The 57,671-nt window shown below is 39.8% G+C and carries 52 protein-coding genes and 2 tRNA genes; 23 read left to right on the top strand and 31 right to left on the bottom strand.

All coding sequences use genetic code 11. The annotated features are described in order from the left end of the window. The first annotated feature begins 13 nt into the window (after positions 1–13). Positions 14–1,129 (top strand): glycosyltransferase family 4 protein, encoded by a 1,116-nt coding sequence (locus METPAY_RS03035; RefSeq protein ID WP_048149013.1) that lies wholly within the window; start codon positions 14–16, stop codon positions 1,127–1,129. On the opposite strand, the gene METPAY_RS03030 is transcribed toward METPAY_RS03035, so the two are convergent. Further along, positions 1,113–2,057, bottom strand: coding sequence for a glycosyltransferase family 2 protein (locus tag METPAY_RS03030; RefSeq protein ID WP_048149011.1), 945 nt, complete (start codon positions 2,055–2,057; stop codon positions 1,113–1,115). The two genes, METPAY_RS03035 and METPAY_RS03030, sit on opposite strands and share 17 nt — an antisense overlap. A 174-nt stretch (positions 2,058–2,231) precedes the next feature. Between METPAY_RS03030 and METPAY_RS03025 the strand changes: the two genes are divergently transcribed. The 9 genes from METPAY_RS03025 to METPAY_RS02985 all read left to right on the top strand — a co-directional run bounded on the left by METPAY_RS03025 (position 2,232) and on the right by METPAY_RS02985 (position 14,570). Beyond that, positions 2,232–2,708 (top strand): dTDP-4-dehydrorhamnose 3,5-epimerase family protein, encoded by a 477-nt coding sequence (locus tag METPAY_RS03025; protein WP_048149009.1) that lies wholly within the window; start codon positions 2,232–2,234, stop codon positions 2,706–2,708. An 11-nt stretch (positions 2,709–2,719) separates the two neighbouring features. Continuing rightward, positions 2,720–3,691, top strand: a complete 972-nt coding sequence (gene rfbB / locus METPAY_RS03020; protein ID WP_048149008.1) for a dTDP-glucose 4,6-dehydratase — start codon at positions 2,720–2,722, stop codon at positions 3,689–3,691. Then, positions 3,691–4,488, top strand: a complete 798-nt coding sequence (gene rfbD, locus METPAY_RS03015) for a dTDP-4-dehydrorhamnose reductase (protein WP_048149006.1) — start codon at positions 3,691–3,693, stop codon at positions 4,486–4,488. Before rfbB ends, rfbD begins: the two co-directional genes overlap by 1 nt. Then, complete coding sequence (locus METPAY_RS03010) at positions 4,485–5,201, top strand: sugar phosphate nucleotidyltransferase (RefSeq protein WP_048149004.1); 717 nt, start codon at positions 4,485–4,487, stop codon at positions 5,199–5,201. The genes rfbD and METPAY_RS03010 overlap by 4 nt, the downstream gene beginning before the upstream one ends. 89 nt (positions 5,202–5,290) lie before the next feature. Beyond that, entirely contained in the window at positions 5,291–6,073 is a 783-nt protein-coding gene (locus METPAY_RS03005; RefSeq protein WP_048149002.1) for an ABC transporter permease, read from the top strand. Then, positions 6,070–7,821, top strand: coding sequence for an ABC transporter ATP-binding protein (locus tag METPAY_RS14040; protein ID WP_052418630.1), 1,752 nt, complete (start codon positions 6,070–6,072; stop codon positions 7,819–7,821). The genes METPAY_RS03005 and METPAY_RS14040 overlap by 4 nt, the downstream gene beginning before the upstream one ends. 68 nt (positions 7,822–7,889) lie before the next feature. Further along, entirely contained in the window at positions 7,890–9,980 is a 2,091-nt protein-coding gene (locus METPAY_RS02995) for a class I SAM-dependent methyltransferase (RefSeq protein ID WP_048149000.1), read from the top strand. Continuing rightward, the gene (locus tag METPAY_RS14035) at positions 9,977–11,542 is read left to right on the top strand and encodes a glycosyltransferase family 2 protein (protein ID WP_052418629.1); all 1,566 of its coding nucleotides are present in this window, start codon (positions 9,977–9,979) and stop codon (positions 11,540–11,542) included. The genes METPAY_RS02995 and METPAY_RS14035 overlap by 4 nt, the downstream gene beginning before the upstream one ends. Before the next feature lie 34 nt (positions 11,543–11,576). Continuing rightward, entirely contained in the window at positions 11,577–14,570 is a 2,994-nt protein-coding gene (locus tag METPAY_RS02985; protein WP_169743630.1) for a glycosyltransferase, read from the top strand. A 310-nt stretch (positions 14,571–14,880) separates the two neighbouring features. On the opposite strand, the gene METPAY_RS02980 is transcribed toward METPAY_RS02985, so the two are convergent. The 13 genes from METPAY_RS02980 to METPAY_RS02920 all read right to left on the bottom strand — a co-directional run bounded on the left by METPAY_RS02980 (position 14,881) and on the right by METPAY_RS02920 (position 29,688). After that, the gene (locus tag METPAY_RS02980) at positions 14,881–15,831 is read right to left on the bottom strand and encodes a methyltransferase domain-containing protein (RefSeq protein ID WP_084600664.1); all 951 of its coding nucleotides are present in this window, start codon (positions 15,829–15,831) and stop codon (positions 14,881–14,883) included. Positions 15,832–16,169: 338 nt separating this feature from the next. Beyond that, a complete protein-coding gene (locus METPAY_RS02975) occupies positions 16,170–19,439 on the bottom strand; it encodes a hypothetical protein (RefSeq protein WP_157198977.1) in 3,270 nt (1,089 codons plus the stop codon). A 410-nt stretch (positions 19,440–19,849) separates the two neighbouring features. Further along, positions 19,850–20,833 carry a lysylphosphatidylglycerol synthase transmembrane domain-containing protein gene (locus METPAY_RS02970; RefSeq protein WP_048148997.1) on the bottom strand — a complete coding sequence of 328 codons (984 nt, stop codon included), beginning with the start codon at positions 20,831–20,833 and terminating at the stop codon, positions 19,850–19,852. Between the two features lie 13 nt (positions 20,834–20,846). Next, positions 20,847–21,512, bottom strand: a complete 666-nt coding sequence (locus tag METPAY_RS02965) for a glycosyltransferase family 2 protein (RefSeq protein WP_048148996.1) — start codon at positions 21,510–21,512, stop codon at positions 20,847–20,849. After that, positions 21,509–22,417 carry a class I SAM-dependent methyltransferase gene (locus METPAY_RS02960; protein WP_048148995.1) on the bottom strand — a complete coding sequence of 303 codons (909 nt, stop codon included), beginning with the start codon at positions 22,415–22,417 and terminating at the stop codon, positions 21,509–21,511. Before METPAY_RS02960 ends, METPAY_RS02965 begins: the two co-directional genes overlap by 4 nt. Next, entirely contained in the window at positions 22,417–23,478 is a 1,062-nt protein-coding gene (locus METPAY_RS02955; protein WP_048148994.1) for a DUF362 domain-containing protein, read from the bottom strand. The genes METPAY_RS02960 and METPAY_RS02955 overlap by 1 nt, the downstream gene beginning before the upstream one ends. Before the next feature lie 167 nt (positions 23,479–23,645). Continuing rightward, complete coding sequence (locus tag METPAY_RS02950) at positions 23,646–24,659, bottom strand: GHMP family kinase ATP-binding protein (protein WP_211251508.1); 1,014 nt, start codon at positions 24,657–24,659, stop codon at positions 23,646–23,648. Next, positions 24,652–25,353 carry a sugar phosphate nucleotidyltransferase gene (locus METPAY_RS02945; protein ID WP_048148992.1) on the bottom strand — a complete coding sequence of 234 codons (702 nt, stop codon included), beginning with the start codon at positions 25,351–25,353 and terminating at the stop codon, positions 24,652–24,654. The genes METPAY_RS02950 and METPAY_RS02945 overlap by 8 nt, the downstream gene beginning before the upstream one ends. A 3-nt stretch (positions 25,354–25,356) precedes the next feature. Further along, entirely contained in the window at positions 25,357–26,298 is a 942-nt protein-coding gene (locus METPAY_RS02940) for an NAD-dependent epimerase/dehydratase family protein (RefSeq protein ID WP_048148990.1), read from the bottom strand. After that, positions 26,295–27,596, bottom strand: a complete 1,302-nt coding sequence (locus METPAY_RS02935) for a protoporphyrinogen/coproporphyrinogen oxidase (RefSeq protein ID WP_048148988.1) — start codon at positions 27,594–27,596, stop codon at positions 26,295–26,297. The genes METPAY_RS02940 and METPAY_RS02935 overlap by 4 nt, the downstream gene beginning before the upstream one ends. A 68-nt stretch (positions 27,597–27,664) precedes the next feature. Next, positions 27,665–28,381, bottom strand: a complete 717-nt coding sequence (locus METPAY_RS02930; RefSeq protein WP_048148985.1) for a transaldolase — start codon at positions 28,379–28,381, stop codon at positions 27,665–27,667. A 97-nt stretch (positions 28,382–28,478) separates the two neighbouring features. Then, complete coding sequence (locus METPAY_RS02925) at positions 28,479–29,075, bottom strand: D-glycero-alpha-D-manno-heptose-1,7-bisphosphate 7-phosphatase (protein WP_048148983.1); 597 nt, start codon at positions 29,073–29,075, stop codon at positions 28,479–28,481. Between the two features lie 7 nt (positions 29,076–29,082). Then, positions 29,083–29,688 carry an SIS domain-containing protein gene (locus METPAY_RS02920; protein WP_048148981.1) on the bottom strand — a complete coding sequence of 202 codons (606 nt, stop codon included), beginning with the start codon at positions 29,686–29,688 and terminating at the stop codon, positions 29,083–29,085. Positions 29,689–29,910: 222 nt separating this feature from the next. Here METPAY_RS02920 and METPAY_RS02915 point away from each other — a divergent pair, with 222 nt between their 5' ends. Then, positions 29,911–31,068, top strand: coding sequence for a glycosyltransferase family 2 protein (locus METPAY_RS02915; RefSeq protein ID WP_048148979.1), 1,158 nt, complete (start codon positions 29,911–29,913; stop codon positions 31,066–31,068). Positions 31,069–31,095: 27 nt separating this feature from the next. Here the strand turns inward: METPAY_RS02915 and METPAY_RS02910 are convergent, their stop codons facing one another. Both METPAY_RS02910 and METPAY_RS02905 read right to left on the bottom strand, forming a co-directional pair. Continuing rightward, on the bottom strand, positions 31,096–31,287 hold the full coding sequence (locus tag METPAY_RS02910; protein ID WP_048148977.1) for a hypothetical protein: 192 nt from the start codon (positions 31,285–31,287) through the stop codon (positions 31,096–31,098). A gap of 138 nt (positions 31,288–31,425) precedes the next feature. Beyond that, positions 31,426–32,112: a YczE/YyaS/YitT family protein gene (locus METPAY_RS02905; protein ID WP_245611505.1), complete on the bottom strand. Its 687-nt coding sequence runs from the start codon at positions 32,110–32,112 to the stop codon at positions 31,426–31,428. A 202-nt stretch (positions 32,113–32,314) separates the two neighbouring features. Here METPAY_RS02905 and METPAY_RS02900 point away from each other — a divergent pair, with 202 nt between their 5' ends. Beyond that, positions 32,315–33,346 (top strand): hypothetical protein, encoded by a 1,032-nt coding sequence (locus METPAY_RS02900; protein WP_157198976.1) that lies wholly within the window; start codon positions 32,315–32,317, stop codon positions 33,344–33,346. A 62-nt stretch (positions 33,347–33,408) separates the two neighbouring features. Here METPAY_RS02900 and METPAY_RS02895 read toward each other — a convergent pair whose 3' ends face one another. From METPAY_RS02895 to METPAY_RS02875, 4 genes are all read right to left on the bottom strand, one after another. Further along, on the bottom strand, positions 33,409–34,884 hold the full coding sequence (locus METPAY_RS02895) for a metallophosphoesterase (protein WP_048148973.1): 1,476 nt from the start codon (positions 34,882–34,884) through the stop codon (positions 33,409–33,411). Between the two features lie 188 nt (positions 34,885–35,072). Further along, a complete protein-coding gene (locus METPAY_RS02890; RefSeq protein ID WP_084600662.1) occupies positions 35,073–35,975 on the bottom strand; it encodes a mechanosensitive ion channel family protein in 903 nt (300 codons plus the stop codon). A 62-nt stretch (positions 35,976–36,037) separates the two neighbouring features. Further along, on the bottom strand, positions 36,038–37,690 hold the full coding sequence (locus METPAY_RS02880) for an NAD+ synthase (RefSeq protein ID WP_048148967.1): 1,653 nt from the start codon (positions 37,688–37,690) through the stop codon (positions 36,038–36,040). Positions 37,691–37,870: 180 nt separating this feature from the next. Further along, a complete protein-coding gene (locus METPAY_RS02875) occupies positions 37,871–38,050 on the bottom strand; it encodes a CxxC-x17-CxxC domain-containing protein (RefSeq protein ID WP_013329297.1) in 180 nt (59 codons plus the stop codon). A gap of 175 nt (positions 38,051–38,225) precedes the next feature. Here METPAY_RS02875 and cls point away from each other — a divergent pair, with 175 nt between their 5' ends. Further along, the gene (gene cls / locus METPAY_RS02870; protein ID WP_048148962.1) at positions 38,226–39,704 is read left to right on the top strand and encodes a cardiolipin synthase; all 1,479 of its coding nucleotides are present in this window, start codon (positions 38,226–38,228) and stop codon (positions 39,702–39,704) included. Between the two features lie 8 nt (positions 39,705–39,712). Here the strand turns inward: cls and METPAY_RS02865 are convergent, their stop codons facing one another. Together METPAY_RS02865 and METPAY_RS02860 are read right to left on the bottom strand one after the other, a co-directional pair. Continuing rightward, positions 39,713–40,597, bottom strand: coding sequence for a PHP-associated domain-containing protein (locus METPAY_RS02865; protein ID WP_048149069.1), 885 nt, complete (start codon positions 40,595–40,597; stop codon positions 39,713–39,715). 436 nt (positions 40,598–41,033) lie between these two features. Further along, complete coding sequence (locus METPAY_RS02860; RefSeq protein ID WP_048148959.1) at positions 41,034–41,543, bottom strand: DUF6009 family protein; 510 nt, start codon at positions 41,541–41,543, stop codon at positions 41,034–41,036. A gap of 211 nt (positions 41,544–41,754) precedes the next feature. On the opposite strand from METPAY_RS02860, the gene METPAY_RS15235 reads away from it, so the two are divergent. From METPAY_RS15235 to METPAY_RS02845, 3 genes are read left to right on the top strand one after another with little or no spacing between them, the layout of a single operon-like run. After that, entirely contained in the window at positions 41,755–41,964 is a 210-nt protein-coding gene (locus tag METPAY_RS15235; RefSeq protein WP_048148958.1) for a hypothetical protein, read from the top strand. Between the two features lie 10 nt (positions 41,965–41,974). Then, complete coding sequence (locus tag METPAY_RS14030) at positions 41,975–43,033, top strand: hypothetical protein (protein WP_052418627.1); 1,059 nt, start codon at positions 41,975–41,977, stop codon at positions 43,031–43,033. Next, positions 43,033–43,413 carry a tail fiber assembly protein gene (locus tag METPAY_RS02845; protein ID WP_048148956.1) on the top strand — a complete coding sequence of 127 codons (381 nt, stop codon included), beginning with the start codon at positions 43,033–43,035 and terminating at the stop codon, positions 43,411–43,413. Before METPAY_RS14030 ends, METPAY_RS02845 begins: the two co-directional genes overlap by 1 nt. A gap of 97 nt (positions 43,414–43,510) precedes the next feature. Here the strand turns inward: METPAY_RS02845 and METPAY_RS02840 are convergent. Then, a tRNA-Thr gene (locus tag METPAY_RS02840) sits at positions 43,511–43,583 on the bottom strand. Between the two features lie 101 nt (positions 43,584–43,684). Further along, positions 43,685–44,413 (bottom strand): sugar phosphate isomerase/epimerase family protein, encoded by a 729-nt coding sequence (locus METPAY_RS02835; RefSeq protein WP_048148954.1) that lies wholly within the window; start codon positions 44,411–44,413, stop codon positions 43,685–43,687. A gap of 174 nt (positions 44,414–44,587) precedes the next feature. On the opposite strand from METPAY_RS02835, the gene METPAY_RS02830 reads away from it, so the two are divergent. After that, positions 44,588–45,217: a DUF7504 family protein gene (locus METPAY_RS02830; protein ID WP_157198974.1), complete on the top strand. Its 630-nt coding sequence runs from the start codon at positions 44,588–44,590 to the stop codon at positions 45,215–45,217. Here the strand turns inward: METPAY_RS02830 and METPAY_RS02825 are convergent. Further along, positions 45,210–46,244: a mechanosensitive ion channel family protein gene (locus METPAY_RS02825; RefSeq protein WP_048148950.1), complete on the bottom strand. Its 1,035-nt coding sequence runs from the start codon at positions 46,242–46,244 to the stop codon at positions 45,210–45,212. The two genes, METPAY_RS02830 and METPAY_RS02825, sit on opposite strands and share 8 nt — an antisense overlap. A gap of 89 nt (positions 46,245–46,333) precedes the next feature. Between METPAY_RS02825 and hypD the strand changes: the two genes are divergently transcribed. From hypD to METPAY_RS02810, 3 genes are all read left to right on the top strand, one after another. Then, positions 46,334–47,362 carry a hydrogenase formation protein HypD gene (hypD, locus tag METPAY_RS02820; RefSeq protein WP_048148948.1) on the top strand — a complete coding sequence of 343 codons (1,029 nt, stop codon included), beginning with the start codon at positions 46,334–46,336 and terminating at the stop codon, positions 47,360–47,362. A 94-nt stretch (positions 47,363–47,456) separates the two neighbouring features. Beyond that, positions 47,457–47,528: transfer RNA gene (locus METPAY_RS02815), tRNA-Arg, on the top strand. 415 nt (positions 47,529–47,943) lie between these two features. Beyond that, complete coding sequence (locus METPAY_RS02810) at positions 47,944–49,248, top strand: hypothetical protein (protein ID WP_048148946.1); 1,305 nt, start codon at positions 47,944–47,946, stop codon at positions 49,246–49,248. Here the strand turns inward: METPAY_RS02810 and METPAY_RS02805 are convergent. Then, on the bottom strand, positions 49,237–49,758 hold the full coding sequence (locus METPAY_RS02805) for a hypothetical protein (protein ID WP_048148944.1): 522 nt from the start codon (positions 49,756–49,758) through the stop codon (positions 49,237–49,239). The genes METPAY_RS02810 and METPAY_RS02805 overlap by 12 nt on opposite strands. A gap of 283 nt (positions 49,759–50,041) precedes the next feature. Here METPAY_RS02805 and METPAY_RS02800 point away from each other — a divergent pair, with 283 nt between their 5' ends. Continuing rightward, entirely contained in the window at positions 50,042–50,911 is an 870-nt protein-coding gene (locus METPAY_RS02800; RefSeq protein ID WP_048148942.1) for a hypothetical protein, read from the top strand. 275 nt (positions 50,912–51,186) lie between these two features. Here the strand turns inward: METPAY_RS02800 and METPAY_RS02795 are convergent, their stop codons facing one another. From METPAY_RS02795 to METPAY_RS02780, 4 genes are all read right to left on the bottom strand, one after another. Continuing rightward, on the bottom strand, positions 51,187–52,506 hold the full coding sequence (locus METPAY_RS02795; RefSeq protein ID WP_048148940.1) for an NCS2 family permease: 1,320 nt from the start codon (positions 52,504–52,506) through the stop codon (positions 51,187–51,189). Positions 52,507–52,815: 309 nt separating this feature from the next. Beyond that, a complete protein-coding gene (locus METPAY_RS02790; RefSeq protein ID WP_048148937.1) occupies positions 52,816–53,436 on the bottom strand; it encodes a 2'-5' RNA ligase family protein in 621 nt (206 codons plus the stop codon). A gap of 15 nt (positions 53,437–53,451) precedes the next feature. Further along, a complete protein-coding gene (locus METPAY_RS02785; protein WP_048148935.1) occupies positions 53,452–53,964 on the bottom strand; it encodes a ferredoxin-thioredoxin reductase catalytic domain-containing protein in 513 nt (170 codons plus the stop codon). Continuing rightward, the gene (locus tag METPAY_RS02780; RefSeq protein ID WP_048148933.1) at positions 53,954–54,241 is read right to left on the bottom strand and encodes a glutaredoxin family protein; all 288 of its coding nucleotides are present in this window, start codon (positions 54,239–54,241) and stop codon (positions 53,954–53,956) included. Before METPAY_RS02780 ends, METPAY_RS02785 begins: the two co-directional genes overlap by 11 nt. A 93-nt stretch (positions 54,242–54,334) precedes the next feature. Between METPAY_RS02780 and ftsA the strand changes: the two genes are divergently transcribed. Both ftsA and METPAY_RS02770 read left to right on the top strand, forming a co-directional pair. Then, on the top strand, positions 54,335–55,681 hold the full coding sequence (gene ftsA / locus METPAY_RS02775) for a coenzyme F390 synthetase (protein WP_048148931.1): 1,347 nt from the start codon (positions 54,335–54,337) through the stop codon (positions 55,679–55,681). Positions 55,682–55,740: 59 nt separating this feature from the next. Beyond that, positions 55,741–56,658 (top strand): beta/alpha barrel domain-containing protein, encoded by a 918-nt coding sequence (locus METPAY_RS02770; RefSeq protein WP_048148929.1) that lies wholly within the window; start codon positions 55,741–55,743, stop codon positions 56,656–56,658. A gap of 50 nt (positions 56,659–56,708) precedes the next feature. On the opposite strand, the gene METPAY_RS02765 is transcribed toward METPAY_RS02770, so the two are convergent. Then, entirely contained in the window at positions 56,709–57,473 is a 765-nt protein-coding gene (locus METPAY_RS02765; protein ID WP_048149064.1) for an exodeoxyribonuclease III, read from the bottom strand. Between the last annotated feature and the right edge of the window lie 198 nt (positions 57,474–57,671).

Raw genomic sequence — 57,671 nt, 5'->3', positions numbered from 1 at the left:
AAAAGGATGACAAATGAAAATTCTTCATGCTACGAAAAAGTATCCCGACGCGATCGGGGGTGATGCTGTCGTTGTATCCAGCCTGGAAGATGAGCAGCATATGGGTCATGAAGTCTTCATATTAACATCGCGATGCCCTGAAATTATTACCAAAGACAATGTTTTCATGTTCGGGATCTTTGATAAATCGTCCGGTCTGGATAGGATCGGTTTTAAAAGGATTTTGTCATTGTTGATATTGTCTGTTACAGGTTTCTTTCTTTTAAAGCGTATAAAACCTGATATAATTCATTCACATTCTCCGGACATCGGATTTATCTTGTCTTTTCAGGCTCTTTTTTTTAAAATACCAGTCATCAATACCTGTCATGGAGTAACATTTTCAAACAGGCAGTTTTCATCATTTAAAGGTTACTTGGAAATTTTATTATTAAAATTAGGACGTTTTGAGAAAATAGTTACCGTTGACGGGAATAGTCTCCCTGATCTTTCCGAAAAAATTGCGAAAGATGCAATATATATTCCCAATGGAGTGGATATTGAATATTTTAAGAAGGAAAGCAATGAAATGAATAATCATTTGGAGGCGAGGTTTTTGTTTACAGGCCGTCTGGAGGAACAGAAAGGATTGCCATACCTGATCCAGGCCTCCAAAAAATTATCAGGAGAAATTAGTGATTTCAAAGTGGTAATTGTCGGAGATGGTTCGATGTATAATGAACTCAATGGGATGGTTAAAAATTCAGGACTGGGTGATAAAATTGAATTTACCGGCAGGGTAGATAATGAGCGTTTAAGATTCTTATATCATTCATCAGATATTTTTGTCCTGCCTTCTGTTTGGGAAGGCATGCCTCTTACTCTTCTTGAGGCATGGGCCTGCGGACTTCCTGTAATTGTCACGGATGTCGGGGATATTTCCCGGATTTGTGTTGATAAAGAGAATGCAATTATTGTCAGTCCAAAAGATCCCGATGCTCTTTATGATGCCATGCTTATGCTTGCTAGGGATAAGCAATTAAGAGAAAAACTCGGAAAAAGTGGGGAGAACACTGTTGCAGGATATTCATGGCATGATGTCATGATGAAATATATGGATGTATATCGGTCGGTTATTGATCAGAGTTGATGTGGGCGAAGACAAAAATATTTTTTGATACTTTTTTCATTGGAATTTTTATGGATATTTCTTTTCTTTTCCTGATAAAGTATGGAATTTTCTTAAAAGCGTCCCATTTTGATTTAAGTATGATTTTAGTCTTTTTTCTCAGGATGTAATGCGGAATTACACCAATGCTCCTTCCTATTATCCAGGGGGAATACAGGATAAGATGTCTTGCCGGAAAATTTTTGACTGCGAACCAGATGATATTCCTGTTGCCGTGGTATACGCTGAATTCGGATTCAAATCCCGATGTTGCGCTGTTTATATGTGTTACAATGGCTTTCGGGCAGTACAGGCATTTCCAGCCGGCAAGATATGCACGGAATGAAAGGTCAACATCATCGTGGTACATGAAGAAGTCCTCATCGAAGAGACCGATTTCATCAAGCATTGAACGCCGGTATAATGCTGCACCAGCACATGCACCGATCATGTATTCAGGGTCTTCGTACTGCCCCTGGTCTTTTTCAAACATTCCCCTGTTCCAGGCGGCACCGCTCCTGGATATACACATTCCTGCCGAATTGATCCTTCCGTCCGGAAAGATCATTTTTGAAGCGACAATTCCGATATTTTCATCAGAAATGATTGCTTTATGCAGGTTTTCCAAAAGAGAAGGGTCCGAGATCGTATCATTATTCAGTGTGAGTATGTATTCTCCGTTTGACTGCCTGATCCCCTGGTTTGTCGCACCGGTAAATCCGAGATTCTCATTATTTTCTATAAGTATTATTCCCTGGAAATTTTCTTTTATGTATTCAGCGCTTCCGTCCGAAGAACCGTTGTCTATTACGATTATTTCCGAATCACTGTAAGATTGACCGGATATTGAATTAAGGCAGTTTTCAAGAAATTTTTTGCCGTTATAATTGGGGATTACTATACTAATCATCGGTTTTCGATTTCCTTTCAGGTTCTGGCAGACTTTTTTTGAGGTTATTTTTCGTGTTTATTTATATTATTTTGCTGGTATAATTATTATTTGCCGAATTGTTCCGAATTCTTACTTATGAAGCAATAATTTATCATTAAAGGAGACCAAAATTTATCCAAAAGGGCTGATTAAATGAATATTACTATAGACGGGGTAGAACTTAAACAACTGAAACTGATCCCCGATGAACGCGGGTGGCTGATGGAAATTCTGAGGTGCGACGATCCTGTTTTTCAGTCTTTTGGGCAGGTTTACTGTACAACTGCATATCCCGGAGTGGTAAAGGCCTGGCATTATCATAAGATCCAGACCGATAATTTTACCTGCGTGCACGGTATGATGAAGGTCGCATTATATGATGCAAGAGAAGATTCTTCCACATACGGAAACCTTATGGAATTATTCGTCGGGGAGAAAAATCCGGTGCTTGTAACTGTTCCTCCAGGCGTTTATCACGGCTTCAAAGGAATAGGGACTGAGACCGCGTTCTTTGTCAGTGTTCCCACGCATCCATATAATTACAAGGAGCCCGATGAATACCGCCTTCCTCCCGATACTAATGAAATCCCATATGACTGGGGACTTTTACCCGGCTTAAAACACGGTTGACTGGAGTGATTATGAATCTTTTAGTGACTGGCGGATGCGGATTTATCGGCAGTAATTTCATAAGGTATATGCTGGAGACCTATAATGATCTCTCCATAGTAAATTACGATAAACTTACATATGCAGGGAATCCCGAAAACCTGAAGGATATTGAGGATTGCGGAAGGTATACATTTGTACAGGGAGATATCTGCGATTTCGATCTGGTGTCGTCCGTAATTTCGAAGTACAATATCGATACGATTGTTCATTTTGCAGCTGAGAGTCATGTGGATCGTTCTATCGACGGAGGTTATGAGTTCGTTAAGACCAATGTCCTTGGAACGTTCACAATGCTTGATGCAGCGCTTAAAAACGGCATAAAACGATTTATTCATATCTCTACGGATGAAGTCTACGGGAGTACGCCGGACAAACCGTTCGAGGAAATCGATATTCTGAATCCTTCAAGTCCGTATTCTTCAAGCAAGGCTGGATCGGATCTTTTGGCTCTTTCATTTTTTACTACGCATAAACTGCCTGTAATTGTTACGAGATGCACTAATAATTACGGACCTTACCAGTACCCGGAAAAACTGATCCCGTTCTTTGTTTCCAACCTGATGGAAGGAAAGAAGGTTCCTGTTTACGGGACCGGAAAGAACATCCGTGACTGGCTGTATGTGATCGATCATTGCAGGGCAATTGATTTTGTTCTTCATAATGGCATTCCGGGTGAGATCTATAATATCGGTGGCGGAGAAGAGAAGACGAATCTTGAGATCACCTATAAAATCCTGGAGCTTTTAGGCAAAGATGAGTCCATGATAGAGTACGTCGAAGATCGTAAAGGTCACGATTTCAGGTATTCGCTTGATTTCGGAAAATTGAGATCCATGGGCTGGGAGCCCGAGTATTCTTTCGATGATGCTATCGAAGAGACTGTCAACTGGTATGTCGAAAACGAATCCTGGTGGCGCCCGCTTAAGGAAAGGAAAGCCTGATGAAGATCAGTATTCTTATTCTCGGGGCCAATGGAATGCTCGGGCATTCTCTTCAAAAAGTATTTCCCGGCGCCGTATGCAAGGGTCATGAACTGGATATCACCGATGAGAAGGAGATTCTTTCTTATATTTCGGAGTTAAATCCTGATATTGTCATCAACTCGGCAGCATATACAGATGTGGATGGCTGTGAAGATAACCGGGAAGTTGCATTTGCCGTGAACGGTGACGGTCCGGGAAACATTGCTGCTGCCTGTGAAGAAAACGGTGCAATGCTGGTGCATTTTTCAACTGACTATGTGTTTGACGGCTCCAAAAAAGAATATAATGAATCGGATGAGCCGAACCCTGTGAGCATATACGGTAAGTCCAAACTTCTCGGCGAAGAGAATATCATTAAGAATATGAATGATTTCAGGATAATCCGTACATCCTGGCTCTATGGGACTCATGGTAAGAATTTTGTCGAAACGATGATTCGGCTTTCGTCTGAGATGCCGGAGGTGCGTGTGGTAAATGACCAGTTCGGAAAGCCGACCTATACAAGAGATCTTGCTGAAAAAACAGCTGAAATAATCGATCTTCAGCCGGGGATATATCATGCCGCAAACGAGGGAGTCTGCTCATGGTTTGATTTTGCCAGAGCAATTATTCCCAATGTTGTTCCATGTACTACGGACGAATTTCCGCGGAAAGCAAAACGTCCTGAATATTCCGTACTTGTGAATAATAAAACAAAACCTATGCGTAACTGGAATGAAGCACTTCTGGATTATTTGGAGGAGAGATTGAAATGAAAGGAATTATTCTTGCGGGAGGAACGGGATCAAGGTTATATCCTCTTACAAAGGTTACGAACAAGCATCTTCTGCCAGTCTACGACAAGCCGATGATCTGCTATCCGCTTGATACACTGGTGAGTGCCGGCATCGACGATATTCTTATAGTGTCCGGTCGCGGGCATGTCGGGCATTTTCTTGAGCTGCTGGGTTCAGGCTCGGAGATGGGTATAAGACTATCTTATGAAATACAGGAAGGTGCCGGTGGAATTGCAGAAGCCTTGGGTCTTGCAAATCGCTGGTCTGACGGGGACGATATTGCCGTTATTCTTGGAGACAACATTTTTGAAGATAAAATAAAAGAATCTGTGAATTCCTTTGACTCCGGAGCAAAGATTTTCCTGAAAAGCGTAGCCGATCCGCAGCGTTTCGGTGTTGCGGAAGTTGACGGGGACAGGATTATCGGTATCGAGGAAAAACCGAAAGCCCCTAAGTCGGATCTTGCAGTTACGGGTCTGTACCTGTACGAGAATTCGGTCTTCGATATCATTAAGACCTTAAAGCCGTCGGGAAGAGGCGAACTCGAGATTACGGATGTGAATAATGCTTATGTTGGTAAAGAGCAGATGAAGTTTTCCGTTCTTGACGGTTTCTGGAGCGATGCTGGTACTTTCGAGAGTCTTCTTCGTGCGGGGATGATGGTTAAGGAATCGAGGGAGAAAAGGAATTAAACTTAAATAACATTCTAAAAATCTGAGATTCGAAAGGCATAGTTAATCAAAAATTAATTCATATATTATTATGAACTGGAACAATAGAAATGGCTTCACTCTTTGATTACCGGGGACTTATCTGGAACTTTGTAAAGAGAGATATCTCCCAGAAATATGTCGGTTCTCTATTAGGGTTATACTGGTCTGTCATAAATCCTATTATCACTTTAGTAGTCTATATTATGGTATTCGGTGTGTTTTTGGGAGTCCGTCTTCCGGGAAGCACTGACATCTGGGATTTCGCTTTATATTTCGCAGCAGGATTTTTACCCTGGACAGCTTTTCAGGACTCAATAATGAAGGGAACGAGTTCAATTATTAATAATAAGAATTATATCAAGAAGGTTCCCTTTCCCAGTGAGATTTTTCCAATTTATGTCACTTTATCTGAATTTGTTAATTTGTTCATAGGTCTTGCAATTTTCTTTGTATTATATTTTATCCTCAAGGGTGTTCCTACAATATTCGTATTTCTTCTTCCGGTTGCCATTCTCTTGCAACTTGTGTTTACACTTTCTCTTGCCTTTTTTTTATCGAGCGGATCGGTTTTCCTGAGGGATATACCCACTATGCTCGGGCCGATCTTTTTGATTTGGTTCTGGGCAACACCTATTGCATACACGGTAAATCTAATTCCTGAAAATTTTCAGTGGATTGTAACTATAAATCCTGCTTATTATATGCTTGAGATATACAGGGATGCGTTGTTCTATGGAAAATTACCTGAGGTGGATATACTTGTTCCCTTTGTTGTATTTTCAATAATATTTTTTATTATCGGAATTACGTTCTTCAGGAAGACAAAACGCGGGTTTGGTGAACTATTATGAATGCAATATCTGTCCAAAACCTCGGGAAGAAATATAAGTTGTTCCGTTCTGAGGGAAGGCGTTTCCTGGAGTACCTAAGTAAAAGAAAAATAAAAGGCCATTATGATTTCTGGGCGCTTCAGGATATTTCATTTGATGTTCCCGCCGGGACTACACTCGGTATTTTGGGGCAAAACGGATCGGGTAAAAGCACTCTTTTAAGCATTCTTGCCGGGGTTTTGGAACCTAGTGCAGGATCATACGAGCTTAATGGAAAAGTATCGGCTATTCTCGAACTTGGTTCCGGATTTCACCCGGATTTCTCTGGCAGGGACAATGTTTACATGTACGGTTCGATCATGGGTCTTTCCAGGCAGGAGATCGATGATAAGTATGACGAGATCATAAGGTTTTCTGAGCTTGGAGACTATATAGATCAACCACTTCGAACATATTCCTCCGGAATGGCTGTAAGACTTGCATTCTCCGTAGCTGTAAATGTAAATGCCGATATTCTGATTGTCGATGAAGCACTTGCAGTGGGAGACGCAATATTTCAGCACAGGTGCTTCAGGAAGATACGCGAGATGCAGGAGTCGGGAAAGACAATTCTCTATGTCGGCCATGACACCGAAGCTGTCAGAAATCTTTGTACCGAGGCTCTTTTACTGGACGGCGGAAGGATCATAGAACGCGGCGATCCAAATTATGTTGTAAATAAATATCATGCCCTCATTGCCGATCGTGAAAGATCTTACAGCGAGGGCCATCTTACAGAACATGGTGAAATTCCGGGAGATGAATATGAGACTGTTTATGATCTTGTTTCAAATCTTTCAAAGGCAAAAATAGAGAGAGGTAACGGTGGAATTGTTGAAAAACAGACTGTTGAAATAAAGTCCTTTCCTCGTCCGATAATTTATGCACATCCTCCGTCAAAAATACGTTATAAGAACCTGTCTATAGAACAGGGAATGTCTCTTTCATTTGCTATTGGCATTATACCTGATGCCTGGGATAAGATTCCACAGGGCGTTAAATTTGATATTGAAGTTCTGGCTGACGGGGAATGCGAGAATATTTTTTCAAGAGTTCTGCAGCCAAAGAGGAACCTCGGGGACCGTGGCTGGCATAACTTTATTTTGTCTCTGGAAAAATATTCCGGGAAAGATATCTCTTTGTTTTTCAGCACTTCCGGTTCAGGAGATGATTTAAGTTATTGCTGGAGTGCCTGGGGTTGGGGGAAGTTTGTCATAAAGAATGAAGGTAATAATCAAATAATCCGCCCAGATAATTCATTATCGGATTTTTTCAGATTAGAAGAAGAGAGATTTGGTAATAAAAGGGGCGAGATAACAAAAGTTGAACTTTTAGATAATAACCTTATTTCTAGAAATATTCTTAATTCTGGTGATGTTGCTATTATTAGAATTCATTTTATTCTTCATGAGGATATCAGTGATAATTTAACCGTTGGTTGTACTTTCAAAAATAAATATTGCGATATTTATGGAACGAATACAAAATGGCAAAAATTGGATCTTAGTAATAAAAAGAAAAATCAAACATATATTGTGGAATTCACGCAATCATTGAAGTTAAATGCAGGACTTTATTCAGTTAATGCTGGGTTAGTAATTGTTCATTCGAATGATGAAATTGAGATTTTAGATAGACGCTATGACAGTCTGATATTTAGAATTAATAAGAAAGATCCTATAGTTGGAATAGTAGATTTTAAATCATCAGTAAGAGAAATTCAAATATAACTAGCTAGATAATGATAAAATTAAATGTCTTGCATTAATTAAATGGATGATTATTGAAGGAATTAGTGATGACAAAAATACAAAAAAAACTTGATAATTTCATATTTAATCAGGAATATGATATATATATACATCCAGATAATAATGTTATTGAATATCAGGATGGAGGGGAAGATTATATTTTTGAATCAATAAAAATGATTAATGATCTTTCATCGCATTCGAGGGAATATAATAAATATATCAAAGATTGGCCATCCCGTTATCATTTTTCAAATAAGAGAATTAATTTTTTAGAATCGATAAAAGAAATCATTAGTAAAAATGCAAATATCCTTGAAATCGGATCGGGATGTGGCATAATTACTCGCTGGTTTGGAGAGGAATTCAGTAGTGTTGATGCTTTGGAAGGAAATATTCAGAGAGCTCGTGTAACCAGATATAGGACAAAAGATTTGGATAATGTTAATGTTTATTGTGGAGATGTTTTATCTACAGACTTTGAAAAGAAATATGATTTAATCACTTTTATCGGATCGTTAGAATACTTGCCATTGTATGATAAATCTGGGGATCCTTCAAATGTATGTGAAAGTCTTTTAAAACGTTTGCATCGGGCCCTTAATGATGACGGGATTTTATTAATTGCAATTGAAAATAAATTTGGAGCAAAGTATTTTTCCGGCTGTAAGGAAGATCATACTGGAAAAGAATTTGAGAGTATTATCGGTTATCCTGATAAAACACCTGTCACATTTAGTCGAAATGAGATAGAATCAATTATCAGAGAATCGGGGTATAAAAAAATTCAATTCTACCATGTCTATCCAGATTATAAGTTAACTGAGACCATAATTCCTGAGAAATCAGAAACAGTTCCATTAAAACCTTATAATTGGATTAGAACACCTTTTGAAGATTATTTTGGAAATCGTAATTATTATTTTGAAGAATTCCTGTTTTTAAGAAATTTAACAAATTCTGGATTATTCTGGCATTTTTCAAATTCTTTTGTCATTTTAGCTACGGATTCAAACTCTAAAAAAATAGAGGTACCTTGGTTAATAAAAAAATATCACTGTAACGAAAAATTAGATGAAAATTTTAAACATGAAATAACACTTCTAAAAAAAGAAGAAGAAAATAATAATATCCATTATGAAGTTGAACGTGATCCGATATTTAAAGGGGTTTCACGTTTTGAAAATAATAATTTTGAATATGAATTAAAAGGGAATAGACTAATTATAGGAGAATTATTGATTTTTGATATTTATAAGAGTGTAATGAGCAGGAATCCATTTCTTCACATAGAAGAGATAATAAAATTATTATACGAAAGTTTGATTCTTCAGTTCTCATCAAAAATTGTAGATGAAGAAGGTTATATATACGTTAAAGGAGAGGCTATTGATTTTACGGTTTGGAATTTAATTATTACTTCTGATAAACAATTACATTTTATTGATAAAAAATGGAGATCGAAGAAACCAATTGGTGCAGAATATATATTATTTAGGAATTTGTTTACATTATTTGATTTAATTGCACCTTTTATGAAAAGAACAAAGAAAGTTGATTTTATTATCGAATTGATTAAAAAAGTCTATCCACAATATTCTTATCAGCGTTTGATAAAAAATTTGGATTTTGAAAAGACTTTTCAATCATTTGTTTCGGGAGTTGATGTTGAGATAAACATTAATAGAACAAATAATTCATTTTTAAATTTAGATAGGATTAAGTTAAACCAACTGAATTTGGAATTGGATGAACTACGTCTTCATTACGATGCATTGACTGCCCAGCGTGATGACTGTGACAAGCGGATAGAGCGTTTGAATTTGGAATTGGATGAACTACGTCTTCATTATGATGCATTGACTGCCCAGCGTGATGACCGTGACAAGCGGATAGAGCGTTTGAATTTGGAATTGGATGAACTACGTCTTCATTATGATGCATTGACTGCCCAGCGTGATGACCGTGACAAGCGGATAGAGCGTTTGAATTTAGAATTAGATGAAATCGACAGGCAATTACAAGAATATAGATCGGATTTGGAAGATCTTTTAAATTCTAAATTGGTGAAAATTGCGATAAAAATAAATAAGTTTATAAAAAAGAAAAATTACAAAATATTGGCGAATTTGGAATGAAAATTATTTTATCTGCATATTTTCCCCAGTCAATCAAATTATTAAAAAAAATAAAATTACTCTTTTTCCATAATTTATCAAAATACGATCTTTGGATAAAAGAGAATGAAAAAAACAATAAAAAAAATGCTGAAATGGATATTTTTGAATTTAAACCGCTAATTAGTATAATAATGCCAGTTTGGAATACAGATGAGCATTTGCTTGATTTAGCAATTAAATCAGTTATTAATCAGTCATATGAAAATTGGCAGTTATGTATTGCTGATGGTAATTCATCTAATAAAAATCTTAAAAAAATAATCCAGTTATATTCTAGTAGAGATAACAGGATCAAAAGCCTGTTTTTAGATGATAATAAAGGTATTTCTGGTAATACTAATAAAGCTTTAAATTTAGCCGATGGAATATTTGTTTGTTTTTTGGATCATGATGATGAACTTTCATCAAATTGTCTTTATGAGGTTGTAAAAAAAATAAATGAAAATAATGAGTATGATATTATATATTCTGATAATGATAAGATAGATAAATATGGGGAGCGAAGCGATCCATTTTTTAAATTTGATTTTTCACTACCTGCACTTCTTTCGACGAATTATCCATTCCATTTATTTGTCTGCCGTAAATCCTTGATCGATTCTGTAGGTGGTCTTAGATCCGAATTTGATGGTGCTCAGGATTATGATTTGATTTTAAGAGTTGTTGAAAGAACCACTCCTGAGAAAATCGCTCATATTGATAAAGTATTATATCATTGGAGAATTATTCCTGAATCATCTGCACATAGCACTTCAGCTAAACCATACGCTTATAATGCTGGAAAATTGGCACTTCAGGGCTACCTTAATAGAAATAATATACCTGGTTCGGTTTTTGAATTGGAACCCGGGAGTTATTTGGTTAAAAAAGAAATGCTTTCTAATCCCCTCGTTATAATCCTGGTTGTGGCAAATAAGCATAGAAATAGCAAATTCATTCAAAAATTTAATTTAATTCTTAAAGAATCAACATTTCATAATACTAAATTATTTATCCCCGAAATATATCAAAAAGAAATTGTTTTTTCTGATTTTCAAACTTTTGACAAAAATCCAATAGAACAACTAAGAGAAATATCCAAATTTGAAAAATATGATTATTTAATTATTGTAAATGACAATTGTAATTTTGATGATAATTTTAAATTGAATCCTGATTGGATTCAATCATTAATTGAACATTACTATTATTTTAATGTGGGAATTGTTGGTACAGGATCTTTAGTATTTTCAAATATAATCTGTAATGTAGAAAGGCCTTGTGGGCCGATATTTTGTGTCAATAAAGAAATTATGGATATTTTTTTAGATCAAAAAAATATAATTCATGATTATGATGAATTGCAAATTAACCTGTCTGATCTTTCAGAAGAGATGTGCTATACTAATTTATATACCCCATTTAGTATAGGGAATATTCCACAGTATAATAGTATATCGCAGTATTATTTAGGTCTAAGATGTAGGAAATTTTTCACAAATAACATGGAATATTATCTTCCATTGAATTTAAGGCCTTAAAATTATAAATTATATAATCAACTTGGAGATGTTCATGGATATAAATAATCTACGTGAAGAATTATCTTTTAAATATATCAGAGGGGAGGGAATAGAAGTAGGTCCTCTGCATCAACCTTTGCCGGTACCCCCGAACGTTGTGATGCATTATGTTGATCGACTTGATTATGATGCTTTATTAGAACAGTATCCTGAAATTTCTAAAGAAGAGATTATTCGACCGGATATTATTGATGATGCGTATTCTTTAAAAACCATAAAAGATGAATCATATGATTTTTGTATTTGTAATCATGTTTTTGAACACATGAGAGATCCAATTGGTGCATTTATTAATTGGATGAGGATATTAAAGTCGGGAGGGATTTTATATTTATCAATCCGTGATGCCAGCAACCCTCTGGATTTAGGGCGCGATCCCACCACTTTGGAGCATATGATTGAAGATTCAATGAATGTAGATATTTCAAAAGACCGATCTCACTTTTATGAGTGTGCAAAATTTTGGCATAGGGTATCCGATGATAAAGTAAGGGATATTGCTGAGGCTAACTGGCGGCGTGGATATTCTATCCATTATCATGTATTTAATAATAATACAATTGATCAAATATTAGATTACATTCATTCATCAGGGATTAATTTCACCATTTTAGATCATAAAGAAAATGAAATTAATGGAGTAAAAGAATATATTTTTATATTGAGAAAAACCGGCTATGAGGAGGAAATTTTTAAAGAATTAGAGAAATCTGAAGATTTAAGTTTTAATTCAGTAGATGCTGTCGATGTAGTTATCCCAATTTATAATGCATATGATGATTTGTGTGAATGCCTGCAAAGTTTACTAAAATATCGAGATATTTATAGAATTTTTTTAATCAATGATTGTTCCACCGATAAAAGAATCGATCTATTGCTGGATAAAATTGAAAGCTTTAATAAGTCTTTTATAAGTGTCATTCGTAATCGTGATAATCAAGGATTTGTAAAAACTGTTAATATCGGAATGAAAATTTCAAATAACGATGTAATCTTACTAAATAGTGATACAATTGTAACAGAAAACTGGGCTAAAAAAATAAGAGATTGTGCATATGAAAAAGAAACTATTGCTACAGTAACACCATTCACGAATAATGGAACTATTTGTTCGATTCCTGAGTTCTGTAAAAACAATGACATTCCTCCTGGATTTACAATTGATTCTTTTGGAAAATTTGTTGAGAGTTTATCATTTCATCAATATCCTGAAATTCCAACTGCTGTTGGATTTTGTATGTATATAAAAAGAGAGATTCTTGAAAGGATTGGATTATTTGATGAGTTCTCCTTTGATAAAGGGTACTGTGAAGAAAATGATTTTTGTATGCGGGTAATTAAAGCCGGGTATTCAAATCAGCTATGCGATAATACTTTTATTTATCATAAGGGGGAAAGTTCATTCAATCAAACAAAAAATGAGAGAATTGAGCGAAACATGAAAATTCTCTCTGCCAGATATCCTGATTATCTTCCTATGGTGGGGAAATTTTGTGAGATAAATCCGTTATATGATCAACATTTATATTTCAAATCAAAATTGGACCTCTGGAATAACAACAAAAATAAAAAAAGGATATTGTATGTATTGCATCCTCTTGGTGGAGGCACAGAGAAACATGTGCTTGACATGATAAACTCCCTGAATCAATATTATATCTTTTTTATTGTTCAGGTTGTTGGAAATGATCTTATTTTCACTGAGACTAATAATGGAAATGAAACAAAATATTATTTCCCAATGAAATCTTTTCAGGCTCATACGGCAATTAATAATGAATATTCTGAAATAATGAAAAAATTTATTGATACATTTGAGATTGACTTGATTCATGTTCATCATCTAATTGGCCACTCTCTTGGCATTTTTCAAATAAGTGCAGAGTTGGAAATACCTATAATATATACAGTTCATGATTTTTTTTGTATTTGTCCCAGAATTAATATGATCAATGAAAAAGGGCAATATTGTAATTTACCAGAAGTAAGGAGGTGCAATTCTTGTGGATATTCCATAGAAGATATTGAATCCTGGCGGTCTTCATTCTTAGAAGGGTTTAGAATATGTAATAGTATTATCACTCCCAGCAATTCTGCAATGGACATAATTAGCCATTATTTTCCTGAAATAAAAAGTAAATGCATCGTTATAGAACATGGTCAAAATATTGAGAAGACTGAACGAAATAATAATGCCTCTTTTGATAATAGACCATTTCATATTGCATATATTGGAGTTCTTGCAAAACATAAAGGCCAGGATCTTTTCTATGATCTGGCAAGATGTAAAGAATTGTCCGGTATTACAAAATGGAGCGTTATCGGAATATCAGAAAAAAATAAAAAACCTGGATATTATCAGAATTTGAATATTAATATAACAGGAGCATACAAAGATTTCAACCACCTCCAAGAAATTGTTTATGAAAGCAATGTAGATTTGATATTACTTCCTGCAATTTGGCCGGAAACTTTTTCTTTTACCTTATCAGAGGCGTGGTGTTTAGGTATACCTGTTCTGGGTTCAGATTTAGGTGCGATAAAGGAAAGAATTGTTAATAGTGGGGGTGGCTGGACTGTAGATATGTCCGATATGGATTTAGTGAAATCAAAAATACTTTCCATTATTAATGATAAAAAAGATTACCTCGCTATAAAAGAGAATGTAAAGAATATTCATTTGAAATCATTAACATCCGTTGCTCATCAATATCATTCAATATATCAAAAGAATATACGATCGACTATTAAGGACTCATACTCCAAATTTGATAATTGGGAGTTATACAAATCGATGAGACTTGATTCATCTCGTGAATCTCTTCCTGTGTTTCAAATGAATATCTCTCAAACACTCGGAAAAGAAAACAATCTCTATAAAAAATTTAGATTGTGCTTAAAAGAAAATGGTTTAAAATATACAATTGGCAGGATTGGAGTTTATTGTTCTCGGGAAATAAAAAAGAATAAAAAGATTGCTCTTTAGAAAGTCTATCTCTGTCTTAGAGAGTTATATTATGTAAATCATCCTGATTTTAATATTTTTCTTATCTCAGATTTTTTTATATTCCCTTTTAATTACAGAAAAAACAGTCTCTACTAGTATTTTTCCTGATTAAATTCTCAATCATCTCAATCTTATATTTTCCTGAACAGATCTTTCTCTTCTATTTTCTGACAGGAATCATTGATTTTGCTTTGATACTCTCTTTGATTTATGGTAAATTAAATTAGAGTTATTGTACTATGGATCTTTCGCCTGCCATTTTTTAGAGGATTTCTACAAGGCCAATATTTTATTCTTTATGAGCAAATAATGCATGACCACTTGCAAGTTCATCGTTTTTTTTGTCAGAGAGATGCGAAACAAAATCTTGATTGATATATGAAATTGGGTCTCCTATCAAATCTTTCACCTGCATTTTCAAAAAATTTTCTTTTGCGTGCCCAAATAAACCTTCAGACCAACTTTTTAAAAACCAAGTTAATGTCCAAATTGGAAGCAGAGATCCTGGAACTTCAATTTTATCAATAATTAAAGATTCATTAAATAAATTCTCAAGTCCTTGTCCTGTCATATTATAATAATGATTAGGATATGCATGAAGTGGTTGCAGGAATGGAACTGTACAAAATAATTTACCCCCTGGTTTTAAAACTCGAATCATTTCTCTTGCACAAGAAAAAGGATCTTTAACGTGTTCTAAAACTGCTATTGAAATAATTGCATCAAAAGAATTATCGTTGAAGGGTAATATTTCTCCTATAGATAACACATCAGTTGTATCATATGCAAATATTTCTAAATTTACTACATTATCATAATAAACAGGTCTCTGTCCTGATCCAATGTCTAATAACAAGCCATCTTTATATTCATTAATTAGGGACTGCACATATGGATCGTAACCATGACTTGAAACAGTTCCGGCATCATGGATATTATATTTATTTCTTAAGGAAGGAGATAAAAAATCGTAAAATTCTCCATTATACTTAAAATCCAAATCTTTCTTAATTAAAGGCTTAATTCTTTCTAATTTATTTTCCTTGGCATTTTGTATCAATTTAGAATCTCGAAGGAATCTATTTTCCTTATGCCCATAAATTTTGAAATGTTGATATCCAGAAAGAAATTGACCTTCATTTACTGCTTTTACAACATCTATATTTGATTTAAGATAGCTCTCTTCATCAAAATTTTCAAAAGTGACAATTTGATCCACATTAAATGATTGCATTGACATTCATCTCCTAAAATTATTATTTAATCAAAAATATTCCATAACTACAATTATATTAGGATATAGTATAGATTTTTAAAGCCAATAATCTTTCTTTATTTTTCGCAAATTAATTCTATTTCATAACTGAAATTTTACCTCATGTTGATTATATAGTAGAGAAATCTATTGAAAGACTGGATTTTAAGTTATCAAAAAATATGGGTAGATTATATGATTAAAAGAATATTCAACTTAAAAAAGAGATCAAATCCGGATGGTGCAGATAGGACTTCATTTAATAAAATGAGATGTTTTCTATATAGCCAAAAAATTAAATGAAGTTATTCTTGGCATAAATTTCAATCTCCTTTGAGAATTTTTATTTCAGATATCGTTATTGGAACAGATGATAAAAGGTTAACTTCTTGAACTTCCCCAGAGTACCATTCCCATTGAGAACTAATACGGATAAGATAGTTTTCAACTTTTTCTGATGGGATCACATCAAATTTAATTTTTCCCACATTATTATCTGTAGCATAATTTACATTTATTTGGCCTTCATGTTCAGATTTCAATTTAATCATCAGATAGTTTCCAGAAGATTTGTCTAAATCACTAATATTTGTGAATGATATGATCTCATTAGAGTTAATTAGTTTCTCTCCTTCAAATAGTCTATCTTGAACAGGTTGGTTTAATATTGGATCTTTTTTATCATATGTGCCCCAAATATACGGTAATTTTTTTAGGTTATAGTCCCGTATAATAAAATTAGTTGATGAAAATGAATAATTCGTTGGATATAGATATACTTCATTTAATTTTAAAACACTATTTTTTGGTGGATCAAGTCTGATATTTGTTATTTTGTTAATACTTTCAGGAATTGTAATTTCAAAATACCCATCTTCTATTGCTGATATTGATACATATTTAGAATTTTCTTCAGAAAATGTGTTATTGTCTACTGAATAAAATATTTGTAAAAGACCCTCTGTATCAGAATCATAAATTACATGAAATTCTGTATTTTTTGAATTTGCTAAGAGAGACGGAGAGCCATTAAGGATAAAATTCCAAACATATGGATCATCATCTCCTGAATATAATGTCATACTATCAGATGTATTACTGTACATTATATTATGTAACTTTATATCGTCATAATTGAATAAAGTTTTATTTAAAGGTGATATTTCATAGTTCTTGAGATCATTTCTAAGCCAGATTTCATAGATATCGTCAATTTTTCCAATTGGTCGATAATTTTGATAGATATATTCTGCAATCCGATATGCCCTTAATTCATTTGGAACAGTATCTATTTGCCATCCACCCGATACAACAAATGGAATAGATTTAAGATTGCTATTTAAATTTTTAATCGTTGCATTTTGGTGCCATTCTCCTGCGGAAGGAGCGATTACAGTATCAGACATATATTCTGTTCGCAATAGAGTAAATGGCATAATATAATTAGAGAGATCAAAATAAGTTTCATTTTTTTGGAGTGAATCCCTTAGAAAATCTGTAAGTCCTTCAGTAATTCCTAAATCTGAAGGTTGGACTTGAATACGCGATTCATTAAGATCCCATGTTGTGAATTCAAAAAAGGGTGATGAAAAATCTCTTTGAATTGGTGTAAACTGATATTGTGCGACAAAAGAACCACCTATGAGAATTAAAATGACAAAAATTATTGATATAAGTTTTTTTGATTTATACCATAGCAAAGGGATTGAGCAAGCAATTAATGGGAAATAGTATACACTAAAACCCTCTATAAGAGAATGCCTTTGCACTCCTCTTTGTGAGAGGAATAATGTTGCTATTGCAAGAAAAGTGATCAGTATAAATTGCGAAGTTAATAAACTACGCCTGGTGATAACAATCCATATAAATAATACAACAATACTTAATCCGAATAGAGGAAAAATTGCATATTGAAGAGCTACATTAATATTATATGAATTGAATAGATCTGCATAAGTTCCTGCAGGATCGTTAATCATATACATACTTAATACTGATTGAAAAGCTGAAATTGGGGAGATCTGTGTTATCAAGCACAAAATAATGTAAGCTGATAAACACAAACCAATAATTCCTAATGTGATTAAGAAATATTTGGAATAATTTAAGCATATCTGCTTAGGGGATTGTTTAAGAAGTTGATAATTCAGTATTACAATTAAAAATATAAATCCTAGTACGGAAGCAATTCCAGCTTCTGGTCTCCAAGCAAAACATAAGAGTAAAGTTATTATTAAGAGGCAGTAGTTTGTTAGTTGAGGATTTTTCCAATATTTTATGAATATGATTCCTGCGAATAGAATAATAAAATTATTGAAACTTAATATTGAAAATAATGGGAGAAATATAATTAATAAAAATGAGACATAACCTTCCACAAATTCTTTCAAAAAAAAGTATCCTGTTATAACTATTAAAATTGGAGTGATCCATTGCCATATAAAGCAATCGATAGATTGGTATCCATTAATGATTGAGTATAATATTGGATAATAAATATCCATGAATCCATGAGGAGTCGCCAGATTTATTAATGGTAATTTCCCAAAATCAAAAAGCTGTTGAATTACAGTACTTGTCAGACCGAGCTCAAAAATGTTTTGAGTAATATAAAATAAAGAAGTAGTTGCTATATAATTTGAGTAGAGAGGAATACAAGCCAGTACTACTGGTAAGGAAAAATTTTCAAGTAAATATTTTGAATCATAAAATGAATTCTCATTTTTGATATTTCTTAAAAAAAATACACATGTAATTATAAGAAGTACCACAAAAAAAAGAAGAGAAATGAATTTTGGATCAATAACTATCCAATGTGAAAATGTAAATTGAAATTCATTTGTTAAAGGAATTGAAAAAGGGTATAGATAAAGTGGGAAAATACTTTTACTAAAAATGATTCTAAAATTCGACTCTAAAACATTTGGATATTTCAAAGGAACTACAAAATAATACAATATTAATAATATGAAAAAAATTAAATAATACAGCAACAGATCAATTAATGTAAAAACAAATTCATTCCCTTTTATCACTTGAATAAAAAAGAGTACAGGCACAGGAAGAAGAAACAGTGAGATAATAAAAGTAGAATCTTTAAATGTTTCAAATATTGAACGATCTTTCAGATCAAAATATTTTTTAATCAATATATAAGTAACAAAACAGCAAAAGATACTAAAAATCAAATATATGTTAAACAAGAAAACTGAATTTTTTGTAAAAATATAAAATATAATATTTGATGTTCCAAGAATTGATATTAATGCAAGATTATCTCTCTCCGTTTTGTATTTATTTTTTGGAAAAAAACGATTCATTCCTAGTTCTAGACTTATTAATAAGATTACTGTAAATATTCCTGTGATAATTATTGAATATAAATAAAAATGAGTTCTAGCAGCGGCATCCACTCCTTCAAGGACTGCAATACCAATGATTCTTTCAGAGAATGAAGTCAGAGGAAATGAGGTTTTTTCAATTAGGATACTATAAAAAAAAATATACAATCCTGTACTGAAAAAAGAGGTTATTGCAAAAATATCATAAGGAATCTCTAGAATATCATTGGTCTCAGATAATTTATTTTCCATAATAAATCTCTTTATCAAATATCTTTTAATAACTATTTATAATAATTCATGAGTCTTTTTACCCTAACTCTGCCTAAAAAGAAGGATAAAATGCTCTTAGCTTTTAAATTATATAAAAATATTAAAAACTTATAAAATTGGAGAACTTAAACATAAATCGACAAAATTCATAAAAATAATTTTACTAAATTTGACAGTTACAATTGATTTGTAAAATAGGGAGTCAATATACACATTTATTCGAATTATGAGGCTATTAACAGGATGATTTTGCATTAAATTGGATGATTTAGTGATTTGACAGGCCGAAATATATAAGCTGTCAAATTTAGAACATGACTCGTTTAAAAAATGAGACGAATTTACAGAGCAATTATTCCTTATATTTTAGGTTTTTATATTTAGATCTATCAAAATTTTCTTGTTTCTTCCTTTAGACCAGATATTGAAAACCCCATATGCCACATGCAAATAATACCAAAAATTACCGTACATACTATCATCATTGTATTGGCAACAATTGCATAAGCTAATGCAGTATTTGAGTTGATATTAAATAATGTTAATGCTAAAACACAGAAATATTGGTATGTTCCAATACTCCCAGGGGCTGAAGGAATCATTATGCTAAAGTTTATCACTATCATTGTAAAAATTGCAATCAAAAAAAGTAGTGGTGAAGTTATATCAAAGGCTAGCATTAGTATATAATAGACCAAAGCTTCATTTATCCAGATAAGTATTGAAATAAAAAGAACTAATGATGTTTGAGTTTTATTTTTAAGCATCCCAGTTCCTAAAACAAACTTTTCAAAGTATGGTACAATTTTTTTGTATAATGAATCCGAGAATAAGTGAAAAAAACGATATAAAATCTCTAAAGATTTTTTCCTGTAGTATGTTAATGTAAATATAAAAATTAAACCACTTAAAAATAGAAATGCTATAAATAGACCTAATTTATTTACCCATTCTGGAAAAGGATAGATAATCAATAATATTCCAAAAAAAAGGACTAGAATCATCCCATCAAATATACGTTCAAGTATTATTGAAGATAGAGATGCCAATTTACTAATATTTTCTTTTATACCTAAAACATATGCACGAATGATTTCTCCTAAACGCATTGGCAATAATGAACTTGCCATATATCCAATGAGAGATATTTCAAAACAAGTCAAGTATGGGATTTCCTTTACTGTCCTAAGCATTATTTGCCATCTGATTCCCCTAATTATATAACCAAATAGAAAAAATCCTATTGCTAAAAAAATAAAAAATATATTAACATTAGAGATTGCACTAATAAAATCTTCAGAATTAAAATTTCTAAAGGCTAAAATTATAAAAATAATACTAATTATAATTCCTAAAATCGGTGCTTTTTTCATAATTAGATAATTCTTATTTTGAAGAGAACTTTAAATCTAGGATTCTTTTTGTCGTCCACTTTACTGCAGCAAATTTATCTAATGTAGGTGTTCCAATTCTTTCTTTATAATCTATTGGAATTTCCTTCAACTTATATCCTGAAATAACAGGTTTTATTAGTAATTCAACTGGGAATGCAGCTCCATTTGGATTCCAATCTAAAGACTGAATCACTTCTTTTTTATAAGCTCGCATACCACTATGTACATCAGTAGTATTAAATCCATGAACTAATCTAGTTAACTTTGCAAAAAACCAATTTGCCATGTAGTTTCCAATAGGCATGTTTTTGGGTTTTTTATTTAAGCGCGTGGCATTTACAACATCGTATCCATTTTTAATCCATTCAACGAGTTCTGGAATTTTTTCTGCAGGATATGTATCATCGCAATCTAAAGTAATTATTATGTCCTTTGTGGCTGAAGTTAGAGCTAAAATCATAGCATTTCCATAGCCCTGAGGTGGATATTGTCTAATTACTTTACATCCCATTGCTTGAGCAATTTCTGGAGTTTTATCAGAACTACTATCAACAATAATAATTTCTGCTTCTGGAACAGCCCTTTTGATATCAGATACTACTTTTTTAATTGCTTTTTCCTCATTTAGCGTTATCATTACAACGGATAAATCGTTCATATAATCTCCTTTTTTCTAAAGATTGCGTTAATACTTCCTCCACTTGGAAAAGGAATTATCATATCATCAATTACTTTTAAAGGTTTAAAAATTATTGAAGTTTGAGGGATTTTCATTGAAATTTTTCTGGATATATGGTTAACACTTTTTCTTAAAGTATTTTTTTGTTGAAGACTAACAAGTTCGAAACCATTTTCTTCACAGATTTTTACTAACGTTTTTGGTGTATAATATATATTATGAGTTTCCGGATGAATTGCTGGCCATTTCTTTTTTAATAATTTGAAGGTTATATTTGAAATATTGGGTGTTGAAATTATTAAATATCCTCCGTCGATCAATAATTCATTTATTTTTTGTAAATATTCAAAAGGATTAATTAAATGTTCAATAACTTCAAACATTAAAACTGCATCATATGATTTTTTTTCCAAATTTATTTCTCCTAAAGGTTTATCATATATTTTAGGAATAGATTTTTCAGCAACTGAAGCGGCATATGAACTTGTTTCTATCCCTTCGAGAATAATGTTATTGTCTGCTAAAAATTGTTTTAAAAAAAATCCATAACCACAACCAATATCAAGTAATTTGAAATTCTTTTTATCTCTTGATTTATTTAGAATATATTTATATGCAAAATAGTAGTCTTTGTTCAAACCTATTTCAATGCTCGAATAGTTAAAATAACCCCCGCACTGATCTTTAACGTTATCTACTTCATAATAATTTTTTCCGTAAATTACATCGAAATCTATTCGCATTTTATTATTAAATATTAAGCCACAAACTGGGCATTTTAAAAGTGTTTGATCTTCATTTAATGACAATAATTCAATACAATTATTTATTGGATTACCACATAAAATACATTTTTTCTGATCTAAATAGATATTATCTTTCATTAAAACCTTCCTCGAAGTTTTAAAAACTCTTCTTTATATACAGAATTATAGACAATATCATATGCATATTTTTTTCCATGTTTTAAATACCAGATATAATAATTATAGTTTGTTCCACCCCATGCAAATAATTTAAATAAAGGAGTTTTAAAAACAATTTCTCTAAGAATAGGTATTTTACGGAGAGAGATTTCAACATTCATTACAAAATCTTCAGACATTGTAGGTTTGATAAATTTATTAGTAACAAATTCATCACCCAATATTGTGCAATTTGTTGACCCAATACCCTTTTTTTCTGATATTAGAATATGAGGAATTTCTTTATAATTAAACTCCATATATTCTGCTGCTACTCTATCAAGTGCTACTCTATCTTTACTCGCAAAAATTACATCACATATTTTTGGAGTCCCTGTTTTAGGGCCGTTTCCCTCAATAGCAATTGTGCCGTCAAGAATATTTAATGTGGTTTTTGAAAAAAATTGATTAATATCAGCTATGGCTTCATTGACTACAGGATGTAATTGATGTCGAGCACGTGGTAATAATCCCCATAAACACTTCAAAGAACATGTTATAGTGGTTAAACAGTGCGTTTTTAAAACAGGAATATTTACAATCGTATCAATCTCTAATAAGATAATTGGTAATTCAATCTCTTTAATAACCAAACCATCCGCAAAATTAATTTTTTTTACTGGTTCTTCAGCAAGATTTACAAAAGTGGCATTATATTTTTTTGCAATTTCATCAAAACCCCAAATAGATTTAGCTTTTTGTAATTGTTTTGAACCTGCTAAATCAGTGTCCCCAATATATATTTCTATTTCTGGAAAATTTTCTCTAATAATTGATAAAACAGCCTCAACTACCCAAGGACTACTACAACGACCAGGTAATACTTCAGAAGACATTGCATTTATCTTTATAAAACAGCTTTTACCATGAATGGCATCTTTCCAATCAATTAATTCTAAGCATTCTTTTGTTTTTAATAAAATACCTGAATAGTTATGCTCCAATATTTTAACGAAACCAACCTTGTTTGATAATTCCATTTATAACAAATATGTTTTAACTAGATATTAATATTGAGATTCGTGGTTTAATATGGTATAATATTATATCTATCTAGATATAATTCAATATGAAAATTATAATTGAAATTTCAAAATATCGTTATATTGTGTAAATGTAAGAATTGTTAGTATCTCTTTAAAGATTACTATTTTATATTGACTAGTATCTTTGCTCCCTCAAAATCAAACCTGAATCTCATTGGTCTAAGACCTTTTTCTTTCATTGCCTTTGTTAAATTATCATGATTTTCAGGGGCATAAAACATGAAGAATCCGCCTCCTCCTGCACCCATTATCTTTCCACCGATTGCCCCGTTCTTCATAGCAGTTTCGTAGCAGGAATCGATAAAAGGATTTGAAATGTTCTTTGAAAGTTGTTTCTTGTTATTCCAGTGTACATCCAAGAGTTCTCCGAATTTTTCCAGATCTCCTGTTTCAAAAGCCTTTTTTGTATCGTATCCAATTTTTTTTATCTGGTGAAGAGATTCTATGACTGCCGATTCATCTCTTTTACTCTTTTCATTTTGTTCGGAGAGTATATCCGATGCACTTCTTTCGATTCCGGTGTAATACAACAGGATATTCCGCTCGAGCTCGTCAATTGCATCATCGCTCATTTTGACAGGTTCAACAATGACTTTCCCATCTTTTTCAAACGTCAAAGTTGTGATCCCACCAAATGCACTAATATACTGGTCCTGTTTTCCGATAGGTTCTCCAAGTCTTTCGATCTCAATTGTACATGCCTCTTCTGCCAGTTGCTGCTGTGAAATATATTCACGATTGTAGGCATGAAGAGCATTGAGAAGAGATACTGTGAAACAACTGGACGACCCAAGACCACAATTCGCAGGCACATCTGCAATAGATACAAGTTCAATCCCGTCTCCATTTTTTGGAGGAATGAAATTTAAGGCTTCACGGAAAATATTGTGGTTAATATCCTCGACACTATTTACGATCTCGGTTTGAGAATAGCTTAATCTTATTGTATTATGAAAGCGCTTGTTAGCTGAAATATAAATATATTTGTCTATAGCCCCGGAAATTAAAAAACCGCCATATTTTGAGTAATATGACTCTAAATCTGTTCCTCCTCCACCAAGAGAAATTCTGACAGGTGCCCGTGAAATGATCATCTGGTTATCACCATTATTCATTATTTATTTGAGAAATAAAGTTTTTAAATTCATCTAATCCTGTGTGTGATCCGATCTCGTAAAACCTCTCTTTTGTTTCATATGCACAAACTTCCTGATCTTCAATAAGGTTAATGATTAAATTCTCAAGAGGATAAGACTGGTTTGCTGGAATCTTCTCCAACACTTTTTTATTGAAAATAAGAACTCCATAATCGATGTAAACCAAATCTTTTGAATTATTTTTTTTATCATATTTTATAACGATGCCATTTTCAACAGCAATATTGCTTATATCATATAAGTTATCATTTTTATATACAGTCATGAGAACCAGTTTTCCTGATTTTTTAAAATGAGAATTTGCATTTTTAAAATCCAGGGAAACGTATGAGTCGCCATAAATAACAAAAAATTCGTCGTTTAGTAGTTTTTCTGCATTTTTAAGGGCTCCTCCGGTTCCAAGTAGTTTATCTCCATCATTGCTATACTGAATATTTACTCCAAATTTCTTTCCGTCGCCAAAATAATCTTCAATCTGTTCTGAAAGATATCCGGAACATATTACAAAATCAGAAAATCCACCTTCTTTCAAAAAAGTAATTTGATATTCAAGAAATGGTTTTCCATTTATTAAAATCATTGATTTTGGGATTTTATCCGTTTTTGGCCTCAATCGGGTTGCCAGACCCCCTGCAAGAATCGCAACCTGCATTAATTAAGCCTCTAATTCTTTTACTAATTTTTTTACAGAGTACAGGACTGCTTCATCTGAAGAAGATTTTGCTTTCCAGCCTAATTTGTTTATTTTTTCACAGTCGCATCTATACTGAGGTACATCTCCCGGCCACCCTCTGTCTGTCCCGGTATAATTCATTTTTACATTTGGCAATCCCATTTCTGTTACTACCATTTCTGCGATTTTATTCACATTTGTTGAAGAATCACAACCAAGGTTATAGACATTTACTCTTTCATCTGAATTATTCAGTCCAAAAAGTATACCTTCAATACAGTCGTTTACTTCAAGATATGGTTTTTCTTGTAAACCATCGCCTAAAATCTCTAATTCTGATGAATTTTTCTTTAATTTATTTATAAAATCATAAATGACACCATGTGTTCCGCGATCCCCTATAATATTGGCAAACCGGAATATCCATGCCTGCATATCAAATGTATTACAAAATGCACTAATTAATCCTTCTGAAGCCAATTTTCCTGCTCCATATAGAGAGATCGGAAGTGTCGGGCCATAATCTTCTTTTATCGGTTCGACAGGCACTTCCCCATATATCGTCCCGCTTGAAGAAAAAACAATTTTTTTTATGTTATTTGTTCTCATCGATTCAAGAACATTATATGTTACTATAGTTTCTTGGTTCAGGTCTAACGAAGTATCCATATTTCCCAGTCGTGCATCAGGATTTGCAGCAAGATGAAAAACAATATCGTGACCTGACATAGCCACTTTAACTTTTTCAAGATCTAATAGATCTCCTTCAATTAATGAAAAATTGGATTTTCCTGTATGATGTTGTATGAATTCCTTCCTCCCTGAAGAAAAATTGTCATATACTGTCACACTGCCTAATTTCATTAAATAATCAACCAGATGGCTTCCAATAAAGCCGGCACCGCCTGTTACAAACGCTTTCATACAGATTCTCCTAATATATTGTTGTTAATTTTCTTAGCTAAGTCCATCGCACTACGTATACATGCATCCATATTAAGATATTTATACTCTGAAAAACGACCACATAATTCGATCTCTTGAGTTTTTAGATAAGATTTAATAAAATCTATGTTTTTGGAGTATTCAAGATCTGGTATTACATAAGCATATTTCGTTCTTCTTAAATCAGTTTCGCAAACATCTTCTTTTTTCAGAAAACCTTCTTCTGAAAGACTGGAAATAACATTTTTTATAAGATCTTCATCGCTCAGATTCCAAATATTATCACCAATATTTGCAGTAATTTCTACCATGATTGATGATTTACCATTAGGAACCATATTTTCACTAAAATACTTATTAAAGCAAACACGATGGAATAAATGTTTTTTATCTGGAATATATACTGCTGTTTTGTCTGAAAGATTATCTACGTTTAAACCTATCATTACGATAATCAATGAATTATACTGAAGTTTTTTTGCAGCATCTTGGACTTGAGAAGGTACATCCTCAAGAGCTTGCAATAAATCAAAAATTGGTATGGTTGAGATAATTCTATCATATATTTTGTGTTCAATACCATTGCTCACAATCCATTTATTTTCCTTTTTACAGATCTTTTTAACTTCAAAGTTTTTGATTACATTAGAATTTATATTACTACTATCAATGGCTTCGATTAAACCTTGTATACCTCTGTTTACTGGATAGTAGAAATATAATTGATGCGTATATCCCTCGGTTTCTATCCCTATAGCAGATCTTAGGATGTCCTCCATCGGAGGCTTTGGAACTCTTTCAACCCAATCTAGACCCATTTCTTCCAGATTTGTATTCCATATCTTTTCATTATAGGGAATTAAATATTTCTCTGCAATCCCTTTTCCGAAGGTATAATAAACCCATTCTTTAAAATTATTTGGTTTAGGATAGTCATTATTAAGATAATAATAAAGACATTCATAGTTATCTTCTTTAGGAATTTCATGTAATCCATTTTCAAAAGGATATTTAATAAATAATTTTTTAAATAATACTTTATTATTTCGATAATGCTTATCAATATTATTTCCTAAAATAGAGACCATGAAATTAAGAACATCTTGATCTTTTGAAAAAATAATATGTCCTCCATAATCATAGTAGAAACCATTTTTATTGAAAGTTCTGCACAATCCTCCACAAACATTTTCTTTCTCAAGGATTTCTGAATCACATTGTAGGAAATGGCTTAATGACAGTCCTGTCAATCCACCTCCCAAAATACCAACTTTCATGTTTAACTCTCCAAATAAATGCTAATATGTAATTTCTCTTAAATAAAAATCTGGATATCTTTTATTATCTATATTTTATACCCCGCACTCTGTGCGTCGTCATAAAACATCTGAACGGTCTCAAGCGAGAGCTGGCTGAGATCCTTTCCTACCTGTGGAACTTTCTTCAGGATGTCATTTGTAATCGTAATGATATGGCATCCGCAGGACTCTGCCTGGATGAGATTCAGGATTTCTCTTGTACTTGCCCAGAGGAGTTCCGTCTTAGGTTTTGATTTGAGAATCTCGACGGCCTCTTTCATTATCGGCATCGGATCTCTACCTGTATCCGCAATTCTCCCTGCGAAGACCGATACAATACTTGGAGTATCAGGAGAAAGAGCATCTGCAACTTTCTTTACCTGCTCAAGTGTAAGTATTGCAGTGACGTTAAGCTTTAATCCGTCACCTGACAGTTTTTTGACGATCGGTGCAGTACTTACACCTTTTGTGTTTGTAACAGGGATTTTGATATAGACATTATCTCCCCAGCTGTCAATTTCCCTTGCTTCCTTTTCCATGTCTTCAAGATCGTCTGAGAATACCTCGAAAGAAATAGGAAGGTCCGGGATCTCTTTGAGAACGGTTTTTGCAAATTCTTTGTAGCTCTTGACCCCTGCTTTTTTCATTAAAGTAGGATTTGTCGTAAAACCACTCGCGATTCCCTTTTTATACTCCTCTCTCATTCCGTTCAGGTCCGCACCATCGGCATAGAGTTTGATTTTAAACTGTGGTAATCCGCTCATCTGTTTCTCCCGTTCTTTTTTATATAATTTTTATTTGTTACTTAACATTAAAATAATAACCTAATTGTAAGTAAAGAAGTAAATGTTTGATTTGAAATTATTCACAATCAGCATCTGAAATTTTAGATTTAAGTATTATATTTACGGCTTCAGTAAGATCCCCTGCATAAAAATCCGGCCTGACAGAACCCCTGTACCTTGCAGAATGCTTTTCTTCAATTTGAATTGTCCGTGTTCCTGCTGCCTCCCCGCACTCGATATCAGAATCGCGATCCCCGACTATCCACGATTCTGAGAGATCGATATCATAATCTTTTGCCGCCTTCAGCAGAAAATAAGGTTTGGGCTTTCTACATTCACATACACATGAATATTCAGGAACAATTCCGTCAGGGTGATGATAACAATAAAAATAATCCTTAAAATGAATTCTTGATTTTATAAAGATCACGTCCAATTTCTCGTGAACCGCTTTCAGGTTCTCAAGAGTCGTCTTTCCTTTTGCATAATCGGGTTGGTTGGATATTAAAAACAGTTCAAAGCCTGCACTGGATAATGAATGAAGGGACGGAATGACACCTGGGAACAAAACCAGTTCTCCGGGTGAATGCGGCGGTTCGTACTCTCCTGTTTCATGATTTAAAACAAGCCTGTTAATAACTCCGTCCCTGTCAAGAAAAACCGCTTTTTTCATATGAAAATTATTTTGTGCTTTCCCATTTCATTTCGAATTTCTGCAGATCCGGGCTTGAAACGATAAGATGCCAGACGACGGCCTGGAACGCTTCAGTCTGCGGAGTAACGGTCTTTTCGTTGACAGTCGGGATGATGACGCAGGCATCCGAAACTTTTGCTGTATATCCCCCATCGCGCCCGACAACGCCAATTACCTTTGCATTCTGTTCTTTCGCGAAACGAAGAGCATTGACCAGATTCACGCTGACGTTTTTCTCTTCGTTCCCTCCCCCGACAGAGAATACAAAGATGCAATCCTTTGAGTTGAGGCGGCTTCCTTTCAGCCAATTGACAAAAACGGTTTCCCACCCGTCGTCGTTGACTCTTGCAGTAAGCTCGGATACATTATCGGTAGGAGCATAGGATTCTATTCCGGCAATCTTCCTGAAATCATTCACTGCATGTGACGCATGGCCGGCACCGCCTCCGACTCCGAGAATGAAAAGCCGTCCTTCGTTCTCTCTTACGGTCTGTAAAACGTCAATCATATTCTGGATCTGTGACTTGTCAATCAGGTTGATGATCTTTATTGCGTCGTCTAGAAAATCTGAAGTATAATCAAGATCTGTCATAAATCACCTTTATATTGAACGTGGTTTTCTATTTATAATATAATCTTCTGTTTCTTAAAAATTGAGAAGAAATTGAAATCAGAAAGATTAAACAAAATCTGTTTAAATATATACGTGAATTAGATATTATATTACTGTGGGAAAATGAGTCAGATTCTTAAAGAAACGCCTATGCAGTTCCTGAATTTTTTTCTCTACTCCCCATAAAAAAAACGAAAAGACATGAACGAAAACACGGCCCCAAAATCAATTAACAATCGTCCATACATCTCAGTCATACTCCCGGCCCTCAACGAAGAGCTCACCATAGCCGACTGCATCGAAGAGATCAAAACCGTCCTCTACGAAAATAACATCTCCGCCGAGATCATCGTCTCTTCGTCCTCTACCGACAGGACGGACGAGATCGCCGAAAATCTCGGGGCAAAAGTCATCAGGCCTGAAAAGAAGGGATACGGAAATGCCTATCTTTTTGCCTTCAAAGAGGCGTCCGGGGAGATCGTCGTCATACTTGATGCTGACGGGACGTATGATATCAAAAAGATTCCTGCGTTCATAAAAGAGATCGAATCAGGCTCCGATTTCGTCATGGGTAGCCGCCTCAGGGGAAATATCATGAAAGGGGCGATGCCGGCGCTTCACCAGTATATCGGAAATCCTTTCCTTACATGGATGCTGAACAAGGTATTTAAGACTAATATATCCGATGCTCACTGCGGGATGAGGGCGATTAAAAAAGAAGCCCTCGACAGCCTCAATCTTAAGACACCGGGCATGGAGTTTGCATCCGAGATGATAATCGAAGCTGCAAGAAAGAAACTGAAGATCTCCGAGGTTCCCATAGATTATTACCCGAGGAGAGCCCCTTCCAATCTTCACAGTTTTGCGGACGGATGGAGGCATGTACGGTTCATGCTGCTCTACCAGCCGCTTCCGTTCCTTGCGATTCCGGGTTTCTTCTTCTTCGTGATGGGCGCTACGCTTATGATCCTGTATTTCTTGGAGGGAGATGTCGAAAATGCAAACCTTCACTCTTTCGTTCTTGCAGCGATTCTTTTCATAGGCGGTCTCCAGGCAATCCTGATGGGCATCAATATCAAGACCTATTCGGTTATCGCAGGCTATAGTGAACGAGTGGGAATAATAACAAAAATTGCGAATTATCAAAACCTTGAGCGTGAATTATTTGCAGGGATAATCATCATTGTGGCCGGGGTTATCATGGGAATATACATAATCCTCAACTGGATTGAATCGGGATTCGGAAGCCTGTTCCAGGTCACGAATGCAGTAATTGCATTAACACTGTTTTTATCCGGGATGCAGATCATCTTCTCTGCGGTCTTCAACAGCATGATGCTGATCAATTACGATGACTAAAATAATATTTTAAAATCAGCAGAAAACTCAGATCTTCCCTTTGATCTTAATTATCAGTCTTTTGCCCTCTTTGCCTTTCCTTTTTGCACGAACGGAAGGATGTTCATACCTGAGTATCGAAGGGTTGATGTCTCTCTTTTCAAAATCCCTCCACATATGCTTTTTTCTTGTTGATGCCCGGTTGCTCTTTCTGTTTACAAGTACAACTCTGTGTTTCATGATCAGTCTCCGGTTCCGTTTGGAGAGTGATTATTTTTGAAGTATTTAGTATTTTTTGGAGATAAAAAATATTTCCGGGAATTTCAGGATGAAATTTTATGATCGATCTGTAAGATATTTTATCCCAAAAAAAGAGTCTCAGTTCCGGTTTGCCGGAAGATCGTCCTTCGGCATATTTTCACAAAACAGCCTGTCCATAAACGACAGTCTCGGCACAAAGAACTTTACGATCAATCCGACCAGAACGGCAGCAACAATCGTGCCTTCGCGAACCCCGTTGAAGGCCGAGAACACAATAACCGATACAATGGTCGCAATAACAACCATGGATGTATCGAACCCGATCTTTACAGATCCAAATTCGAACTTCGTCCCCTGTGAAACCGCCCGGACGAAGGCATCTCCAGCCATCATCAATAAATTTCCCTTGAAGAGCAGGGCGACGCCAAAGGCGACTATCACGCAGCTTAAGAGACAGAACGCCCACTGCCAGTAATACCCGGTAATCTCGAGTCCCGACATCAGGAACATAGAGTAGTCGGTAAACACGCCGAAGACGAATATCAGTGGAACCTGGAGAAGCTGATATGATTCGAACCTGTCTTTGAGGATCATGTACTGAAAGAGAACGAAGAAGCAGTTGATTATAAACGTAAACATCCCGAATGTAAGGGGGAACGCGAGACTCAGGACATACGGCAGACATGATATGGGAGTCGTCCCGAGCCCTGCCTTTGCGGAAACGGCGATGCCGAGAGTCATTATGAAAAGTCCCGAAGTCATGACGAAAAGATTCAGGACCGTATTTCTTTTTATGCCTGACAAAACAGGTAATTAATTGGATTTTAAATGGGTTAAATGTAATTCTCCGGACAATCGGCCTCCCTTAAACTTTACGGAGAATGTGAGTCTGAAAGATATTGACTTAGAGTCTCACCCCGGAGAAAGATCGTCCGTCTCGCGGAAAAATTTATCATTTATTACCGATCATCTACGGATTGAAACCGAATATCTGGGAGATGAAAAAATGGCAAAGTATGATGATATTTATGTTCGGGATAACTTCGGTGATACCGGAGTTACTCCGTCGACCGGCATCCCTTACCAGTCACCGGATGTCATTCCCTGCCAGGATGGAACACTTTCATGGGATACGGCAAACTCAGACTATATGGGTCCTGACATCGGAAAACCGATCATAAACGGCGGGATCAACAACATCTATGTCCGGTCCAAAAACCTTAACAATGTTGCAGGTGCCGGTAAAGTCAACCTGTATTATTCCAGGGCTTCCCTCTTCCTGCGGACAGATGAATGGACTCCGGTAATCAGTGCTGGTAAGGAAGCGACCCTGTCGTTTGTCAACGGTTCGGGGGGCACTTCGATCTCTCCGAACGGTATAGCGATCTCGAATCCTTCCTTTCTCCTGACCGGTCTGCCCCCTGTTCAAAATGATCACTATTGCCTGATCGCCGTAGTTCAGACGAATGCCCACCCTGTCACTATTCCCTCTTCATTTCCGACCAATGCAGATTATGACAGGTGGGTCCAGGCAAATCCCGGCGTCGGATATCGAAACATAAGTTATTCTCCTAATACTCAAACCCAGATGAGCAGGTCTGTAGGTTTTGGGAATATGAATCTAAAAACCGAATATTTCATCATCGTTATTACCGGGCAAAAGTTTGATGAAGGCACGAAGATCAACTGCCAGTGTACAGACAAAAACTGCCCTATAGACAATGAGCAGCCTTTACCGAAGCCAAATTCACAGGGAGACCAGATCATCAGCTTCGGGGTATCCATTCCCGGCAATTTCTGGGGGGATCTGGTTGTTACGGCCACATCGCCCGGTGGGAATTTTCCCACGGGTGCAAGTCTGTTGATATCATATTACCAGGTCCCCGATCCGTCCGTTGAGCTGGACATGGAAGTTGCACGTCCTTTCGCCATGGCAGGCGGAACCGGAGAAAATTCGGACCTCACGGCCGCAATGCTCATCAAACTCGGTGAATACACGATCCGCATCACCGACAACCCGGCACTTTTTGAAATATAGATATACACCTTTTTTTCATGGCAACCGGAGATATGCATTCCACCGGCGCAATGAAGTTCGTCTCATTCCCTGATCGTGAAATCCACGAAATACGGATGTCCTTTTTTCACCACCTTGTCGTTCTCCCACGCTCCGCTGTCGCTCTTGTTCCTGAACGGTGCGGGACTACAGTAATTTGAGAATAAACCGGTCGGGCAGCCATAAGTAAAGTTAATCGACTTCCCGTTTCCGGTATTGGAGTACGTCGCGGAACCTTCGGCACCATGAATCCCGGGAGAATCCTGGAGCCAGATCCTGGAACGATGCAGGGGAATGATTTGTTTTGACGGGGGTACTATATAGCTCCCGTGAGACTCTTTGCTTCCCGTAAGGTCCACTGGGAAGTAGGTTCCGTTGAGTATGGAGATATAGCACGAGAAATCCTTGTACGGGGAATATACGATCGAATCCTCAGGGAATGTGCCGGGCACGGGGAGACTGTCAGGACTCTCGACGGAAAGGAGAGAGAGATTTCCCGAGTCGAGATCGATCTCGCCGAACGTTACCGGGTGCTGGAGTTTTCCCCCCGGGAGCGGCGAACACATGTACCCGCAGTTGATATATTTGATCGCGGCCTCTTTCAGCCCGCCTTTCGGTGTGTGCGTGTGGCCGAGGATGGCAATGTCGGCGTCGTTATCGTCCTGAAGGGCATCCCTCTGTGCCCACCATGCGATATAATCGCCGGTCATATCTGCATTTATCGATTTGACGGTGGTTAAAAGGCCGTACTTGTTCTTCCACTGCGTTCCGAGGTTATCGTAGATCTGCTCCGCTTCGGCAAATGTTACAGTACGGCCGTTTAACAGGCTGACCGGGGTGTTCTTGGATACTCCCTGAAGCGATGAGAACATATCGAGCAGTATCTGGGCGACGGACTGCGTGCCTTCCAGCGCTTTGATGAGATTTTTCAGGAGTTCCAGTTTCGACGGGACACCGTTGTCCGCAAGGTCCGCCGCGGTCTGGCCGGGGGTGAGTTTGCTTTTCACAAGGTATTCGGATATTGCACGTGTTACGAAATGCCCGATGGGAAGCGGTTTTAAGTCATTGATCCAGTCCTGGGCATTGAATATGGTATACTCGCTTCCGTGCGTTAACAGTATTTGCCCGGCCGGGGATTTTTTGACATAACGGAGATTGTCGCTATACCGGATATTTCCGATACTGGCGATATCGGCCCCGCTGACGTTCATATCGTGATTTCCGTTGATATAGGTTACAGGGACTATATCGGCGATCTCTTTCAACCTTCCGTTGGGCCCCAGGATATCCGGGTTTGCATTCACGATGTCGCTGAAACCCGGCGGTTTCGATCCGCAGGGGTAGGTCCAGAAATCGAAGACGTCCCCGAGCAGGACGACCTCGTTAATGGATGCGGCATTCTGCTCGATATAGTCCAGTGCCTGCATCAGGTACGGCTCATGGTATTTCTTCTGGTACCAGCATGTACTCGAATTGTCTCCGATATGGATGTCGCTTAAAATGACTGTTTTCATTCCCATCAAAATCATCTCCGTCTTTTGAATATGATTCACCGGGCTTGCCCCCAGTAAGTCGTTAATTAATGTTTTGGATATGACATGCTCTCGCTTAATTACATGATAAAAGTTTCCGTGCCACAGGGTGGGTTGATAAATGAGTTAGGTACGATGAAAAGATTACGATTTTATCTGTCTTTCAGGAAGTTTTCTTAATTCTCCCAGGTGTCTTTGATTTCCGGCATCATAACGGAAACGTCCCGGATTATTGCGGTTTTGATTGCCGCACGATCCTTAGAGGTCGTGAAATATTTAAGGATGAAGATAATCCCGTTGTCGCTCAGCTGGAGATTTACAATAGGTTCCACTTCGATGGAATGCAGATTTTTTCCCCCTGAAAGTCTGCCGATCTCGTCTGCCGCACACTTTTCGATCTCCGGGTTATGTTTTTGTACAGCTCCGATCAGCAGATCCCGGGCTTTCTCCAGGTCCGCAGAAAAAGGAAGCGTGATCCTGATTTCGTCGGTTACGACTGAGAGATGACGGCTGGTATTGGTCACGTTCTCCTTGAAGATAATGCCGTTCGGGATGGTGACAATCTCGCCGGTCGGGTGGTCGCCGGATTCCGGGTCGAGTTGCATCATGGTGGTACGGAAGATCCCGATATCCATAACGAGACCGTATACTCCCCTGATTTGGATCTTGTCGCCGATCCGGAATATTCCGGTCACCAGCACCATAAGGCTGCCAATTATGTTCTGGATAAAATCACGTAAAGCTATGAGGACGGCACCTACGATAACTCCCAGTGTCAGTACAATCTCTTTCGGGTCGTCGATCCAGGCGGTCAGTGCAAGGAACGCACCGATTCCAAGCAGGACTGTCATGAAGATCCTGACGGCGGTAAACCGGGACGAATCGTCGGCAATCCTGTGGATGAGAACGGCGACACCGGCGGTGTATGCGACGAGAATTATCAGGATTATTCCGAGAGTATCCAGGAGCGGGGTAAACAGGCTGATGGTGCCGGATGTGACCAGATCGATTGCAATGACGCTCGCAAAGATCAAAGCAACGATAATAAAATACGAGAAAGGGAGGGCTGACGATCGCATGAGTGATCTGAGCGTTTATAACTCATATATTATCAAAACAGTGATCTTTAACCGGTGAAATTTCAATCGCTGTAATATTTCGCGGCGATCGGCATCCTCCGCCCTGATCCGAACGCCTTCGGGGTTACCTTGAGGCCGGTTGCCGCCTGCCGCCGTTTGTACTCGTTCCTGTCCACCTGCCTGACAACCCATTCGACCGTCTCTTTGTCGAATCCCTTTGCAACGATCTCTGCCGGCGAATCCATCTCGTCGATATATGCCTCAAGTATTCCGTCGAGAATCTCGTAGGGGGGAAGGAAGTCCTGGTCGGTCTGGCCCGGCCTGAGTTCGGCGGATGGCGGCTTTGAGATGATCGCCTCCGGTATCACGGGCCTTACTCTGTTGATCTCCTGTGCCAGCTTGTAAACCGTAGTCTTCGGCACATCCGAGATCACCGCAAGTCCTCCCGACATGTCCCCGTATAGCGTGCAGTACCCGACCGCCATCTCGCTCTTGTTTCCGGTCGAGAGAACGAGGCAGCCGTACTCGTTAGAGAGTGCCATTATTATATTGCCCCTGATCCGTGCCTGTATGTTTTCGAGCGTGACGTTGGCCTCTTTCTCCCGGTCGACAAGGTTCCCGAGTGCATCGGTATATGTATCGTATATTCCGGTTACCGGGATCTCGAGCATTTTTATCCCGAGATTTTCCGCAAGTGCGACAGAGTCGTTGACGCTTCCGGCCGATGAGTACGGCCCGGGCATCGTAGCGGCGATCACGTTCTCCGGCCCGAGTGCCTCGACAGCAAGGCAGCAGACGACGGCCGAATCGATCCCTCCGGAAAGGCTGACGATGGCTTTCGAAAATCCGCATTTCTTCACGTAGTCCCTGAGTCCCAGGACGAGGGCACGGTGAATGCTCACGACTTCGTCGAGGGGCCGGTATGATCCGGGAACACCGGGAATATTCGTGTCGACCGTTACGATCGCCTCTTCGAATGCGGGAAGAACGACGATCGGGTCTCCCTTTGCATCGAGGCACATGGATCTTCCGTCGAAGATCAGCTCGTCGTTTCCGCCGACCTGGTTCACGATTACGAACGGGACAGAATGTTTTTTTGCGTGGTTCCGGAATATTTCGAACCTCACACATTCCTTTCCCGCGTGAAACGGTGAGGCCGAGATATTGATAAAAATGTCTGCACCTTTATCGGCGAGTTCCGCCTGCGGGTCGAACGTGTAGAATCGCCCGGGAAAGAGCAGCGGATCGTTCCATGCGTCCTCGCAGATCGAGATTCCCAAAGTATTGTTCCCCAGTGCAGCAACGCCCGTCGACGGAGCGGGATCGAAGTAACGGACTTCGTCGAATACGTCGTACATCGGGAGCAGGGATTTGTGCTGCGTGAACAGCAGTTCGCCGTCTTTGACAAGAAGCGCCGAGTTGTAAAGCCCCCTGCCGGTTTCTTTTCCCGTTCTACGCGGCGCGCCGAACAGGACCGCCGTATCCGGGAAGCCGGCGGAGATCTCCATGATATCCTTTACCGCACGGTACGACCTGTCGATGAAACTTTTTCGCTCAAGAAGATCCCTCGGGGGATAGCCGGTAAGGAATAATTCCGGGAAGACGACGAGATCCGGCTTGTCACTCCTGCACAGACGGAGGGTCTCATCGATCCTTTCCGTGTTTCCGTCGATATCTCCTACGACAGGGTCGAGCTGTGCAAGCGTGATCCTCATCTTCTCTTCTCCTGGTATTTATGGATATTATAATTCTAATTTGGCAGGATTGCATAAAATCTATGGCTTTATGTTTTCCTGGTTCATGCTGTCTTCTTTCCGGCAGGACACCAGAATATAGACTCAAGAGTAGGGAATATGAAATATTAACTGAAAAATCGCTTAGAAAAAAAAATTAAATTAGAATCTGGGTTTTCTGTACTTCGGCAGGCAGTCCCTGCAATATACCGGTCTTCCTTCTGTGGGTACAAATGGAACTTCGCATTCTTTTCCGCAATCTGAGCATACTGCTTTATGCATTTCTCTTGGTTCGCTGGAGCCAAAGCTTCTGCGCTGGCCGCCATAATTTCTATCATTCATTTTTATTTTCCAACAGAAGAATCTGTTATTTAGTTATATGCTATAGTAATACATAAAACACTGCTTTGTAAAAATGAATTTTTGCTTTTTTTCAAATATTTTTCCCGAATAATTGAAAGGAATATGAAAAAGAAAACTTATCAACCGTGCACGAGATAATGTTCACCTGAAGGCAATGTCTGCAACTTTTTATTATCTCTGGTCGACTGGCGGCGGTCTGCTCTCGGATCTCTACATGCTGATTCTAATCATCAACATCATCATGGTCATATCGATCATCTTTTTCGAGCGGAAAAAACCGTCCGCCGCGCTTTTGTGGGTGGCCGTCCTGCTCTTCATTCCTGTCTTCGGATTCGTTGCGTACCTGATCTTCGGGCAGACGATCTACAAGGAGAGGATCTTTAAGATCAAGGAGGATGACGACCGGAGGATCAGGGAGATAATATCAAGACAGCTTGCAATGGTCAAGAGCATTCAGTTTCTGCCCGGTGAGAAGGCCGGCGATTACAACCGCATGAGGGAGATGCTTCTTGCGACAAATTATGCGACGATAACCGGCGACAACGAGGTTGAGATATATACCGAAGGAGAAAAAAAGTTCGAAGCCCTGATCGATGCGATAAATTCGGCGGAAGAAAGTATCAACTTCCAGTATTATATAATCAGGAACGACGAACTCTCGAAAAGAATCGTCTCTGCACTGACGGAGAAAGCCCGCCAGGGTGTTAAGGTCAGGGTCCTCGGCGATGCGGTGGGCTGCCACCGTCTTCCCCGGAATTTCTTCAGGGAACTGAAGGATGCCGGTGGAGAGACGGCGTTTTTCTTCAGGTCGAAGTATATCCACATCAATATGAGGATAAATTACAGGAATCACCGCAAGATCGTGGTTATCGACGGGAAGACCGGATTTGTCGGCGGCTTTAATGTGGGCGACGAGTACCTGGGCAAAGGTCCGCTCGGGTACTGGAGGGATACTCACCTGAAGATCGTCGGGAGTGCGGTCTATTCCCTCCAGGCCCGTTTCTTCCTGGACTGGAACCACGCGGCCGAACAGGACCTGGAGTTCTTCAACACTTTTTATTTCCCTGAGATGATCCCGAAGGAGGGTTCAGTGATGCAGGTCGTATCGAGCGGACCAGATTCACGCGGGGAGGGTATCAAGATGGGCTACCTTCAGCTTATCAATAATGCAACCAGTAGCATCTACATCCAGACTCCCTATTTCATCCCCGACCAGAGTCTTCTGGATGCGTTGACTATCGCGGCCGAATCGGGCATCGATGTACGCATAATGTTTCCGTGCAAACCGGATCACCCATTCGTCTACTGGGCGGGCTTTTCATATCTTTGGGACCTGGTGGAGGCGGGAGTCCGTGTATACCTGTACGACAGGGGTTTTATCCATGCCAAGACGATTGTCGTCGACGGCCTGGTCTCTTCGGTGGGGAGCGCCAACTGGGATATCAGGAGTTTCAGGCTGAATTTCGAGACTAATGCGTTTATCTACGATGACGAGGTTTCGGAAAAACTGAAGATAGTATTCGAGGACGATCTCGAATACTGCACTGAAGTTACATGCGAGGATTACTATAAACGGACGCATGCGGTCATGTTCAAAGAATCCGTTTCAAGACTGCTCTCGGGGATCTTGTAGGATCCAAATTATTTTTTGCGGGAGAGATATTTCTCCCCGAAATGTTTCAGCCGGGGAGCGTTCTGGCTGTAATGTATCCTCAGCGACGGGGCGGTGTACCTGAAGTATTTGGGCATGATTGCGGTTGCCATGACGCCTTTTTCGATGAGGCTTTTCTCCTGTCCGACTACGTAGTTTCTCCTGTGGATGATCTCTTCGAGGAAATCTTCGGTATCTTCGGCATACGAACAGGTGAGGACGTTTCCTAGATCGCGGAGAAGGTGGCCGTCTGTCCCCCCGGTCATGCAGAGTTTATTTTCGTACGCGAGTCCGGCCGCCTTCAGGTTTAGTTTTCTTGTCATTCCCCCGCAGATGACTTCGAGGCCCGAGAAATCGCTTATGATTTTGGGATGCAGGTACTCACGCTCTATGCATTTCCCGAGTCCTTTGTTGAAGAGGAGGTACCCGAAGGGATGAGCTGCGATCGTGAGACAGTTGTAGTCCTGTGCGATCTCGACGATGTCTTCGGTGGAAAGTTTTGTCGCCAGATACGGGCTCGAACTTTTTTTATCTTCGATCCTTTTCTTGTAGCATTCTTCCATGTCTCCTCCCGAGAAGAAGTACAGGAGAATGTGCGGTCCGTCCCAGGCGCTGACCTCGGTTCCGGGGATGCACAGGACCGAATCGTCGATTCGTTTCGCCTCGAAGTATCCGCTGATCTGGTTGTGGTCGGTGATCGAGAGTCCGATCCCCTTGAACTTCGCGAGTTTGAGTGCGTCCCTCACCCTCGTGTGCGAGTCGGAGTGGTTGGTATGATAGTGCATGTCCGCTCCTGACAAGCCTGCTTTTTTCAGCCTGGCATACTCGGGGGGCCTGAAGATTACTTCGGGAGATTGGGACAGGTCGATCTTCATTTGTTCGTTTCTGTTTTCGACTCCATTGTAGAAAAGGAATGTGCCGAATGCCCGGTTGGCGTTTCGATCGCTCCTGATTGAGTAAAACTTAAATAGACGCAAAATCATGGCTGAAACCCGGAAAAAACGGTCCACACAGAAGCCCTGTACGCCATTATCTCACCTTCGGTCGATATAATCATCGTCTGAAAAAATGGGTGCTTTAAAACGCCGATATGGGGGTGGAATTCCGGGTTTTCAGGGAAAAATAAGGGTGATTTGGGCTTGTTTTTTTGGTGTTGGATTTATGATGGTTTTTGAGGGATTGCTCCTTGGATCGGGCTTTTTTTTGAAGGAATGTTATCGGATAGGAATTACAAAAAAAGAGTAGGATAAATCATCATTTATTGAACCTAATACCTCCTTTTCCGGAGTTTTTCATTAATTCATGCTTATTTTATTCAGATTTTTCTTTGCATACCCACTTGCCAGAAACAAATCTCGGATCTCCGTCTTTTTCCAATCTGGCAAGGTCTTCGGAAAGATATTTTGATTCCATATAGCACTCGCTTGTTTTGAAGAGCGATATCGAACCCGGAACGACTGCCTCCATTGGAGCGAGATATTTATAGCAGCCTTCGGGCTTTATATCACGGTCATGCTTTTTCAGCCACCAGAACCGCCTGTCGAATTTTTCCAGGTAATCAAGTTTGTGATGATAGGTTCTGCCGTCTTCCTCATCCAAGTAAGTTATTTCCGGATTTCTATCGGCAATTATCTCGTATCCAACAAGTTTTCCAAATTCGCACAGGTGGGACTTTACTCCTGCCTGTTCATATCTGCCGTTGTTTAATTCTCCTTCCCGGAGGTATCTGAATTTCATTGGATTTTCAAGCCAAACGATCTTTTTTCTCTGTTGTATTGCCTGTGTTTTGCCATCAGGATGAATTTCAACGATATAAGTCATAAAACACCTTTTTTTACTGAATCTTTTTTATGTCCGGGGATTTTCATTTATTCCTCCGGCTTTTTGGTGTTTTTTCCTGATCTGATATATATGAAAGTCGGAATTTGATTTTCAGGAATAATATAATTAAATCCGACTTTGCTTTATATTAATTTCAGTTCATTTTTCAAATATGCCTAATATCAAAGACACTATCAGGATCACATTGTCAATGAGTGAATCCTTGTGGTTTACACTGTATGGTCTACCCTCTGCTGTTAGGGAAAGTTCGATCAAAGCGAAGGAAACCCAGAAGAAACTTAACAGTCTCAAACCCCTGAAGAAAGAGTACGGTGGGCGTGATATGACCGGCAGGTCAATTAAAACCATCAGGCAATATGGCCAGACAGCCTATGGCTTGAATTTTGGAGATCTACTTTGAGGAGTGAAGGATGTCAACAGAAACAGATTATCTAAAATTGATCCAGCACTCGGCCGGCGATGAAGGTTGGGCCGACGATATGAACAACAACTTCGTGAAGGTCGATTCAGCGTTCAGGATGGCGATCAACTCAGATCCTATAATAAACGGTGATTTTAGGATTTGGCAACGAGGTGATTCTCTTGTCAATCCCATGAATTCTTTTATCTATTTATGCGATCGTTGGTGTGCATATGGTTCTGGAAATAGTATTCAACAGTCAAAACAATCCTTTGAGGTTGGACAAACAGACATTCCAGGTAATCCAGAGAATTACCATAGGATGATAGTTCCGGCAGAAACCACTTGTGAGCTTGGACAATATATTGAAGGCGTTCGTACATATGCCGGAGAAGACGTCACTTTATCTTTTTGGGCCAGATCGGATAGACCCTTATTCCCCACGCTTAATTTATGGCAACTCTTTGGTTCTGGAGGATCTTCATCAGTAAATTTTGCTATGCCACAATATGCACTTTCGACAGAGTGGGAATTCTTTGAATTCAATCTATCCGTTCCTGATATAGCTGGGAAAACAATAGGGCTGAATGATTCTCTTTTCATAGGACTTCATTGGGGGGGTGTCTCAGGTAGTTCTGCAACAATCGATACAACTCTTGTGACCACAAATCAAGGATCTACAGCAAATAGCTTCAGGCCCCGCCCGTTAGGTCTCGAAGAAATGCTCTGTCAGAGGTATTGTTGGGTGCCGGATTTCGGTTTGAGTAATACGCTATTCGGCTCTGGAAAATGTATCTCAGATACATCTGGGATAATCACGATGAAGCCGCCAGTACCAATGCGGTCTGTTCCAACTATGAAATATTCAGGGGACTTTGGTCTTCAGAATGCATCAATAGCTCTGAATGCCGTTACAGCGATGTGGCTAGATGGAACAACAACGACCAGATCGCATTTTTATCTCGGGTGCCAGGCAGCAGGAGGGCTGGTTGCCGGAGATGGCACAGTTCTAGCTGCAAATGGTGACCCCACGGCCAAAATGGTTTTCGACTCGGAGTTGCATCCATAATGACAAGAAAAGCCTATAGCATCAAAACCGACACAGACAGGAATATCTTGAGCATCGTGTCATCTGCTGGAGAATGCATTCCAACCGCCGAAGCAAACTGCGATTATCAACAATTTCTCGAAGCGGATGAGTCAGTCAAGACCTACGAAGTCGCCTACGAATATACATTCGAGGGCAGGCTCTCAAAAGTCAGAGCAAACCGCAACAGAAAGCTCAAAGAGACTGACAAATACACCCTGTCTGATTATCCTATCTCAGAAGAGGAACGTACAGCATGGCTAAACTATCGGCAGGCCCTCAGAGATTTCCTGGCCACACTGACAGAGGAAAATATCGACAGTTTTGAATGGCCCACACGCCCTGACGATGAGAACGAATAAAAGATTATTATCCTCTATAGTCCAAAATCTTAATTTTTTTTTTGAAAAATAAATCCTAATAAAAAATATCTTAGGCTTTGAGCCTAAAAGGACAGAAAGCCTCAGGCGAGATTTGAACTCGCGACCTCGTCCTTACCAAGGACGCGCTCTGCCGGCTGAGCCACTGAGGCAAATAATTGCTCTAATAAAATGGATTGAAAACATATAAAATTGTAACTGATTTGAATCGCCGGAATTTGAAAACATTTAAATCAGAACCGGATTTTTGTTCTCAAAAAAGTCCGGGACGCATCTTTCTGATATATTCGAGCCCGCTTTTTGCACTCTCAAGGGTGTTCACCTCGACTATCCCGGGTGCATCGTTCTTCTCGATCGCATCGAAGACCGGGCCGAAGTCGATGTTTCCTTTTCCCGGAGCAAGATGTGAATCCTCCTTCCCGAAATTGTCGTGAAGATGGAAATGGGAGATCGGGACCTCCAGGAACTCGTCGAGGCACGAATTCGTATTGGCATGCCCGACGTCGAGGACGAAACCGAAATCCCTTATGAGCGGAAGTTCTTCCGGCCGCTTCAGGAGGAAATAATTCCATTCCGGCATATTTTCAACCAGGAACGTGACGGAAAATTCGCCTGATATCTTCTCAAGTTCGATAAGCGACTTTTCGAGCTGAAAGATCCCGATATCCCTCTGGAGAACATGCGAGAAATATCCCGGATGAATGACGACCCTGTCGGCATCAATCCCGGAGGCAAGACCTGCACACTGCCTGATGACCTCCACGCTCGCCTTCCTGATTATCTCGAGCTGCGAGGCGATATTCACGCCTCTCGAAGGCGCATGAATAAAATAACGGAAGTCGAAGCATTCCGCAATGTCTGCATTATCCATGAAATGAAGGCCGTCATCGACAATCTCGACTATATCGGTGAGATCGTACAGAACGTCGAGGGCATGCTCGAGGGGAACATCCGAAAGACAACTTGTCGACACACCGATCATTAAAGAAATAATGTTGCACGGGATGCTAAATAATTTCTCATTTATGCACCTCATAAAGCACAGAATGCAATTTTATTTGCGTAAGAGAAGCAAATTTCCAGAAAGGATATATATGTTAATCGGGCATATAGATCTGTAATTAACCTTTGACATTCTGTAAAGAGTGTGTCGGAAATGGTAAGTATTGACAACTTGTCCCCGGATTTAAGGACGTTCCTTGTCCGTTCGGGGCCTATGGGCGTCAGGAACAGAAACCACGAGATCGTTTCTGCACTGACGGAGATGGATTATACCATAGTAGTAGTGTCAACTAACGTACCTTCCGAATTACAGATTGCCCAATATGAAAAGGAAGGAATAAACACATCCAATCTGTTTTTTATCGATATGATAACTGCGTATGCAAAGGGCAAAAAGCAGAAGGATACCGATCAGATCCATTACATCGACAGGCCGGGCGACCTTACGAAGGCCGGAATTTTGATCACAAGACAGATTACCGAGCGTCAGGGAGAAAAGGTTGCGTTCCTGTTCGACACGATAAATACGATGCTCATTTATTCCAACCAGCTCTCGGTAAGCCGTTTTATCCATTTCGTGATAAACAAACTGCGGCTGACGGATCTGAAGGGATTCTTTATAATGGTCGAAAAGAGTATCGACACCAATCTCGTTGCCGATTTCGAGATGCTCGCCGACATGTCGATCCCGAGAGACGAGCCTATTACCCTCATCAACTCCGAAATAAAAGGACAGGTAGGAGTCTCCGAAGAGAACTCCTACGAAGAGTTCGATCTTAACTAAAATCTTTTTTCAGGTGGACATCCATCTGGGGGAACGGTATCTCTATTCCTTCTTCCCTGAACTTTTCGTCTATAAGGAAGTTTATCTTGTCCATGACTTCCCATGACATATTGAATCTTCCCGCCCATATGACCATCATATAGTTCAGGCTCGATTGACCGTATTCGAGGAAATATACGCTGGGTGCAGGATTTTCCAGGATATAGTCCTCCTCTTTCGCGGCCTCTTCTGCAATCTCCATGAGGACCTCTTTGACCCTTTTGACATCGCTGCCGTATGCGACGGAAACAGGAATCTTAACCTTGAGTTTCACGTCCGGCATCGCGTAGTTTGTCACTATTGATGTACTGAAGACGGAGTTCGGGATCGTGAGCAGCTGGTGGTTGAGCGTTTTTACTCTCGTGCTTCTTACCCCGACGCTTACTATATCCCCGAGCTCTCCGTTTATCTTCACGCGGTCCCCGACCTCAAATGGTTTGTCCGCAAGGATCATTGCACCGCCGAAGAAATTTGAGATGATGTCTTTTGCCGCAAAGGTTATCGCGATACTGGCGACACCCGCACTGGCGATAATGGGTGTTATCTCGATTTCAAGGTAATTCAGGATGTAGACGAATCCGAGGAACCATATTATGTATTTTATAGAGGATTCGAGAATGCTGAAGATCTTGTCGTCGAGTTCGCTGTCGGTCTTCGAACACAGGACTTTTCCGTAGTTCGATACGAAATTGTGAAAGAAACTTGAGATGATCCATGTGGCGATGATTATAAAAGCTACATTAAACGCCTTTGCATCCACAAGCCACGAGTAATCTGCGGGAAGCGGAATTTGAAGGAGGGCATAATAGATCGATATGAAGATCGACGAGATCGCCAGTGGTCTTTTTATTGAAGCAAACAGGATGTCGTCCATCTGGTTTTCGGTAGTGGCCGCCTTCTTTTCAAGGAAGCCGAATATCTTCAGGATCAGGATTGCACCTATAAATCCTGCGAGTATTGTCAGTCCTGCGTACAGGTATTCAATCATGGATAATTATTGGACATACTGAATTATATTACTACAGAAAGTTACGATCGGATATCTAAATACATTCTAAAACAAATTTTATTCAATACATGGCTGATCAGGTGGATATAAAACAGGCGCTCTCGGAGATTGTCGACCGTGACTATACCTTCATGCATATATGCGGAACTCATGAGGCGGCGATCGCAAAATCCGGGCTTAGGAGTGTTTTGCCGAAGAATTTGAAGATCGTGATGGGTCCGGGCTGTCCGGTCTGCATTACTCCGCAGGGGGAGATCGATGCGGCGATCGAGCTCTCGGAGAAGGACTGCATCATCGCTACGTACGGGGATCTCATCCGTGTTCCGGGAACGAAGGGAGCGCTGGAGTCCTGCGGCGGCGACATCAGGATCGTCCAGGGTGTCCACAAGGCGGTCGAGATCGCGAAGGAGACGGACAAGGAGGTCGTTTTTATATCGGTCGGGTTCGAGACGACCGCACCGACGGTTGCCGCAACGCTGCTTACGAATCCGCCGGACAACTTCAGTATAATGTGCTGCCACAGGTTCGTTCCCCCGGCGATGAAATTCCTTCTCGAACAGGGAGAGGCATCGCTCGACGGTTTCATGCTACCGGGTCATGTGTGTGTGGTGACGGGATACCAGGATTACGAACAGTTCCCCGTTCCCCAGGTCGTCGCGGGATTCGAGCCGGACGACATCCTCCTCGGGCTCTATATGCTTGTAAAACAGATCCGCGAGGGAAGAGCGGAGGTTGAAAACGCCTACCCGAGAGCGGTTACGAGAGAAGGCAACCAGAAAGCGATCGCGATTATGAACCAGGTCTTCGAACCGTGCGATGTGGAATGGAGAGGTTTTCCCGTCATTCCCGGTTCCGGCCTGAAACTCAAACCGGAGTTTGAGAAGTACGACGCACTTAAAAAATTCGGCGTGGAGATCAAACACGTGGACAAGAACTCGGCCTGTATCTGCGACAAGGTCCTGAGAGGAATCGCGGACCCGACCGACTGCAAACTCTTCGGCAAGGTCTGCACCCCAAGAAAGCCGGTCGGCCCGTGCATGGTCAGCCACGAAGGCGCCTGCAAGATCTGGGCGCTTTACAACCAAAAGAAACTCTGAGCAGGGAAAGAGTAAATCCACCTTCATTCCTGTCATGAAGACAAAATAAAGAACAGATTAATATCCATAAAACCAATTTATAATGAAATCTTTAGTCCCGGTAGGGTAGAGGATATCCTGAGAGCCTCCGGAGCTTTCGACCCGGGTTCAAGTCCCGGCCGGGACGTTTTTTTGTTCAAAACGCGGATTATTCAAAAAATTTGTGCCTACATCTCTATGAATTCTCAATTTAATTTCAAATCAGCTGATTCCTTTTTTGACCTTATTTATCTCCAGTCTTAGATATACTCTCAGAGAGCGTTATGATCTAAAAATTACTTTCATTTTTGATATTGTTTGGTCTTGGTCATAATCGCAATCCCCCCCAAAATATGATACGGGAGGTCAGTTCTGAAGTTATTTCCTGAAGATATTACGACCGTCCGGGAAATCTTTATTTTGTGTTGGACATATAGAGATAAAATATATAAGTTGGGCCTTAGGATCGGACGAGGAGCCTTTGGGTTTTTGTCCAGAAATTAATATGAAGAGATGAATTTAAGTAGACTTTTTGTTCTGAATTTCGATAAGGGGATAATGTTTTGATTGAAGATACTGGAGAACATGATTTCCTTGACATTTACAAATTAGAGTATTCCATCCTAAAAAATGACATAAATCAAATGAAAAACGGCCAGATATTATTGCTGACAACAGCGGGATCTGTAACAGGAGTACTTTTAACCCTCATGTTTTATGTTTACAATTCCCCAATTATCAGTTCGATTAATGATATTAAGCATGAATTTCTTTTTCTAATCCCCTTGCTTATAACAATTCCCTCAATGATACTCTGTTTCCATAAAGCAACGTTGATTTCAAGAGGTTCTGCTTATTGTAAAATTTTGAATAGTTATCTGGTGAATAATGATAAAAAAGAATATTATGCCGGTTACGATAGTTATGCCTTCGAATTGGATAATGCCGACTACTTGACAGCACCTGTTCAATCTATGAAAATTTGGGCGAGAATTATAAATTTTTTGAAAAATTTCTGTGAGATAGTTACGTTAAATCGAAAAAATAGGCTGTGGTCTACCTTCTTTTATTCGTATTCGGGTCTTATAATTGTCTGCTTTTTTGTGCCTTTCTACTTGTTATACTGTAATAATGAAGCCAGTATAATGAAGGGGACCATTGATTATAATAACCTTGGTTACTTCATAGTGCTATTCTTATTTTCAATTATTACATTTACATTCTATCTTATTGGGAAAACACTTGAAAAACAGGATACATATTGGAATTTTGTTTTTATAGTTCCTTACTTCGTTTTACCATTCTCTCTGGCAGCTTTAATCACCTCGATAAGAGAGACTTTTAAGATACAGATTCCAGAAGATATTATAGTGGTGGTGTTTTTTGGGATTATAATACTAACTTATTTTGCTGTCGTATACATAGAGCATAAAAAAATCACGAATAAATTGGAAAATCAAGAATCTACAAAAATGAAAGAACCATTCTTTGAGAAAATCAGATATATGATTTGTGATTACTCCAAAAGAGAGAATATTTTGGATGGTTTGGAATTTCTGAGTACGTGCCTGAAAAAAACGTTTGCTCCATTGTTTACATGTTTTAACTATCTAATATTTTTTATATCAGGAATCACTCTATTTTTTATCACAATGGACTTGTTTTATGAAATGTTCTTTATTGCTTTATATATAGGAATTGGGGCGATAATATGGAGTTTCTTTAAAGTTTGGAGTTTCAAAAACGGGGCTGAATCAATAACTGCTTATGAATACAAATGGGATAAGATAATTTCTAATCTTGATAATGAAAATAAGAGAAAATTATCCTCACAGAGAAAAATAATTCGAGAAGATTCAGACTATTAATACTTGATCCATGGCCGGGAAATATTTAACTATCTCATTTTTTGCGGGTTCAATCATATCTTTATATTCCAATTTTAATTCCTTTACTTTTTCAACGCCATAATCAATGTTATTGTAAAGTGTAGACCAGAACAGTATAGATGAAACTATTTCCAGCCATTCATATTTGCTTATTCCTTTTTCTTCCAAAGGATTATCGACTATCAAAGGTTTAATTTTATTAAGAGACCTTCGTGCACTCCTCCAGAATTCATATTCTGTATAATCTCTGTCTCCGTCCATAAAAGAATTCAATATCTTATTATATGCTCTTGTCAGTCGAGAGGAATCAGGCCCATGCTTATTCCAGGTAAAAGAGTATCCAATATCTACTCCTCCTACTAAACTAATATAAACAATTTTTTGTATCATCAAGCGTCCTTTGAAATCATCGATCATATCAATAACGCTTTTTTCATCATATCCAAAATATCTCAATAATAGCAGTAATGAAATTTCATTTTTATCCACGTATTCCACCTCCTTTAATTCATATTATTATAATTATTTTTGATTCTCTGTGCTAATCATACTTAGTTTTTTTCAAATTTTAATCCTTCGCATAATTTTACTCCTCTGTCCTCTGTCATGATCCATGGCATTAATGGATTCTATGAACATCCAAATAAACGATAACTTTCATTTCATATTATTGAATAGCCAAAACCTCTACTTCCACCCATTTTAAAACAATAATTTATTATTCCCCGAGACATACATCATAAATTTACCGGAATTTTATTTGGGGTTGAAAATGGATATTCAGTCATACATTGTTCAGGGCATGGACTACCTGCTGGATCTGCCGGCAAAAGTCCAGTCGGGAGATCTTTTTGCGATAATGGTCGCCCTGATAATCATATATTGCATCGTCGTGCTTCTGAGAAAATTTACACGCCTCGTTGCACCGGGTGCAAAGAAGATCTTCATATTCCTGATCATCGTTATCGCGGCGTACATCTTCTTCCAGAGTTTCCTCCTGAGGATCTTAACCGAAGGTCTCACCCTGGACAATATAATCTTCGGATTCGGCGGACTTATCTGCGGAATCCTGGCCGTTGCCATCGCACTCCACGGGGCCGTGAAATCGTATAAAAAAGGCAAAGAAGAAAAATTACAGCAGGCCGCACCCGCAACCGCTCCCCAGGGCCCTGCTCCTTATCCGCCATATCCCCCCGCATCTCCCGGGGGATACAACGGAGCGAACGGCTATCCTCCGCAACCGCAGGCAGCAGAAGGACAGCAGTCGGTCATCCCCTTCCTGAACCTGACCAAGGACAACTCCGTCGGGATGGTCATCATCTACCTTATAATCGCGGAGTTCGGTATATTTTCCTCGAAAACAATTGCAGCTGTCTCTTCGGAGATGGGATTTTATTTCTTCCTCATCTTTATGGCGGCCGCGTTCATATTCATCAAACTCACGTATCACGACTACTTAAAAGGACTCAGGCACTTCGCAATAGTAACTATGCTCGGATTCATTCTCTCGATTATCCTCGGCCACTTCTGGGGAGGAGTCCCGCTGGACACCCTGCTTTCGATGGACTACTTCGGGTCCGACGCACTCGTCGCACTCATTACCGGAATAGCACTCAGTCTCTTCATGTCGAGTAAGGGCTAAAAGAAAAAAATCAGGCATCCTACCATTTTTTTGCATAAAAAAAAGTTCAACTCTTGACAACCCCTCGCCGCGATGAATTCATAGAATAATACAATGGATCTAAAAAGTCTCGTTCCGGATTTTCAAAAAAAAACGAATTCAACAGTCCGGGAGACCCCTTGTCGGTCTCCCGGGCGTGCCGTGAGAGAAATATCTTAAGGCAAGGCCCCTGGGCAGGGGCCGTCCGGCGGCTTGGCCGCCGGTGCCGGGGTTGCCAAGCTAATATTTGTAAAAAATCAGTATGGATAGAAGATAAAGAACAGAAGACAAAGGGCAAACAGAATCCATGAATACGGATTTATATCCTCTTTTTTTCCTGCGAAGATCTTGAAGAGCGGATAAAGAACAAACCCGCTGCATATCCCGACCCCGATATTATATGTAAAACTCATCAGGATGATCACCGCAAACGCCGGGATCATCTCGCTGTAATCCGAAAAATCGATCTTCACCAGCGGCCGCATCATTATTAGTCCGACCATAATCATTGCAGGACCTGTCGCGGCCGAAGGAATCGCAATAAACAGGGGCGTTAAGAAGAGGGAACATGCGAAAAGAATCGCTACAAAGATAGCCGTAAGCCCCGTTCTTCCCCCCGCGAGAACTCCGGTCGCCGATTCCATGAACGCACCGCTCGTAGTCGTCCCTGCAAGGCCCGCAAATATATTCGAAAGAGCATCCGCGAGGAACGGTTTCTCTATATCCGGGAGGTTTCCTTTTTCATCCAGGAAACCCGCCTGTGCCGATACCCCGATAAGCCCGCCCATAGTATCGAGGAAGGCCATCGTGAAAATCGTCAGGATAACAGCAAACATTCCCCATGTAAGTGCCCCGGCGACATCAAGCTGGAGGAACACCGGCGAGATATCCGGCGGAAGGCTGAATATCGCCTCCGGGTACGCCACCAGGCCGGAGACGAACCCGATAAGGGAGACAATAACTATGCCGAAGAGGATCGATCCCCTGATCTTTCGAAGCTCCATCACCGAGATCAGGATGAAGCCGAAGACCGCAAGCATAACCTCCGGGCTGTTCAAATCCCCGATATGAACCGGTGCCGTCTCAGTACCGAGAACAACTATCTTCGAGTTGACAAGCCCGACGAATGTAATGAAGAGACCGATCCCTGCCGCAAAACTGTACTTCAAGCTCTCCGGGACCGCTTCGCACATAATCGTCCGTCCGCCCGCGATCGTAAGGACGGTCAGAAGAATTCCGCTGATGAAAACCGCCCCGAGTGCCGTCTGCCAGGAATATCCCATAACCCCGCAGACCGTATACGCGATGAAGGCGTTCTCGCCCATATACGGTGCGATTGCAAACGGGCGGTTCGCATAAACCCCCATTATCACCGTCCCGAATATTGCCGTGATAATCGTAGCGGCAACAGCCGGGCCGAACGGAATCCCGGCCGCAAGCAGGATCGCAGGGTTGACGACCAGGATATATGCCATCGTCATGAAAGTGACGACACCTGCAGTAAATTCCGTTTTAATCGTTGTATTGTTATCTTTTAATTTAAAAAACCGGTAAACCAGATCTCGGCACGAGTTCATCCACAAATATTTTTGACTTAAGATAATATAATTTGTTAAACTCGATTATATTTACAAAAAAAATTGATTATAATCTACTAAATTTATTGGAACCGGAACAGGAGATCTAAAGGATCTTAATTCGGATTTCAAAACAAACTAAACAAAACTAAATTAAACAGCACGGGGAACCCTCGCCGGTTCCCCGGGCGTGCCGTGAGAGAACTATCTTAAGGCAAGGCCCCTGGGCAGGGGCCGTCCACCAGCCTCCGGTCTGTGGTGCCCGGGGTCGCCTGAGAAAAACATGAGACTGCAATGAGCCAAAGAAAATCAGATCCCCTTAATGCTCTCCAAAAGCTCCGCACATGTGCAGTGATTCCCGAGACGGCATATGGCAATCCTGTCGCATGAAAAATTTGCCGGCGGCTGAATATCTTCAACCTTCCTGATATTCCCGTTGCCAATCGTAATATGCGGTGAAAAACTATCTCCCGTCTGTCGTGCGAGATAATTCTCCGAATAATCGAGAGAAAAATCAGTGATCGCGGATGCATCCCCGGAGAAACATTCGGGCGTCATCCCGTGCGAACTGAACTCTCCCAGTATTCCGGCGACAATCTCCTGCAACCCGGCAATCATATCGTCCCTTACTATATCCAATCCTGAAATCTGATCTCCGTTTGAGCCTGCGACGACCGCATAATCTTTGTAGGCCGCATTATAGGGAAGAAACCCCGAAACCACCGAAAGTATTTCTTTGATATCCTCTATGCATGATGCATGAACCCTGCCCATGGCAAGCGAGATATGCGGAAGACAGGCGGAATCTCCCAAGCGTATGGAATCGTCCCCGGTTTTCTCTATAAGTCTCCTGTTCAGGCCGATAAAAAAATCAAGAGTCTCTCTTTCTGGTATTAGTGCGATATCGACTGCGTAATATTCGGAATTCATGAGTCTCAGGATATTCTATCTCATGAATAGATCAAATCTTTTTTGATCCGCTCCGCATACCGGGCATTTTTCCGGAGGGCTGTTCCTTGCACACAGGTATCCGCAGACATTGCACCTGTATACCGGGTACTGAAGGCTGCCGGCGGCAGTCGGCATCCCGGAGGCTCCTGCGGTTTTGCCGCGTGACTTCAGGTCTCTCCTCTCCGGGATGGCCGTCACAGGTTTTTCTCCCTTCGAGGTCTCCTCGTCGACATAAAGCCCGCAGTAACAGGCCCCGTATTCGGATACGTCGTCGTCGCGGTAATAACACGGGCAGACGATATCCAGGTTCAGCTCCTTTTCTCCCATTACAAGGCGGCACGGGCATGCCTCGAAACCGTAGCGTTCACCATTTATGATCAGTCCCTTCACCAGATCTTTGGCAAATTCCGTATCGGGATTAAGAAAATATCCGCCCCTCTTTGCCTGCCGGAGGATCTCGTTATATTTCGCATCGATCTCTTCCTTCGAAGGCTCTTTAATCTCCATTCAGCGCCTCCCGGATCTCCTGGAGCCTCGATCCTACTATCACTTTATCGCCGTTGATGACCATCGTGGGAAAAGAGCCGGTCGGATTATATTTCAGCATCTCGTTGAACACCACGCTAAGCTCCTCTTCGGGCAGGAGATCGACAAAGAGATATTTATAGGCCACACCGAGTTCGTTCAGGAGCTCCTTTGTTTTTTTACAGTGAATGCAGGTGCTAAGGGCATAAAGAACAATCGAACCCTTATCCTTACCTTCTACAACAGTCCATTCGGTCATAAAATCAACTTCCTGTTTCTATATTCACAGATGAACGCCCAAAAAGATTAAATTATCTGTAAACCATCACTTCGAAGTAAGAGAGGCGAAATTATGGAATATTTCAGGCCGGATATCGAGACCCTGGATCGCGACGATCTCGATTCGCTCGTAGATGAGAGAGTCAGGAATACGGTATCCTATGCGGCAAGTCATTCCCTTTTTTACAGGAAATGGTTCGACGAAAATAAAATCAGGCCCGAATCCGTCAGGACCCATGAAGACCTCAGGGAGCTTCCGGTAATAAGCGGAAGGACAATACGGGAGAACCAGCCCCCAGCATCACAGGAGTTCATGTTCAGGAGCGTTCCGTGGCAGGAAGTATACACCATCCACGAGACAAGCGGAACCAGCGGGATGCCGAAATCCTTTTTCCTCACATGGGACGACTGGAACAGGTACGCAGAAAAATATGCACGGGCTTTCAAATCTCAGGGGTTCGGAAAGGGAGATCGTATGGCTGTCTGCGCCTCCTATGGCATGAACATCGGCGCAAACACCATGACGCTTGCTGCGCAGAAGACATCGGTCACGGTTATTCCGGAGGGAAAGTGCACCTTCCCCGTAAGAGTAATCAGGGACTACAAACCGACGATAATCGTCGGCTCGGTCTTCAAACTCCTGAGGCTCGCGGACAAGATGAAAGAAGACGGCCTCGGACCCGGAGAGTCCGGGATCAAAGGGCTCGTCATCGGCGGAGAGAGCTTCGCACCTGAATCGAGGGCATATCTCGACGAGATCTGGGGTTTCGAATCATACAATACCTACGGCAGCACCGAAGGATCGATGTGCGGGGAATGCAGCGAGATCACCGGGCTTCATGTTCCCGAAGACCTGATACATGTGGATATCTACGATCACAATATGAAAAATTTCGTCAGGGACGGCGATAAAGGAAAGATGGTCCTTACAACACTCGTTCCCGAAGGCGAAAAGGCGGGAACGGTCCTGATAAATTACGATACCGACGATATCACAAGGGTAGTATCCAGGGACCAGTGCCCGTGCGGGAGAACGCACATGAGGATCGAGAATCCGCGTCGCGAGGCGGAGAACGTCTACATTGCAGGAGTCCCTGTAAACCGTGTGGATATAGAGAGCTGTGTTTTTCAGCGGGAGAACATGGAATATCTCACCGGCGAGTACGAGGCATTCCTGTACTGCGGTATAACCGAGGACGAGTGCATTCTAAGGATCAGCATGGAATGCAGGGACAAGGAAAAATGCGATTTCGAACTTGTAAAGAAGAATTTCACCGAGCATTTATTCGGGATCAGTCCTGCACTGGGCGAAAATTATTCCGACGGCGAACTCGACATCGTATTCAACTTCACAGGGAAGGGGGAACTCGAATTATTCAGGCTGAAAAGCAGGCCCCGGCGGCTTGTGGACAGGAGATAACAATCCCTGAAAAAATCAATCCAACAATCTTTATCTATTCCGGTTGAGCACGAATAAGTATGTCATTTACATACGAGATCGAAGTTCCGGCCGACGTTCCCGTGAGCGCGAAAGGGACGTATGTCGAGAACATGAAGATGATAACCCACGGAAGCGGGAATCTCATGCTCTTTGCAGGCGACCAGAAGGTCGAGCACCTCAACGACGATTTCTTCGGCAAGGATATCGCGGCCGACGATGCATCGCCCGAGCATCTATTCAGGATCGCAAAAGAGGGAAGAATCGGTGTTTTTGCAACCCAGCTCGGCCTTATCGCAAAATACGGCAGGGATTACAGGGAGATTCCCTATCTTGTAAAGCTCAACTCCAAGACTCATCTCGTAAAGACGGACCAGAAGGATCCGCTCAGCCCCCAGCTCTATTCGATCGACCAGATCGTCAGGTTCCGCGACCAGACCGGCCTGGCGATTACAGGCGTGGGGTATACGATCTATCTCGGCAGCGAATACGAGGGAGAGATGATCCGCGAAGCAGCACAGATCATCTACGAGGCACACCAGCACGGCCTCATCGTAGTTCTTTGGATCTACCCGCGTGGAAAGGCCGTAAAGGACGAGAAAGATCCGCACCTCATCGCCGGTGCAGCAGGAGTCGCATCCGCTCTCGGTGCGGACTTCGTCAAGGTCAACGCCCCGAAGAAGGACGGAAGCTCGTCCCCTGAACTTTTGAAAGAAGCAGTAGCGGCCGCAGGAAAAACGAAGCTGGTCTGCGCAGGCGGTTCGAGTGTCTCGGGAGAGGACTTCCTCAAACAGCTCTACGATCAGATACACACCGGCGGCGCATCTGGCAATGCGACCGGAAGAAACATCCACCAGAAAACTCTCGACGAAGCGGTACGGATGTGCAACGCGGTGTCGGCAATAACAATCGACAATGCAGAGATCGCGGCTGCATTGAAGATCTACAACAACCAATAATCTTTTTTTATCCCGGGCAGTTATTTCAGTTTTATTTTGGAATTTTTAGTTTAGGATTTCAGTTCCAGCTCTACCGGGCAGTGATCCGATCCTTCGACCTGTGAGAGTATAGAAGCCGATTTCACCCTGTCGGATATGCCGTCGCTGACGAAGAAATAATCAATTCTCCACCCGACATTTCTCTCGCGGGCGCCCGATTTGAGATCCCACCAGGAATAATACCCTCCCTCTGATGTGAACATACGGAACGAGTCCTTAAAACCGGCATCGAGCAGCCTGTCGATCCACTCTCTTTCGATCTCAAGGAATCCCGAAACCTTCGAGTTCTCTTTCGGGCGTGCAAGATCTATCTCAGTGTGGGCAGTATTCACGTCCCCGCAGATTATTACGTTCTTCCCGGAATCCAGGTCGCTTACCGCATGCTTAAGGCACTCGTCGTAAAAGTCCATCTTAAACTGAAGCCTCTCCTTCGACATCTTGCCGTTCGGGAAATATATATCGTAAAGATTGAAATCGCTATATTCTGCGAGAATTATTCTGCCTTCGGTGTCAAACTCCGGGACGCCGAACCCGTAGCTGATGCTTTCCGGCTCTTTACGCGAGTACAGGGCGGTCCCGCTGTATCCCTTTCTTTCGGCCGAACTGAAGTACGAAAAATATCCTTTCGGGTGGCGGATCGAAGAGCTCAGCTGATCCTCGTGCGCCTTCGTCTCCTGGACGCAGAGAATTTCGGGCTGGTATTCGTTTACAAAATCAAGAAAACCTTTCTTCTCAACGGCCCGGAGTCCGTTTACATTCCATGACACCAGTTTCATAACATCTATCTCTCCTGATTCACCGGGTCCGCCCGGACGCACTCTAAGTGAAAACCCGTTTGAATCCAATTATATTTTAATGGTTGGCCATATATTATTTTTAAAAAAACATTCCTGAAACACAGGTTTCATCACAAAAACGGTTATGAAACAGAGGTTTCATGGACTGTTTCATGTAAATCACAACGTGATTTACAT

It is taken from the genome of Methanolacinia paynteri (assembly GCF_000784355.1).
Taxonomy (GTDB): domain Archaea; phylum Halobacteriota; class Methanomicrobia; order Methanomicrobiales; family Methanomicrobiaceae; genus Methanolacinia; species Methanolacinia paynteri.
Note: the sequence above shows the minus strand (reverse complement) of the source record. Positions and strands in the feature narration are given on the sequence as shown.

Excerpts from the sequence above, each read along its gene's own strand:
- METPAY_RS03035 (WP_048149013.1), top strand. The coding sequence starts at position 14 with ATGAAAATTCTTCATGCTACGAAAAAGTATCCCGACGCGATCGGGGGT.
- METPAY_RS03030 (WP_048149011.1), bottom strand. The coding sequence starts at position 2,057 with ATGATTAGTATAGTAATCCCCAATTATAACGGCAAAAAATTTCTTGAA.
- METPAY_RS03025 (WP_048149009.1), top strand. The coding sequence starts at position 2,232 with ATGAATATTACTATAGACGGGGTAGAACTTAAACAACTGAAACTGATC.
- rfbB (WP_048149008.1), top strand. The coding sequence starts at position 2,720 with ATGAATCTTTTAGTGACTGGCGGATGCGGATTTATCGGCAGTAATTTC.
- rfbD (WP_048149006.1), top strand. The coding sequence starts at position 3,691 with ATGAAGATCAGTATTCTTATTCTCGGGGCCAATGGAATGCTCGGGCAT.
- METPAY_RS03010 (WP_048149004.1), top strand. The coding sequence starts at position 4,485 with ATGAAAGGAATTATTCTTGCGGGAGGAACGGGATCAAGGTTATATCCT.
- METPAY_RS03005 (WP_048149002.1), top strand. The coding sequence starts at position 5,291 with ATGGCTTCACTCTTTGATTACCGGGGACTTATCTGGAACTTTGTAAAG.
- METPAY_RS14040 (WP_052418630.1), top strand. The coding sequence starts at position 6,070 with ATGAATGCAATATCTGTCCAAAACCTCGGGAAGAAATATAAGTTGTTC.
- METPAY_RS02995 (WP_048149000.1), top strand. The coding sequence starts at position 7,890 with ATGACAAAAATACAAAAAAAACTTGATAATTTCATATTTAATCAGGAA.
- METPAY_RS14035 (WP_052418629.1), top strand. The coding sequence starts at position 9,977 with ATGAAAATTATTTTATCTGCATATTTTCCCCAGTCAATCAAATTATTA.
- METPAY_RS02985 (WP_169743630.1), top strand. The coding sequence starts at position 11,577 with ATGGATATAAATAATCTACGTGAAGAATTATCTTTTAAATATATCAGA.
- METPAY_RS02980 (WP_084600664.1), bottom strand. The coding sequence starts at position 15,831 with ATGTCAATGCAATCATTTAATGTGGATCAAATTGTCACTTTTGAAAAT.
- METPAY_RS02975 (WP_157198977.1), bottom strand. The coding sequence starts at position 19,439 with ATGGAAAATAAATTATCTGAGACCAATGATATTCTAGAGATTCCTTAT.
- METPAY_RS02970 (WP_048148997.1), bottom strand. The coding sequence starts at position 20,833 with ATGAAAAAAGCACCGATTTTAGGAATTATAATTAGTATTATTTTTATA.
- METPAY_RS02965 (WP_048148996.1), bottom strand. The coding sequence starts at position 21,512 with ATGAACGATTTATCCGTTGTAATGATAACGCTAAATGAGGAAAAAGCA.
- METPAY_RS02960 (WP_048148995.1), bottom strand. The coding sequence starts at position 22,417 with ATGAAAGATAATATCTATTTAGATCAGAAAAAATGTATTTTATGTGGT.
- METPAY_RS02955 (WP_048148994.1), bottom strand. The coding sequence starts at position 23,478 with ATGGAATTATCAAACAAGGTTGGTTTCGTTAAAATATTGGAGCATAAC.
- METPAY_RS02950 (WP_211251508.1), bottom strand. The coding sequence starts at position 24,659 with ATGAATAATGGTGATAACCAGATGATCATTTCACGGGCACCTGTCAGA.
- METPAY_RS02945 (WP_048148992.1), bottom strand. The coding sequence starts at position 25,353 with ATGCAGGTTGCGATTCTTGCAGGGGGTCTGGCAACCCGATTGAGGCCA.
- METPAY_RS02940 (WP_048148990.1), bottom strand. The coding sequence starts at position 26,298 with ATGAAAGCGTTTGTAACAGGCGGTGCCGGCTTTATTGGAAGCCATCTG.
- METPAY_RS02935 (WP_048148988.1), bottom strand. The coding sequence starts at position 27,596 with ATGAAAGTTGGTATTTTGGGAGGTGGATTGACAGGACTGTCATTAAGC.
- METPAY_RS02930 (WP_048148985.1), bottom strand. The coding sequence starts at position 28,381 with ATGAGCGGATTACCACAGTTTAAAATCAAACTCTATGCCGATGGTGCG.
- METPAY_RS02925 (WP_048148983.1), bottom strand. The coding sequence starts at position 29,075 with ATGAAAAAAGCGGTTTTTCTTGACAGGGACGGAGTTATTAACAGGCTT.
- METPAY_RS02920 (WP_048148981.1), bottom strand. The coding sequence starts at position 29,688 with ATGACAGATCTTGATTATACTTCAGATTTTCTAGACGACGCAATAAAG.
- METPAY_RS02915 (WP_048148979.1), top strand. The coding sequence starts at position 29,911 with ATGAACGAAAACACGGCCCCAAAATCAATTAACAATCGTCCATACATC.
- METPAY_RS02910 (WP_048148977.1), bottom strand. The coding sequence starts at position 31,287 with ATGAAACACAGAGTTGTACTTGTAAACAGAAAGAGCAACCGGGCATCA.
- METPAY_RS02900 (WP_157198976.1), top strand. The coding sequence starts at position 32,315 with ATGGCAAAGTATGATGATATTTATGTTCGGGATAACTTCGGTGATACC.
- METPAY_RS02895 (WP_048148973.1), bottom strand. The coding sequence starts at position 34,884 with ATGGGAATGAAAACAGTCATTTTAAGCGACATCCATATCGGAGACAAT.
- METPAY_RS02890 (WP_084600662.1), bottom strand. The coding sequence starts at position 35,975 with ATGCGATCGTCAGCCCTCCCTTTCTCGTATTTTATTATCGTTGCTTTG.
- METPAY_RS02880 (WP_048148967.1), bottom strand. The coding sequence starts at position 37,690 with ATGAGGATCACGCTTGCACAGCTCGACCCTGTCGTAGGAGATATCGAC.
- METPAY_RS02875 (WP_013329297.1), bottom strand. The coding sequence starts at position 38,050 with ATGAATGATAGAAATTATGGCGGCCAGCGCAGAAGCTTTGGCTCCAGC.
- cls (WP_048148962.1), top strand. The coding sequence starts at position 38,226 with ATGTCTGCAACTTTTTATTATCTCTGGTCGACTGGCGGCGGTCTGCTC.
- METPAY_RS02865 (WP_048149069.1), bottom strand. The coding sequence starts at position 40,597 with ATGAAGATCGACCTGTCCCAATCTCCCGAAGTAATCTTCAGGCCCCCC.
- METPAY_RS02860 (WP_048148959.1), bottom strand. The coding sequence starts at position 41,543 with ATGACTTATATCGTTGAAATTCATCCTGATGGCAAAACACAGGCAATA.
- METPAY_RS15235 (WP_048148958.1), top strand. The coding sequence starts at position 41,755 with ATGAGTGAATCCTTGTGGTTTACACTGTATGGTCTACCCTCTGCTGTT.
- METPAY_RS14030 (WP_052418627.1), top strand. The coding sequence starts at position 41,975 with ATGTCAACAGAAACAGATTATCTAAAATTGATCCAGCACTCGGCCGGC.
- METPAY_RS02845 (WP_048148956.1), top strand. The coding sequence starts at position 43,033 with ATGACAAGAAAAGCCTATAGCATCAAAACCGACACAGACAGGAATATC.
- METPAY_RS02835 (WP_048148954.1), bottom strand. The coding sequence starts at position 44,413 with ATGATCGGTGTGTCGACAAGTTGTCTTTCGGATGTTCCCCTCGAGCAT.
- METPAY_RS02830 (WP_157198974.1), top strand. The coding sequence starts at position 44,588 with ATGGTAAGTATTGACAACTTGTCCCCGGATTTAAGGACGTTCCTTGTC.
- METPAY_RS02825 (WP_048148950.1), bottom strand. The coding sequence starts at position 46,244 with ATGATTGAATACCTGTACGCAGGACTGACAATACTCGCAGGATTTATA.
- hypD (WP_048148948.1), top strand. The coding sequence starts at position 46,334 with ATGGCTGATCAGGTGGATATAAAACAGGCGCTCTCGGAGATTGTCGAC.
- METPAY_RS02800 (WP_048148942.1), top strand. The coding sequence starts at position 50,042 with ATGGATATTCAGTCATACATTGTTCAGGGCATGGACTACCTGCTGGAT.
- METPAY_RS02795 (WP_048148940.1), bottom strand. The coding sequence starts at position 52,506 with ATGAACTCGTGCCGAGATCTGGTTTACCGGTTTTTTAAATTAAAAGAT.
- METPAY_RS02790 (WP_048148937.1), bottom strand. The coding sequence starts at position 53,436 with ATGAATTCCGAATATTACGCAGTCGATATCGCACTAATACCAGAAAGA.
- METPAY_RS02785 (WP_048148935.1), bottom strand. The coding sequence starts at position 53,964 with ATGGAGATTAAAGAGCCTTCGAAGGAAGAGATCGATGCGAAATATAAC.
- METPAY_RS02780 (WP_048148933.1), bottom strand. The coding sequence starts at position 54,241 with ATGACCGAATGGACTGTTGTAGAAGGTAAGGATAAGGGTTCGATTGTT.
- ftsA (WP_048148931.1), top strand. The coding sequence starts at position 54,335 with ATGGAATATTTCAGGCCGGATATCGAGACCCTGGATCGCGACGATCTC.
- METPAY_RS02770 (WP_048148929.1), top strand. The coding sequence starts at position 55,741 with ATGTCATTTACATACGAGATCGAAGTTCCGGCCGACGTTCCCGTGAGC.
- METPAY_RS02765 (WP_048149064.1), bottom strand. The coding sequence starts at position 57,473 with ATGAAACTGGTGTCATGGAATGTAAACGGACTCCGGGCCGTTGAGAAG.